This window comes from Pseudoalteromonas sp. BZA4 (genome assembly GCF_040104395.1).
Lineage (GTDB): Bacteria > Pseudomonadota > Gammaproteobacteria > Enterobacterales > Alteromonadaceae > Pseudoalteromonas.
The window spans coordinates 1-45731 of the sequence record NZ_JBECOT010000034.1; the positions used below are offsets into that span (position 1 = coordinate 1).

Consider the following 45731-nt stretch of genomic DNA (forward strand, 5'->3'; position numbering starts at 1 on the left):
TACAATCGCCAACTGGTTGAAGCGATGATCAAAGTGAAGGCGCTAAATAAGATCAACACCCTTGGTCTGCCTAAATATCAGTAAGTTAAGTGAATTTGTTAGAGAGCTGCATTTGATCAACAAGGCCCATCGCACGTTAATAAAGATTATGTTTTTGAAGCATTGCAAACAACCTTAGATGGCCTTGCAACCCCAGATCGAGTTGCAGTTACAATCCAATGTTATACGGTTTTCTGTGATGTTAGTTTTACGAACCCATTTATCACCATTAACGACCACAATCACTACAGTGCAGAAGTAAAACGTGTGTTTGAGCAAAATGTGGCTTCCCTTAGCCGAAAAGATAATGCTCACTAGTTTCAGGCGCTATTACTTAATGCTTAAAACTTAAAGCTCCCCAGCTAAATTGTTACATCTTATTTCAAATACACACTTTATCGCTTAATTACGGCTATTCAGCGTTACTTCTGAAACACATTTCATTTACCTCACTGGCACTTTTTTTACATCGCACTACAATGCACACAAACTGATTTTGGAACACACACAATGAATCTGACACGTAGTTCGCTGAAAAACCCTGCGAGTGTTATTGTCATCTTGGTGTTGATTATGTTGTTTGGCATGTTGAGTATTTTTAAGCTGCCAATTCAGCTCACACCAGATATTGAGCAACCGCAGATCACTATTTTCTCTGGCTGGCGTCAAGCTGCACCTGAAGAGATTGAATCGGTGATCATTGAGCCGCTTGAGAACGCAGTAAAAAACACCCCGGGTGCGCTAGAGGTTAATACTTACATTAACCGTGGCAATGGCTCTATCACGTTGACTTTTGCTGTTGGACAAAACATGCAACAGGCCATGCTTGATGTGTTAACAAGCCTTAACCAAAGTTGACTATATTAAGCATTGCTTTGAAAACGCAAAAAGAGACTTAGCTCAAGGTAATGTAGTTGATGGTAAAGAATTCTTAGATACTTTATAAAACATTATGCAAAAGAGAAGTTACAAACTAAGTGAGTTAGCCCAGTTTCATTTGCTAAAAATCAAAGATTACACCGTTAATAATTTCTCGCCGTTACAATGGCGCAGTTACAAAGAAAAACAGCTTATTTTATTAAAGAAGATGGTTTTATAATGATTGTTGCCGTACTAAACCAATCTCAGCTTCCTGAAAACCACTTATAATTGCAGCCTCCTTTCACAAAGCCAACACCTCTCACTGCAAACAGCCAAACCCTTCTAATGAAATTTCTTGAGTATTCGCGCCGCTTTGGTTTTTATGTTGAATGATCAAACGCGAATCTTGGCTAGTAAACGTAAAAGTTCCGAGCCAAGGTAGCTGGGCAATTGGTTGCATATGGTAAAAACCATTGGCATCAAAGCATATAAATGAGAACTCATGATGTACCGTAGCAAATACGCCATAATCAGCGGTAAATACAGCAATGTTGTCTTGCAGCATAAAATATTTCGCTTGCGTGCCCGCTACTAAATACCAAAAGCATATTGCTGTCATTATCACCACTTGTAAGCCGCCGAGTAAAAAGACTGAAAATTTAAGAATACGGGTCGATTTACTAGCTTCCATATAAAGGCGCTTTGCTTTGAGTAATAACCAAAGCCCAATGGCAACCATAGTGAGCTTTACAATCATTAGTGCTACGCCTATTTGATACATCAGCTTAGGGCTGTGCCATTGAATGCCAAATGTTTGCGGGATAAACAAGCTATCAATTAAGGGCAGTAAAATGAGTAGGAATGGCAGAATAAGCGCTTTGTTTTTCATTATTTACTTTTCTAGTGTTCTCGCAAAGATAAGTGTTCAATGTTAATTCTTGGACTCTAAAAAAGCAAAAAGGCGCAACCTGAGGTTACGCCTTTTATCGTTCTGGGCAGAACTTAAAATTTACAGTGCAGCGAATACATCGTCTGTTTTAGCTGCACAGATAAAATCATTTTTGTGTAACCCTTTGATAGAGTGGCTCCACCAAGTAACAGTTACTTTGCCCCACTCGGTTAACAAACCTGGGTGGTGACCTTCTTCTTCAGCCATATCGCCCACTTTATTAGTGAACTCAAGTGCTTGCTTGAAGTTTTTAAACTTGTAAACACGCTCTAATTGCATAATGCCGTCGCGCACTTCAGGAACCCAATCTGGGATCATTTTGATCAATTCTGCTAATTCAGCATCAGATACTTTAGGCGCATCCGCACGACACGCTTCACACTTTTGTGTGCTTAATGAAGACATTATAAATCCTTAACTTGCTAATTTTTCTTTAGGAGGAAACTTTGGCTCATGTAGCCCTAATTCTTTTGCTTTACTCACCAGCGACATGATATCCATTTGTGAAATATCAAATAAGTCATTGATTGAGTTAATGGTGTAGTACACAGGCTGCATAATATCAATACGATAAGGTGTACGTAATACATCAAGCACATTCATCGCATTGATTTCTGGCTTATCTGAATACACATACTGTGTTTCGCCTGGGCTTGATAAAATACCACCACCATAAATACGCAGACCTTGTTCGGTTTGCATTAAACCAAACTCAACGGTAAACCAGTAAAGGCGTGCTAAATAAACACGATCTTTCTTTTCAGCGGCATAACCTAACTGACCATATTTGTGTGTAAACTCAGCAAATGCTGGGTTGGTAAGCATCGCACAATGACCAAAAATCTCGTGGAAGATATCTGGCTCTTGTAAGTAGTCAAACTCTTCACGGCTGCGAATAAAAGTCGCTACTGGGAACTGCTTATTTGCTAGTAATCGAAAGAACTCATCAAAATCGATCAGTGCCGGAACAGGCGCAACTTGCCAGCCCGTTGTTTCGAGTAGCACTTCGTTAAGTTCACTGAGTTGTGGAATACGATCTGTTGGTAAATTAATTTTCTTAAGACCTGCTAAATATTCATCACAGGCTTTACCTTCTATGCAAGCGAGTTGGCGAGCAACTAGCTCAGACCATATTTTATTTTCTTCTTCGCTCCAATGGATAACCCCATTTTCATCAGGTTGCTTGGAGGTGTAATTACTTGCTTTAGCCATAATAACCTTCTTCGTTAAATCTTGATCAGCATTGATCAGAATCTCATTAACTTGTTAAGCCGATACTATGTAAAAGTAAGCGAAATTTTAATAGTTAAGGCTGTTTCTAAGGTTTGCAGAAACAGCCTTAACGTAAAGATAAAATTACACTAAAAGATCGAAAAGTTTACACACCGCATTTTTAAAGGTATAAAGACAAATGAAACCGTAAAGTTAAAATTACAACCTAACCAATGAATGTAAATGCAGTTTTAAGATCGTTAATAATGTCGTTAACATCCTCAAGACCAACTGATAATCGAATTAAGCCATCACTGATCCCAGCAGCTGCTCTTTCTTCGGGTGTATAAGGCGAATGTGTCATCGATGCAGGATGTTGAATGAGGGTTTCAGCATCTCCTAAACTCACAGCAAGAGTGCAAAGCTGGGTGTTATTTATAAATGTTTCGCCATCTTCAAGGCTGCCTTTTATTTCAAAGGCAATAACACCACCAGCGGCTTTCATCTGCGAGCCAATAAATTGATGACCCGGATGTGATTTAAGCCCAGGGTAATAAACTTTGCTTACTAAAGGATGCTGCTCTAAATATTCAGCAACTACTTGGGCACTCGCACAGTGGCGCTCCATGCGTACAGCAAGGGTTTTTAAACCACGATTAATTAACCATGCATCATGAGGGCTAATCGTTGCACCAATATCTTTTAGCACCGTCATTTTGATTAGGTTGATATGCTCCTCTGTGCCGCATACAAGCCCTGCCACCACATCACCATGGCCATTTAGGTATTTAGTTGCGCTGTGTACCACAATATCAATGCCAAACGAGGTAGGTTGCTGGAGCAGAGGCGTTAAGAAGGTATTGTCGATAACGCTTATCAGTTGATGCTGCTTGGCAACATCGGCTATTAAACTTAGATCAAGCACCGCCATGGTCGGATTAATTGGTGTTTCAGCAAAAATCATTTTTGAATTGGCTTTAACCGCGCCGCGAAGTTCAGCCTCGTTGGTCATATCAACAAAAGTAACTTCGATACCAAAGCGCGGCAACATATGAGCAAAAAATGCAAAAGTACAACCGTATAACGCGCTTGATGCGACTAGGTGGTCACCTTGTTGTAAAAAGCTAAGCACAGACGCAGACACAGCCCCCATACCGGTCGCTGTGGCAGCCGCTGCTTCACAGTTTTCTAACTGGGCCACTTTTTGTTCTAGCTCTTGGGTTGTCGGATTACCTAAACGGGTATAAATAAAGCCCTGCTCTTCACCAGCAAATCGGGCTGCACCTTGGGCGGCATTAGCAAAAGAGAAGGTAGAGGTTTGGTAAAGTGGCGCACTTAGTGCGCCATGTGGGTCATTTGGTTTTTCTGGACCATGAATACATTGTGTATGTAAGTGATGCTTAGTCATTGTGTGTTCTCGTTTTTATTATCAGTACTTCATACTCATAAATAAAACGTAGATACCCACAATGCACAAGCATGCCGGATGCTCAGATGGCTAAATATCACTCAGCCGTTTTTATTAACTGTACACAAAAGTTGTCATTTTGTATTTTCGGTCTCTTTGTCGCTGGTACGTGAGGCAATTTTACGGGCAATACTATTGGCGGTTTCTTTTAGCAAGCTGCGCTTATGCTCTAAGCGAGGTAATGGGCGACTAAGCTCCATCGCTTTATACCCTATACGCGCGGTAAAAATACCTGCACTTAGCCCTTGCGCTGCTCGGCCCGACAATTTCCCCAGTAATTCAGCGCTTAGTGCCGTTGCTGCTAAATCTGAAACTAACTCTGCACTACCAACAAACAATACTTGTTTCACTAATAAGCGGTACAATTTAATACGGCTTGCATAACCAAAACCAATACCGTAAATACGGCCAATTTGCTCAATGAGCTTAGTGCCACGCCATAGCACCGCCATCATATCAACTAAAGCCAGTGGGCTTAGCGCCACCAATAAGCCAGACTCAGTGGCAAAACGGTTAATCAGTTTTTTCGCTTGCTGATCTTGGCTTACCAATAAGCTATCGGCATATAAGGTCATGATTTCTTTATCGGTATGGTGACTTGCTATTTGCTGCTTAAACTCTTCAAACCCAGTAAGCGTTTGATGTTTATTAAGCTTTTCAAGCCACGGTAATGCTTCACCTACTTGCTCGCTATTAAGTAAGCGGTCGGCCTCGGTACGATGCAATTGATTACGCTTTAAACTTCTTAGCATACGGTACTCGCGCCAAATAACACGCGCAATCAGCAGCACACCACTGAGAACAGCCGTTAAATACACCGAACCTAAAATAATTGATTGCTGAAATGTCACAAACAATGACAGCGTAAACTCAAGTAGCACTAAAACTAAAAAGCTAACAACAAACACCCCTTTTAGGGTTTGCCATTTCGACTTTTTATACACGGGCTCAAGCTCAATGCTATCTTGCTGATCTTCTTCAGTGTCGATAAATTCGGCGTTTTCTATCACTTTAGCAACAGTTAACTCCTCTGTAGGAGCTTCGTTGCTTGCAGAGCTTGAAATACGGCGACCTGCCTGAAAGTTCATCTCCTTTGGTTGCTCACTCATGTTAGTTTATCTCCTATCAGGTACTGCATGACATGATCTAAACGAATATGCTTTAACCGTTTATCAGGACATGGCAGTGGCGAAAACGATAAGAACTCAAAGCCCTGTTTTGGCCACTCTTGTTTGTTGAGAAGGCGTGAAGGTGGCTGTGGCGGTAAATATGTTAGCCATTCTTGCTCGCCTAAAGGCTTGCCATAAATACAAGCTAACTGCTGGCCTTTTTCAGCCACTTGGCGTGGCTCTGTTGCGCAGATAGATGACATTGCCATAGTTTCGATTTGCACGCCTTCGAACTTTAAATGATTCGTTTGGTCATGCACGATTGAATCAAGCAATAGCGCTAAATCTTTATGATATTGCGCACTAATATGATCTGACTTATTGGCCGCAAACAGTAGCTTGTCGATATTTGGTTTAAACAAACGTTTAAAGAAGCTTGCTTCACCATAATTAAAGTGCGCCAGCAATTGGTTAATAACACGGCTTTGCTCATGCAAGGTTTCGCTGCCTTCATTCAAGGCACTGAGCACATCCACCAGCACAATTTGTCGGTCAAAATGACGAAAATGCTGCTCGTAAAAAGGTTTTACAACCTCTTTTACATAGGCTTTATAGCGCTTTTTAAGATGCGCGAGATTCGACCCTTCGGTTATGTCGTCAGGCACATTCGCAACCGGAAAAAACTGCAGTAGCGGCGCTCCTTTTAGCTCGCCTGGCATCAGCATGCGACCAGGTTGCAGCATGGCAAGTTTGGTGTCTTTTTTAAGGCCGACTAATAACTGCTGATAAAGCGCAGCAACATCAGCAAGTTTGCTTTCATCAACACTGGCTGATAAATCAAGTTCAGCAAGGGCGGTTAAAAATGGCTTCGCTTTTTCGTTGCGTGCTGTTTGCTGCAAGAGTGAGTATTGTGACTCACTCCAATCAGCAAATGATTGCTCTAGCATTGGTAAATCTAGTAACCATTCACCTGGGTAATCTATAATGTCTAAATAGAGCGTTGATTGCGGTGCAAAGTGACCGCGTAGCCCCGAGTTACTTTGGTACTTAATTGCTAAACGTAGCGTATTTATACGCTCGGTAGAGGCAGGCCAAGCAGGCTCACCTTCAACAGGTAATAACGCTGATAATGCATTTGTGTATTCAAATGTCGGTATTGTCAGTGCTTGCTGCGGCACTATTTTTGTAGCGATATGACGTTTTTCACGCATCACATCAAAAAAAGGTAAGTTTTTATCGTCAGCTTGGCTGGTTAAATGTTTAACCAAGGCGGTAATAAAAGCGGTTTTACCGCTGCCACTTAAGCCTGTGACGGCTAACTTCACGTGTTGGTCTAAACTACGATGAAGGGCTTTTTCCGCTTTATTTTTTAACGAATTAAAGGTGTTCTTTGCGAATGATTGGCTCATAAAGTGTCTAGCACCTTATTTGCGCTGGGTATCACGATGCAAACAAGGTGCGTATATATCCTTTAAAGTTTGTTGATTTCACGGCTAACCGTAAATTCTGTTGATGTGACATAGCGTTCCATCTCTTGTAAACGACCATCAACTCGAGCAAGACGATCTTTTAAGTCTTGCAATGCACGGCGAGGTGGTTCCCCTTTTTGCCATACTTTAAATTTTACTTCAAGCGGGTCTTGGTGAATGCTGTCTGCGCTTTTATCTGCTTTTTCTGCTGGTTTTTTATCTAAAATAAACCAAGCAGCAATGTAAGCAACAACAATAAATGGACCACCTGATAATAGTACTGCTGTCACCACTAAAATACGTACCAGCCAAAGCTCCATGTTAAAGTAATCGCTGATACCTGCGCACACACCTGCTATTTTGCCACGCTCTGCGTCTCTAAATAATTCGCGTTTGGTACTCATACTTTACGTCTCCACTGCGGAGCCTCTTGATCAAGTAAGGCTTCTAATGTTTCAACACGCTCTGCCATTTTATCTGCTTTTTGTGCAAGCTCTAATAATTGGCGGTGCTCGTGTTCACTTAAACCTTGGCTCACTTGTTTTTTACTACGGTAATGTAAAATTAGCCAAAGTGGGGCAACAACCACCATAAAAACAATAATCGGTGCCATCAAAACTTCTGCGTCGAACATGGTACTCTCCTGTCAATCCGTTATGTGTTTAAGCATTGGGGGACTCGCCCCCATTTATTATTTTTTATCTGCTAGTTTTTTCTTAAGCTCAGCTAGCTCATCATCAATCTTTTCGTCTTGCTGAAGACCAGCAATTTCGTCAGCTAATGATTTTTTACCAAGATCATAAGACTCTATTTGTGATTCTAGACCATCGATCTTAGTTTCGTAACGTTCGAAGCGGTTTAAAGCGTCTTCAACTTTAGAGCTGTCGAGTGCTTTTTTAACTTCAAGACGTGACTCAGCAGAGCGTTGACGTAAGATGATTGCTTTTTGACGCGCTTTTGCATCAGCTAGCTTCTCTTGTAAGGTGCTCACTTCTTGCTGTAGTTTCTCGATGTGAGACTCTACATGCTCAAGCTCAGTTTCAACCGCTGCGACTGCATCTGCTGACTTTTGCTTTTCAATCAGTGCTGCACGTGCTAAATCATCACGGTCTTTACTGAGTGCTAATTCAGCTTTTTCTTGCCAGTCTGCAACTTGAACTTTTAAAGTTTCAACGCGACGTACTAGCTCTTTTTTCTCAGCAAGTGTTTTTGCTGATGTAGAGCGAACTTCTACTAATGTATCTTCCATCTCTTGGATGATCAGGCGAACCATTTTTTCTGGGTCTTCTGCTTTATCTAAGATGGCATTGATATTAGAATTAACGATGTCTGCAAAACGTGAAAAAATTCCCATAACATTTACCTCTTTGGTGTTTTAACTTAATCAGTTGGTATATCTAGTATCAATATGCTTGCCAACTTTTATAAACTTAGAATAACTTAATATATTCAAACAGTTAAACTAAATTTATAAATTTCTTTAGTTCTCATAGATAATGAAATACACTAGATCTTAGTAAAAATGACTAAGAGTTAGGGAATATGAGCCAATTTCGCCAACAGGATAATTTACTCGGCCAATCTGACAGTTTTTTAAGTGTGCTTGATCAAGTTTCGCAACTAGCCAGTTTAGAAAAGCCAGTCCTTATTATTGGTGAGCGCGGTACGGGTAAAGAACTTATTGCTGCGCGTTTGCACTTCTTATCTAAGCGTTGGGACCAAAATTATATAAAGCTCAACTGTGCAGCGCTTAACGAAAACCTGCTCGAAAGTGAATTATTTGGTCATGAAAGTGGCGCATTCACCGGTGCTAGTAAACGCCACGAAGGCCGCTTTGAACGTGCTAATGGCGGTACGCTATTCCTTGATGAATTAGCCAATACCTCGGCGATGGTACAAGAAAAACTACTACGCGTTATTGAATACGGCGAATTTGAACGCGTTGGTGGTAAGCAAACCGTTAAAGTCGATACCCGTTTAGTCTGTGCGACCAATGAAGACTTACCAACCCTAGCTGAGCAAGGCGAATTTAGAAGCGACTTACTCGACCGCCTCGCTTTTGATGTTATTACCCTGCCCCCGCTGCGTGAACGTCAAGAAGATATCATGTTATTGGCAGAACAATTTGCAATTAACATGGCTCGCGATCTTGAGTGGGAGCTATTTAGTGGCTTTACGCGTAGCGCCATCGAAACGCTACAATCTTATGAGTGGCCGGGTAATATTCGTGAATTAAAGAATGTGGTTGAACGTAGTTTATATCGTCATGGTAACGAACATATTCCCGTTCACCAGATTATTTTAGACCCATTTGCGAGTAAATTTAGACCTAAACAGCGCGTTAAAGCTGCTGTTAGCAGTGCCCCTGTTGCAAACGTCGAAGCTGCGCCTATCGCCACGACACAAAATCAAGACGTTGTGACACTGAATAAGCCCGACATTCAATTTCCTTGTAATTTAAAGCAGCTATCTAACGACTTTGAAATTGATGTCATTAAAAAAGCGCTTGAACATAGTCAATTTAACCAAAAGAAAACTGCAGAACACTTAGAATTAACGTATCATCAATTACGTGGCTATTTGAAAAAATACAATTTATTAGATCAGCAGCAATAGTTAGAGGCTAATCAGGTGTTTAAACCGTTACTTGCTTTGTCTTTGGTGTGCTTAGTAGGCTGCCTAGATAACGAAGAAAAAACCACAGAACAAAAAAACCAGGGCTTAGTCTATTGCGCTGAAGCAAACCCTGTGTCGTTTAATCCGCAAGTGACAACGACAGGTTCGACTATCGATATTATCGCCAATCAGCTTTATGATCGCCTGTTAAGTATTGATCCGGTGTCTGCCGAGTTTAAAGCAGAGCTGGCAACCGATTGGAAAATTAGCCCAGACGGCAAAGCAATTACCTTTACCCTGCGTAAAGGGGTTAAATTTCATACCACAAAGTACTTTACCCCAAGCCGTGATTTTAACGCTGATGATGTAATTTTTACTTTCAGCCGCTTATTCGACGTTTATAACCCTTATCACTTTGTTGGTGATGCCAGCTACCCTTATTTTCAAAGTGTGGGTATTGATCAGCTTATTCGTCGTATTGTGCGTGTTTCTGATTACCAAGTACGGTTTGAACTTTATAATGCTGAAAGCAGCTTTTTAGCAAACCTTGCAACTGACTTTGCCGTGGTGTTATCCGAAGAATACGCCATGCAGCTTAAAGCGCGAAATCAAGAAAACTTATTTGACCAATACCCTGTGGGTACTGGCCCTTATGTATATAAAGAATATCGTCGCGACCGTTTAATTCGCTATTACCGCAACCCAGACTACTGGAAACACCCTGTAGTACTTGAGCAATTGGTATATGACATTACGCCAAACGGCACCACACGCGTTGCGAAAATGCTCACCAAAGAGTGTGATGTTACTGCGCACCCAAGCAGCGCGCAGCTTAGTATTTTATCGCAACGTGAAGATATTAAAGTTCAAAAAGAGCAAAACTTAAATATTGGTTATTGGGCCTTTAACACTGAACGCCCGCCTTTTGATGATGTACGTGTACGCCAAGCACTCGCCAGCGCCATCGATGTCGATAAAATCATGCAAGCGGTATATTACGGTAACGGCATTAAAGCGCAGTCATTACTGCCTCCGGCTTCTTGGGCATTTGAAGCGCAAAAAGCCATGCCAGAATTTAACCCTGCACTTGCCAAAACATTACTCGCAGAAGCTGGCTACAAAAATGGCTTTGATATGAATATTTGGGCCATGCCAGTAAGCCGTATTTATAACCCCAATGCCCGTAAAATGGCTGAGCTGATGCAAAGTGATTTACGCAAGATTGGTGTGAACGTTTATATCGTCGAGTACGAGTGGAATACCTTTTTACAACGAATTGGTGAACATAGACACGATAGCGTGTTACTTGGTTGGGCTGCAGATACACCAGACCCTGATAACTTTATGAGCCCATTATTAAGTTGTACTGCGACTTTCAGTGGTAAAAACCCAGCAAATTGGTGTCACCCTGAGTTTGATTTATTACTTACACAAGCCTTAGACACAACAGATCTTGAAAAGCGTAAACAATACTACAATCAAGCACAGCGGATCATAGTGCAAGAGCTGCCTATTTTACCGATAGCCCATGGTATGCGCTTTCAAGCAGCAAGTAGTGATGTTAAAGGCATAAGCTTAAGCCCTTTTGGTGGCATTTCACTAGCTAATGCGAGGAAAGAATAATGATCTTAGATTATATTCTGCGCCGCTTAGCACTATTGATGTTTATGATGCTGACACTGAGTATCTTTACCTTTTCATTGAGCTTTTTGTTCCCGGGTGATGCGCTAACTAACTTAAGCGGTATTACCAATAGCACCTTCTCACAAACCAGTGCGCTTGAAGATAAGTTCCATTTTACCGAAAACTACGTAGTGCAATACTTTGCCTTTTTAGAGCGTATTATTCAGGGTGATTGGGGTATTTCATTTGCATCTGGCGAAAGCGTATTTCAGCATATTCAAGACTTATTTCCTGCAACGCTAGAGCTTAGCCTTTACGCATTATTTGTCTCTGTTGCTATAGGCGTACCGGGTGGTATTTTAGCTTCTGCTTACTACAAACGTTGGCCAGATAAATTTATAAACTCAGGCACGCTTATTGGCTACTCGATGCCTGTTTTTTGGTTAGCGCTATTGTTGATCATGGTGTTTTCACTGCAACTCGGTTGGTTTCCGATGTCGGGCCGTATGGGTCTACTTTACGAAATTGAACCTATTACCGGCTTTATTTTAATCGATATCATATTAGGTGACTTTCCGTATGATGGCATGGCATTTTTAGATGCAATACACCATCTCACCTTGCCGACCATTGTACTTGCTATGTATCCGACCACAGTACTGGTTCGCTTTACCCGCGACTCTATGCTGAAAGTACTCGATCAGAGTTACATTAAAACAGCACGCGCTAAAGGCTTAAACCGTGCACAGCTGATCCTTCACCACGCTCTGCGTAATGCGCTGCTACCGGTTATTAAACAAATAGGTTTACAGTTTAGTACCTTGATCACCCTTGCGATGATCACCGAAGTTATTTTCTCATGGCCGGGCATTGGTCGTTGGCTTATCGATAGTATTTATCAGCGCGACTACCCTGCAATTCAAGGTGGCTTACTCGCTGTTTCTATGTTCGTTATTTTAGCTACCATTGTTGCTGAGCTCACTTATACCTTATTCGACCCATTATCGCGGAACCAAGCTCATGGCAAAGTTTAATTTATTCTCTGAAGAGTCGAATAAATCGCCGTTAGCGCGATTTTGGAAAAAATTTAAAACTAATCACCCTGCTCTTGTGGGGTTATGGTTATTTATTGCTTTAGTGTTACTGGCTGTGTCTGCACCACTCCTTGCACCTTATGGCGTGAACCAACAACACAGCGATGCACTTCTGTTGCCGCCATCGTGGCATGATGCAGGTGACGTACGCTTTTTATTAGGCACCGACGATTTAGGCCGAGATGTCTTATCGCGCTTAATGAATGGTGCAACCTACACTTTTGGTTTGTCGGTTGTCGCCGCTTTGATCACCACAGTAATTGGGGTGTTAGTAGGTACTTTTGCTGGGATCAGTCGGGGTATTCGCTCAAGCTTTTTGAATCACTTGCTTGATATTACGTTATCTATTCCATCGCTGTTACTAGCCATCATTATTATTGCGATTCTTGGCCCGGGCTTAATGAATACAGTATGGGCGATTATTTTAGCTTTATTGCCTCAATTTATTCACTCGGTACGTAACTTAATTGTTGAAGAGCTAAGCAAAGATTACATTACAGCGTTTAAACTGGATGGTGCGTCAAACTGGCATATTCTCGCCCGTGGTATCTTCCCGAATATTTACGAGCATATTGTGGTTATTTTTACCATGGCGCTTTCTACGGCTATTTTGGATATCTCGGCACTTGGCTTTTTAAAATTGGGCGCACAGCCCCCAACCACAGAATGGGGTGCCATTTTGGCTGAAAACCTGGGTTTAATTTACCTTGCCCCTTGGACTGTTGGCTTACCGGGCGTATTATTATTTTTAGCAGTACTGTCTACCAATTTAGTAGGTGACGGTTTACGCCAAGTGCTTAAAGAACGTAAGGCCGACTAATTATGCAATTACTCGATATTCGCAATCTCACGATAGAGTTACGCACCTCAGATACCGTTATTCGTGCGGTTGATAGAGTCAGCATGACCTTAAAAGAAGGTGAAGTGCATGCTTTAGTTGGCGAGTCTGGCTCAGGTAAAAGCTTAATTGCAAAAGCCATCGTTGGGGTTTTAAACAAACGCTGGCATATCACCGCAGACCGCATGCATTGGCGTGGTGTTGATTTAATGCGCTTATCTAACGAGCAACGCCGTAAACTAGTAGGTCAAGACATTGCTATGATCTACCAAGATCCAAGTCGCTGCCTAGATCCAACTGCCAAGATATTTGACCAAATTGCCGAAACCCTGCCTGCGCAAGCAACCAGTGGCTTTTTCTTAAAGCGAAATAAACAGCGTAAAGACAGAGTAAAAGCGTTAATCCACAAGGTCGGTATTAAAGATCATAAAAAGGTACTCGACAGCTACCCTCATGAGCTCTCTGAAGGGATTTGTCAAAAAGTAATGATTGCCATGGCCATTGCGCGTACTCCGAAACTATTGATTGCCGATGAGCCAACTACCGCCCTTGAAAGCACCACGCGTGCACAAGTATTTAGACTGTTAAAAAGCTTGAACCAGCTAAAGAACATGTCGATTTTGATGATTTCTCACGAACTTGAAGAAATTGTTGAGTGGTCTCATGGCATGCATGTTCTTTACTGCGGACAAATGGTTGAAGCTGGCCCAACTAATCGTATTTTTAGTCAGCCATATCATCCGTATACTCAAGCACTGTTAAAAAGCTTGCCTGACTACGAGCAAGGGCTTGCCCACAAAGAGCCGTTTTATGCTTTAAAAGGCACCATTCCGACCTTGCAGCATTTGCCAATAGGCTGCCGCTTGGGTCCACGTTGCCCACAAGCACAAAAAGAATGTGTGGTTACCCCGAAATTGACCAAGCATCATAGTCATAGTTATGCCTGCCATTTCCCATTAATTAAGGCGATGAAATAATGCAACCACTGCTCAAAGTTCAAGCGTTATCAAAGAGTTTTAACCTGCGTGCAGGCTTGTTCTCACGCAAACGATTCTCTGTTTTAAGAGATATTTCGTTTTGCTTAGGACAAGGTGAAACCATTGCAATTATCGGGGAAACCGGCTCAGGCAAAAGTACCTTAGCTAAATTACTCTCAGGAGCCGATAACGCTGATAAAGGGCAAATTTTGCTCGATGGTAATATCATCGAAAATGATGGCTTGCGTGATAACGACTGTCGTCATATTCGTATGATCTTCCAAGACTCTGAGGCGTCGTTGAACCCGGGTTTAACCATTGGCGACATGCTTAACGACTGTTTACAGTACAACACTGACTTAAACAAAGAAGAGCGTGAAGATAAAATTAAACAAACCCTCGCAAAGGTAGGTTTGCTTTTAGATCACCAGCACTATTACCCGCATATGTTTAGTAGTGGACAATTGCAACGTATAGCGCTTGCACGGGCTTTAATTTTAGACCCTAAGGTTGTAGTGCTCGATGAGGCGTTATCGTCTCTAGACCCGTCTGTGCGTGCACAAACGGTAAACTTATTACTGCGTCTACAAAAAGATACTGGCCTTAGCTATGTACTTATTACTCATCACCTAAGTTTGGTGCGTCATATTAGCGACCAACTTGTGGTACTTGATCACGGTGAGATTGTTGAATACGGCCAAACCGAAGCTATTTTCCAAAACCCACAATCAAGTGTAACGCAGAAGTTGTTGAATTGCTGATGGTGAGCTGTCAGCTATCAGCCGTAAGTTTGAGATAAATCGGCGAAAAGACACACCTTACCTATCATCAATGTTACTTTGCTTGGCCAATTTAACTGCTTTACAAATAACCTCTGCACACTCTTTTGGCTTTAGCTGAGCGATAAAGTGTCCGCCTGAAACACTCACTTCATTGTAATTAATGCAGTTTTTAGCAAGATCATTAACCGCTTGTTTGGAAACGAGCCGATCTTTCGATGGGCGAATATAAGTCACAGGTATTGAGATAATGTTATGCGCTTTTTGAAGGGTCGCAATATTATGTAAACGATTTCTCAGCTTTATTTTATTCGCCATATTAATTGAGTTAAAAACAGCACTAATTAGCTGGCTTTCATAGTGGGAGTTAAAACCAAAGTAAGTTAAGCTTTTGCGAGTAAAGCGATTCTCTTTAAAAAGGACATTCGGTATTAAATGAGCCATGCATGCAATTGTTGATGGCCTTGATATAAAGCTCGCAAGAAATACAATTCCCGAAATCTGATTGGGCTTTAACAGCTGAGTTAAGGCATATGCGATAGGCCCTGAATATGACTCTGCAATAATAAATATGCAGTCATTTTTTAATTGCTCTGCAACCTCAGCCGCTTGCTGCTGATAACTCTGCCCTGAAACGTCTTCAAATGAGATAATGGTTACTTCAAATTTTCTGGAAAGCTCTTGAGCCAAATTTTCGAACAGTAATCCAGTACCATCAAGGCCGGGTAACATTACAAGCTTCATAAGGGCTACACTTCTTCTCTGTCACCATGGCTTGGTGGTGTAGATGTAACAATAAAATGCAGTGGTTCAGTACCTTGATTGCTTAGCTGATGTACTCGCCCAGCACTTACATGCAAACCTTGTTGCGCAGTGAGTTTGTGTATTTGGCCATCAAGTTCAATGGTGGCACAGCCACTAAGTACAAAGAAAAATTGTTCGGCATGTTTATGATAGTGTTTTACTTCAGCCTCACCTACTGGGACATGCTCTTGAATAACACTCAGCGCATTAGACTTTACCAAATGCCAACCGTCGCAATTGTTACCCCATGTGTAATGATCTGCGTTGTGTTTGTCTATGATACTCAAAACTTTTTGTACATCCCTTGGCTTTGTGGTGCGACAAACTTATAGCCAAGCTTTTCGTAAAAGCCAGGTTTGTCGGCGACCATAGTGACATAACTACCTTCAAAAGCGGCAGATTCAATGTAGCGGTCAACATGTTCCATAATGACACGCCCTAACCCTTGCCCTTGATATTCAGGTGATACAGCAATATCAACCACTTCAAAATTACAACCGCTATCACCAATAACGCGGCCCATGCCAATCAACTCATCGTTTTTACGAATACAAATAGCATAAAGAGAGTTTGGTAACCCCGCTTTCGCAGCCGCTAATGAACGTGCTGATAAGCCAGCTTTAAGGCGCATATCACAGTATTCTTCTGCGCTTGGTAGCTGCTCAATTAGACTGTACTCCATAAATGCTCCTTATAACTTGCATTACCTTTAACGGTAACAAAAAAAGCGCCAGTAGGCGCCTTTTATTTAACTCATTTTGCTAATTATTCAGCAGCTTGAGTCGCTTGCGGTACTTGCACTTCAGCTTGTGCTTTTAGTGCTGCAATAAATACCATGTAGTTTTTATTCACTTGAGCCATAGTGATGTTTTGCTTTTGTTGCTCATTAATCTCAACGTCAGTCGCTGGATTAACTGCTTTTAGCGCAACAATTGCAGCATCGCCATTGTTTAGGTCAACAACTTCAACCTCTGGTGCACCTTGTGGGTGAGCCATTTTGAAAGCTTGTTGAACAATAGCTGGTGACACTGTGTAAGCTTGACGAGCAAGTGCAGCTTCTTGGCGTACTGTTAGGCCTTCAGCTTGTGCAACTTCGTTTAGGCTCTTACCAGCTTCGATCTCAGCGTATAGAGTGCGTGCTTTTTCTTTAGCAAGCTCCGATGCTTTTTGTGAAACTAACGTCGCCTTAATTTGCTCAGAAACATCTGCTAGTGCTTTCGTTGTAGCAGCTTTGTGATCGTTTACACGAACAACAACAGCATGCTCATCGCCTACTTCAATTACTTCTGAGTTCATGCGGTCTTCTAACACTTCAGGTGAGAAAATAGCAGTAACAACTTGTGGGTTGTTTAACGGCTCAGGTAATGCATTGCGAGTAACAAGTTCTGTTTTCTGTACTTCAACGCCTGCTGCTTCTGCTGCATCAATTAAAGTATCTGAAATTTCGAACGCAAGCTCACCCATTTGAGTTTGCTTTTCATAGAACGCATTAATTTTCTTAGTACGCTCAAGTTCAGCGCGAAGCTCATCTTTTACGTCAGCATATGGTTTAACTTGCTGTGTTTGAATATCAGTAAGTTTGATGATGTGATAACCAAACTCTGATTCTACAACGTCAGAAATGTCGCCTTTGCTTTCAAGTGCATACGTTGCATCTTCAAACGCAGGGTCCATCATGTCACGTTCAATCCAGTCTAGGTCGCCGCCCATTTCTGCACTCACTACGTCATCAGAAGATGACTCAGCAAGCTCAGCAAAATCAGCACCGCTTTGTAACTGCGCTAGTAGCTCTTCAGCTTTCGCTTTTGCTGCATCATCGTCTTCGCTGTTATCAATTAAGATGTGCGATACACGACGTTTTTCAGGCTCAACATATTGTGCACTGTTTTGATCATAGTAAGCTTTGATATCTTCTTCTGAAACACTTGAATCAAGTGTTAAGTTAGCTGCATTTAAGTCAATGTAGCTTACAGACACTTGCTCTGGTGCTAAGAATTGCGGTTGATTCAACTCATAGTAATCAGCAATTTCTTGCTCTGTTACTTCGATACCTGCTTGTAATGATTCTTTAGCAACAACTAAGTAATCAATACTGCGCGTTTGCTGTTGTAGAGCAACGCTGTTGTTTAATTCATTTTCTAAGATGAAATCTGTACCAGCAACAGCACCTACTAATTGGCTGCGTGTCATGTCTTCACGTAAATATTCACGGAAAGCATCTGGTTGGAAATTCATTTGACGAATAACTTGTAAGTAGCGGTCGTTGCTAAACTGGCCGCCTACTTGGAAGTAAGGCATTTCTAAAATTGCTTTACGAACACTTTCGTCGCTTACACGAAGACCTAATTCTGCCGCTAGTTGAGTTTGCAATTCTTGTTGTACTAAACGGTCGATTACGCCTTGGCGAATTTGTGCCATGTAATTTGGATCAGCAGCGATTTGTGCGAAGTATTCACCAAATTGTTGTTCTAAACGGTTACGTTCGTTTTGGTATGCACGGCTGAATTCGGTTTGGCTAATTTTAACTCCATTTACTTCTGCAACGGGTTGCTCTGTGGTTTGTCCTAAATAACCACCGATCCCAGCTAAAGCAAAAGATAAAATCACCGCGCCTAAAATAATTTTGGCTGCAGGTCCCTGCGAACCTTCTCTGATTTTCTCAAGCATTTATCTATCTCTATTCTGATCAGGTACAAATTAACCCTGCTCATGTAAAAAAAGCGTATCTTACCAGATACGCTTTTTCACTTGAAGTAACTGGTGATAAGTTACCTAAATTCAATTTAAGTGTGATTAGGTATCTCTCACCAACTAATCTTTAATGATTAGTTTACTGCGTCTTTCAGCGCTTTACCTGCTTTGAAAGAAGGAATGTTTGCTGCAGCAATCTGGATAGTCTCACCAGTTTGCGGGTTACGACCTGAACGCGCTGCACGCTCACGTACAGAGAAAGTACCAAAGCCAACTAGCGCTACTGAATCGCCATCTTTAAGAGCGCCTGAAACAGCCTCGATGAATGAATCTAGTGCACGACCTGCAGCCGCTTTAGAAATGTCAGCGTCAGCTGCGATTTGATCGATTAATTGAGATTTATTCACAATATCATCCTCTTTCATTGTTATTATCAAGAGCGATTGTTTTTATAAAAAATAACATCACTGTTTTGAAAATTTATGAGCAAATTAAGTTTATGCTCAGTTTATTATATTTTTCTCAACCCTAGGCCACATAAGGCCTAGGCTTGAAAACTAGTGCTTAACTTATCATACCCTTTGTATTTGAAAAGCCCCTAAATGCACTTTTTTGCGGTTTTTTACTGGTTTTTTTCAGTTTCGACAGAAAAACTCTCAACTGGATGCTTCAAAGCCAGTTTTAAAACGTCATCAATCCATGTAACTGGGTGAATTTCAAGGCCCTCTAATACGTTGTCTGGGATCTCTTTTAAGTCACGTTCGTTAATTTTTGGAATAATAACGGTTTTAATTCCGCCACGATGCGCTGCCAGTAGCTTCTCTTTTAAGCCACCAATTGGTAATACTTCACCACGCAATGTGATTTCACCTGTCATTGCTACATCTGAGCGCACTGGGTTACCCGTTAAGCTCGATACCAAACCAGTTACCATGGCAATACCAGCACTTGGACCATCTTTTGGCGTTGCACCTTCTGGCACGTGAACATGAATGTCACGTTTCTCATAGAAATCGCTATTAATGCGAAGTTTTTCAGCACGATTACGAACAACCGTCATCGCTGCCTGAATTGACTCTTGCATTACATCACCAAGCGAACCTGTGTAAGTTAGCTTGCCTTTACCTGGTACAGCTGCAGATTCAATAGTTAGTAAATCACCACCTACTTCAGTCCACGCAAGACCCGTTACTTGGCCAATACGGTCACCGTCTTCTGCTTTACCATAATCAAAGCGTTGTACACCTAAGAACTCTTCAAGGTTGTTATCGTCGATAAGGACCTTTTTAGTGTCTTTATCAAGCAGGATGTTTTTAACTGCTTTACGGCATAGTTTTGACACTTCACGTTCTAAGTTACGAACGCCCGCTTCACGTGTGTAGTAGCGGATAATGCCAATAATTGCGCTGTCAGCAATTTCAACTTCATGCTCTTTTAAGCCATTGCGCTTAACTTGTTTTGGAATCAAGTGTTGTTTAGCAATGTTTAGCTTCTCGTCTTCGGTGTAACCCGATAAACGAATCACTTCCATACGGTCTAATAACGGACCTGGGATATTAAAGCTATTTGATGTTGCCACGAACATCACGTCAGATAGGTCGTAATCAACTTCTAAGTAGTGATCAGCAAAATGGCTGTTTTGCTCAGGATCAAGTACTTCAAGTAATGCTGATGCAGGGTCGCCACGCATATCTGATGACATCTTATCGATTTCATCTAATAAGAATAATGGGTTCTTTACGCCAACTTTAGTCATATTCTGGATTAACTTACCAGGCATAGAACCAATGTAAGTACGGCGATGACCGCGGATTTCCGCTTCATCACGAACGCCACCTAATGCCATACGCACATATTTACGACCTGTAGAGCGTGCGATTGACTGACCAAGTGAAGTCTTACCTACACCAGGAGGACCAACTAAGCATAAAATTGGGCCTTTAAGCTTATTAGTGCGCTGCTGCACCGCTAGATACTCAATAATACGCTCTTTAACTTTATTTAAGCCGTAATGGTCACTATCTAAAATCTTTTGTGCGCCAGCTAAGTCTTTTTTCACCTTAGAGCGTTTTTTCCAAGGTACATTGATTAAGGTATCAATGTACGAGCGCACGACGGTTGCTTCCGCCGACATCGGCGACATCATTTTTAATTTAGATAACTCAGCGTTTGCTTTCTCTTGCGCTTCTTTAGGCATACCTGATTCTTCGATGCGCTTTTTAATTGCTTCGAATTCATCGGGTACATCATCAAGTTCGCCAAGCTCTTTTTGAATCGCTTTCATTTGCTCGTTGAGGTAATACTCACGCTGCGACTTTTCCATCTGCTTTTTCACGCGGGTACGGATTTTTTTCTCAACTTGCAGTAAGTCAATCTCGCCTTCCATCAGTGCCATTAAGTATTCAAGACGCTCAGTCACATCGGCAATCTCAAGTACTTTTTGCTTTTCAGGTACCTTAAGCGGCATGTGTGCTGCCATGGTATCAGCAAGGCGTGCAGCTTCATCGATGCCAGACACAGAAGTAAGTACTTCAGGTGGGATCTTCTTATTAAGCTTTACATAGCCTTCAAATTGGCTAATTGCGCTGCGAATAAAGATATCTTGTTCTTGCTCGTCGATATGGCCTGATTCGATGAACTGTGCTTCAGCCACGAAGAAATCATCGTTATCTAAAAACGTTTCAACGCTCGCACGTTGTGTGCCTTCAACAAGCACTTTAACGGTGCCATCAGGTAACTTTAATAACTGAAGTACTGTGGCAATGGTGCCAACACGGTAGATATCATCTTGCTGCGGATCATCAACAGAGGCGTCTTTTTGCGCCACTAGGAAAATTTGTTTGTCCTTGTCCATCGCCGCTTCTAGGCATTTTATTGATTTTTCACGACCAACAAATAGCGGGATCACCATGTGTGGGTAAACCACTACATCGCGCAGTGCCAACACGGGGATTTCGACTCGATCTGTTCTCTCAAGCGTCATTATATTCTCTTCGCACTTCATTTATTTTAAAGATTACTCAAGTATATGGGGATATGTAAGGGAAAGTTCAACATATTTATAAAAAAAGGAGCCTTTGGCTCCTTTTTCGTGTTCAACTGCTTAACTTTTAAACTATTACAGCTTTATTCTGATGCAGCTTTGTCTTGGTTACCGCTTTGGTAAATCAAAATTGGGTCTGACTCACCTTTAATAACGGTTTCATCAATAACCACTTTGCTAACATCATCCATCGAAGGTAATTCATACATAGTATCAAGTAATACGCCTTCAACGATTGAACGTAAGCCACGAGCACCTGTTTTACGCTCCATTGCTTTATGAGCAATTGCGCTAAGCGCATCTTCACGGAACTCAAGCTCAACATCTTCCATCGCAAACAATGCAGAGAACTGTTTAGTTAATGCATTTTTTGGTTCGCTAAGAATTTGAATAAGCGCTGCTTCATCTAGCTCTGTAAGTGTCGCAACAACCGGAAGACGACCGATGAACTCAGGAATTAAACCGTATTTCACTAAATCTTCTGGTTCAACATCTTTAAATGTTTCACTTAAGCTGCGGCTACCTGATGATTGCTTAACTTCAGCACCAAAACCAATACCGGTATTTTTATGGCTACGTTGTTCAATCACTTTATCTAGGCCAGCAAACGCACCGCCACAGATAAATAGGATCTTAGATGTATCAACTTGCAAGAACTCTTGCTGTGGATGTTTACGGCCACCTTGTGGTGGCACAGATGCAACCGTACCTTCAATTAGCTTAAGTAAGGCTTGTTGTACACCTTCGCCCGATACGTCACGGGTGATCGATGGATTGTCAGACTTACGAGAAATCTTGTCGATTTCATCAATGTAAACAATACCACGTTGTGCTTTTTCTACGTCGTAATCACATTTTTGCAGTAGCTTTTGAATAATGTTTTCAACGTCTTCACCTACATAACCTGCTTCAGTTAGTGTCGTTGCATCGGCCATCGTGAATGGTACATCAAGTAAACGAGCCATTGTTTCAGCAAGTAATGTTTTACCACTACCTGTAGGACCGATTAATAGAATATTACTCTTACCAAGCTCAATATCTGCATTGATTGTTTGATTGCGTAAACGTTTGTAGTGATTGTATACCGCAACCGACAGCACTTTTTTCGCGTGGTCTTGGCCAATCACGTAATCATCTAAATGATCACGAATTTCTTTCGGCACAGGCAGTTTATCAGACGCATTATGCTTCGGCGCAATGTCTTTGATTTCTTCCCTGATAATATCGTTACACAGCTCTACACATTCATCACAAATATATACTGAAGGCCCAGCAATTAGTTTGCGAACTTCGTGCTGGCTTTTGCCGCAGAAAGAGCAGTATAACAATTTATTACTTTTGTCGCCGTCTGTAGGAGTGTCAGACATTCAGCTACCTCATTTATTACGTTGGCAGTAGCACTGGGCTACTGCTAATTCACTATGTTTAACTATATCAAAGAATATCAGTTTTCGCATAGTAAAGGGTGATAGCTAACAATACGTTATTATTAGCTATTCAGATTACTTCGAATCGCGGCTTGAAAATACTGAGTCAACTAGGCCGTATTCAACTGCTTCGCTAGCAGTCATAAAGTTATCACGGTCTGTATCACGAGAAACCACATCGAGTGGCTGGCCAGTATGTTCAGCCATTAAACGGTTTAACTTATCTTTAATTGATAAAATTTCACGGGCATGGATCTCAAAGTCAGATGCCTGACCTTGGAAGCCACCTAATGGTTGGTGGATCATTACACGTGAGTTAGGTAAACAAAAACGCTTACCTTTAGCGCCACCTGATAGTAAGAATGCACCCATACTTGCCGCTTGGCCAACACAAATAGTGCTTACATCAGGCTTGATAAAATTCATTGTATCGTAAATTGCCATACCCGCAGTCACAGAACCGCCTGGCGAATTAATATAAAGATAAATATCTTTTTCTGGGTTTTCTGATTCTAAAAACAGCATTTGCGCAAGAATCAAATTAGCCATGTTATCTTCTACTTGGCCAGTTAAGAAAATAATGCGCTCTTTTAAAAGACGTGAGTAAATATCATATGAGCGCTCACCTTTAGCTGTTTGTTCAACAACCATAGGGACTAGTGCGTTTAGAGGGTCTATCATACCGCTATTCATTCTTATTTAATTCCTTATCCGCTGCGACTCATCCTTACTATAAGGAAAGCACATTTATACTAATGTAAGTTAAGCTGTCTATTCAATCTTTATAACTATATAGGAACTTATCAGAACAAATTCAATCCTCGCCGAAAAAAGTTCTGAAATAACATCAGTATTGTTGGTTTTTTTGAAACTGATACCACAAACTAAAATGGCCCGAGTACGCTGTATAAATACAGGGTAACACGAGCCATTTAATCGCTAGCGAGAGCTTAAGTCAATGACTTATTAAGCACCTTGCTGTGGATTCATGATGTCGTCGAATGCTTTTTCAACGTCAGTCACGTTTGCTTTAGCTAGGATAGCTTCAACTGCTTGCTCTTCCATCGCTACGTTGCGCATTTGCTGCATAAGCTGATCGTTTGCTTTGTAGTACTCTACTACTTCAGTTGGATCTTCGTATGCAGAAGCTACAGTTGCGATTAACTCTTCAACTTTAGCGTCGTCAACTTTAAGCTCGTTCGCTTTAATTACTTCACCTAGTAATAGGCCAGTCTTAACGCGAGTTACAGCTTGCTCGTGGAATAATTCAGCTGGAAGCTCAGGCATGTTTTTAGCGTCGCCACCGAAACGTTGTGCAGCTTGCTGACGTAGTGCATCAATTTCTTGATCTACTAGCGCTTTTGGCACTTCGATTTCGTTGTTAGCTAAAAGACCTTTGATAGCTTGATCTTTAACGTTAGCTTTAACTGCTTGGTCAAGCTCACGTGTCATGTTCTTTTTAACTTCTTCTTTAAGAGCGTCAACACCGCCTTCAGCTACACCGAATTTAGTTGCGAACTCATCGTTAAGCTCAGGAAGCTCTTGAGTTTCAACTTTCTTAACAGTGATTGCGAAAGTAGCTGCTTTACCTTTAAGGTTTTCAGCGTGGTACTCTTCAGGGAAAGTTACTTCAGCAACAACTTCTTCGCCCGCTTTTTTGCCAACGATGTTGTCTTCGAAACCTGGGATCATACGACCTTGACCAAGTTCTAGTGGGAAGTCTTCAGCTTTACCGCCTTCGAACTCTTCGCCTTCGATAGAACCAACGAAGTCGATAGTTACACGGTCGTTCTCGCCTGCAGCTGCGTCAACTTCAGCCCAAGAAGCGTGTTGCTTACGTAGAGTTTCTAGCATGTTAGCTAGGTCTTCGTCAGTTACAGATACAGCTGGTTTTTCAACAGCGATTTTATCTAAACCTTGAATTTCAACTTCTGGGTAAACTTCGAAAGTTGCATCGAATTCTAAATCTTTACCAGCTTCTAACGCTTTAGGAGCGAAAGTAGGTGAACCAGCTGGGTTAATTTTTTCAGAAACGATTGCTTCGATGTAGTTGCGTTGCATTAATTCGCCAGCAACTTCTTGACGTACTGCAGCACCGTAACGCTTGTTGATGATAGACGCTGGTACTTTACCAGGACGGAAACCATCGATACGCTGGGTTTTAGACAGTTGTTGTAAGCGTTTTTTTACTTCAGTCTCAACGTTCTCTGCAGGAACGGTGATGGTCAGACGGCGCTCAAGGCCTTGAGTCGTCTCAACAGAAACTTGCATGATTTACCTCAATCTTCAATTTTGGCGACTGTTCGCCTTCCTTACAAACAAGGTGATCTCCATGAGTGATAGCAAGTTTTAACGCTGAATATTTCAACTTAAAACGGCGCATTGTAACCATGAGATACCATTGCTGCTTTGCCCCTATGGGCACTATGTTAAACAATAGACGCGGCATTATAACCTAATATTTATGATAGTCGAGTCTGGGGGGCAATTATTTGGCGTATATAGCAGCAATCAGCGTTTAAATGCGTAAAAAACGAACGCAACAAAACAACATCGAAGAATTAAGCTGATTTAAAGGATGAATTCTGAATTTAAGAAGCTTTGAATGAGGAATTAAAGCTTAAAAGTGGTCGGCGATGCAGGATTTGAACCTGCGACCCCTTGGACCCAAACCAAGTGCGCTACCAAACTGCGCTAATCGCCGATACTGAGAGAAGTTTTGAAAATAAAGACCATTCAAGAAATGGTCGGCGATGCAGGATTTGAACCTGCGACCCCTTGGACCCAAACCAAGTGCGCTACCAAACTGCGCTAATCGCCGATATCTTAGAGTAAATTGGGGTGACTGATGGGGCTCGAACCCACGACAACCGGAATCACAATCCGGGGCTCTACCAACTGAGCTACAATCACCACGGCATTTACATATTTTCAAATGGCGCACCCGGAAGGATTCGAACCTTCGACCAACGCCTTAGAAGGGCGTTGCTCTATCCAGCTGAGCTACGGGCGCATCGAAAACTTCATAAGTTTGCCTGTAAGCACCGCTTCTTAAAGAAGAAGTGGTCGGCGATGCAGGATTTGAACCTGCGACCCCTTGGACCCAAACCAAGTGCGCTACCAAACTGCGCTAATCGCCGATGCTTACCGTTGTTTGCGAGTGACCTCGTTAACAACGGGGTGCATAATAGTGATTTGACCGAGTCAGGTCAAACATTTTTTTAAGAAAATAATTCAATCGGTCACTTTTAGTTCATAATGGTTAAATATTGCAAATATAAGCTAAAATTTGAACTCTTTTTTATAAAGTAGCGCTTTATATAAGATTGCATCTTGGCGCTATGATGCTTTTCTGCGAAAATACGCAACATAAATAAATATGATCAAACAAACATGATTTGTGTATCCACGCCCCCTTTATTGGATAATCATATTTAGATGTATCAGTATCAAGTTAACTAACCCCAATTAAAGGTCACCCATGACGGCAAACATCATCGATGGTAAGGCAATAGCTAAACAAGTACGCAGCAATGTAGCAGAGCGAGTTGCAGAGCGTGTAGCGAATGGATTACGCGCTCCAGGACTAGCAGTTGTGTTAGTTGGTCAAGATCCAGCTAGCCAAGTGTATGTTGGTTCTAAACGTAAAGCATGTGAAGAAGTCGGCTTTGTATCTAAGTCTTACGATTTACCTGGCGACACAACTGAGCAAGATTTACTTGCATTAATAGATCAACTAAACGAAGACAAAGAAGTAGACGGTATTCTAGTACAGTTACCTTTACCTCAGGGTCTTGATGCTGAAAAAATTCTTGAACGCATCACACCACATAAAGATGTTGATGGTTTCCACCCTTATAACATTGGTCGTTTAGCTCAGCGTATGCCGGCACTTCGTCCTTGTACACCGAAGGGTATTATCACCCTACTCGACTCTACCGGTGTTCGCTATAAAGGTATGCACGCAGTTGTTGTTGGTGCATCAAACATTGTTGGTCGTCCTATGTCACTTGAGCTTTTACTTGCAGGCTGTACAACAACGGTTTGTCATAAGTTTACTCAAGATTTAGAAACGCATGTTCGCCGCGCTGATTTATTAGTTGTTGCGGTTGGTAAACCTGAGTTCATTCCGGGTGATTGGGTTAAAGAAGGTGCTATCGTAATTGATGTAGGCATTAACCGCCTTGAATCTGGCAAGCTTGTTGGTGATGTTGAATACGATATCGCTGAACAAAAAGCACATTTCATTACACCAGTACCAGGTGGTGTTGGCCCAATGACTGTGGCAAGCTTAATCGAAAACACTCTTGAAGCTTGTGAAAAGTACCACAGCTAAGAAGAGCTAAATTATTGCAAAAGGCTGCCAATGGGCAGCCTTTTTTTGGTATTAAGAGCGCTGTAGTTTGAACTGCCTAAGCTTTAGCATCTGGGGGAGCACTGAAAACACAATCATCATAAACATTAATAGGTATTGCCAGTCTTGATATTGTTCGTTTATGAGTAAAACAGCGCATACGATTCCCGCGATTGGGTTAGCAATAGTGCCGAATGAAAACTCAGCCACAGTCATGCGCCCTAATAACCAAACATACAAAATATAAGCAATAGCGGTATTGGGCACGATTAACCAAAATAGCGCAGAATATTGCAGTGCTGAGATAGGCTTAAATATCACTTGGTATTGCTCTGGGTGAAGTAAACTGCCATCAATAAACGCAGCCAATAATAAAATAGTGCCGCCAATGATTAACTGCCAGGTAAGCACAACCCACCAATGAATATGCACCGACAAACTCTGTACTAAGGTGCTACCAATCACAATAGTCAGTAAGGCCCCAAATAAAGCAGCCACTCCCAATACATTTAATGACACGTGTGCTGGGTCAAACAACAACCACGCCAATACCACCAGCGCCATAGCACTGAATGCTTGAATTTTTGCAGGCCGCTGCCCTTTAGTAAGCCAAGCATATAACAAAGCCACAACCGGCACAGACACCATCCCTACCCCTGCTATAGCTGCAGGAAGGTTTACCGCCATGATAAAAATAAAGGCAAAAAACAGCGCGATATTCACAGCACCTAGCGTTAACAAACTTGGCCACTGCGAACGGGTTGGCAAACTAGGTTTAAGCAATAAAAGTAATAACCCTGCAGGTAATGCACGCAATGCGCCTAATAAAAGTGGCGGCCAATCAGGTGTGGCATATTTGGTCACTGCATAGGTGGTGCCCCATAAAAAGGCGGGGATCATGGCAAGTAAAATATTCAATGTCTGTCCTTGTTAATACGAAGAGATGGCAAGGTAAAAGCTCAAGTACAGTTGAGGTCAATAGCTATATTGATTAATAACAAAAAAGGTTGCCTCGTTGGCAACCTTTTTTAATGAATCATGATTCGATGAGTAGTTAGGCTTTACGCCATGTTGTTTTACCAGCTGAATCTTCAAGTACCACACCAAGCGCATTCAATGCATCGCGCGCTTCATCAGCTGCCGCCCAATCTTTACTTGCGCGGGCTTCGTTACGTTTTGCTATTAACGCTTCGATATGTGCTACTTCGTCGTCAGCTTGGCCACCTTGCAAAAAGGCTTCTGGGTCTTGTTGTGCAACGCCTAGTACCTCTGCAACACTGCGTAGTACATAAGCTAGCTTACCTGCTTGCTCTGTATCGCTATCTTTAACACGGTTTAGCTCTTTTGCTAATTCAAATAATACTGGTAGTGCTTCAGGGGTGTTAAAGTCATCATCCATCGCTTTTCTGAATTTAGCCACATATTCATTGCTAGCTAAATCGCACTCGATTGGCGTTACGCCACGCAATGCAGTGTAAATACGTTCAAGTGACGAACGTGCTTGCTCAAGGTTTTCTTGCGAATAGTTAAGCTGGCTACGGTAGTGACCTGAAATTAAGAAATAACGAACTGATTCAGCATCATACTCTTTTAGTACGTCACGTACGGTAAAGAAGTTGTTTAAAGACTTAGACATCTTCTCTTTATTAACCTGAACCATACCTGTGTGGATCCACATATTAACGTACTTGCCGTTATTTGCACAGCATGACTGAGCAATTTCGTTTTCATGGTGCGGGAACTGCAAATCTGAACCACCACCGTGAATATCAAAGTGCTCACCTAAGTGCTTAGAACTCATTGCTGAACATTCAATATGCCAACCAGGGCGACCCTCACCCCATGGTGAAGACCATGACGGCTCTTCTGGCTTGGCTTTTTTCCATAGTACGAAATCAAGTGGATCTTGCTTATCTTGTGCAACTTCAACACGTGAACCTGCTTGTAGCATGGTTAGGTCTTGTTGCGATAAAGCACCGTATTGCTCAAAGGTTGATACGTCAAACAATACATCACCGTCTGCAGCAACATACGCATGGCCTTTGGCAATTAAACGCTCAACCATAGCGATTATTTCATCCATGTGGTTTGTTACTGTTGGCTCAACATCCGGACGCAGCATATTTAAGCTGTCGAAATCTTCATGCATAGCTTTGGTCATACGAGTCGTTAGATCATTAATTGACTCACCATTTTCGTTAGCACGTTTAATGATTTTGTCGTCTACATCTGTGATGTTACGAACGTATTTTAAATCGTAACCGATGTGGCGTAGGTAACGAACAATCACGTCAAAACCAACAAAAGTACGAGCATGACCGATGTGACAGTAATCATAAATGGTGATACCACACACGTACATGTCGATTTTGCCATCAACAAGGGGTTTAAACTGCTCTTTTTGTCGCGTAAGTGTGTTGTAAATTTGTACCATTTATAAAATGTCCTTAACGGTGTTTCGAGATTCTCTATGGTAACACTTGCAAAGCCGCTGCTCTAGCGCTTTATCAATTGAATAAGCACTTTGTTAATCGTTTTAAACAAGCTCTTTGTTAATCAAAGGCAACTACTATAAAATAGCCCCATTATTAAACCTGAATATAGGAAACCTCATGGTTGTACTACACACAAACTTTGGTGACATCACTATCAAGATGCACGAAAGCGATGCACCAAACACAGTTAAAAACTTCTTAGAGTATGCGAATGCTGGCTTTTACAACGGTACTATTTTTCACCGTGTAATTGATGGTTTTATGGTACAAGGCGGTGGTTTTGAGCCGGGTATGGTTCAAAAAGAAGTAAACAACCCTATCGAAAACGAAGCAAACAATGGCCTTGCAAATAAAGTGGGCACATTAGCAATGGCACGTACGCCGGATCCACATTCAGCGACTGCGCAGTTCTTCATTAACGTTAACGACAATGACTTCTTAAACTTCAGCAGTGAAACATCACAAGGCTGGGGCTACTGCGTGTTCGCAGAAGTTGTTGAAGGTATGGACGTGGTAAACAAAATCAAAGGTGTTGCTACTGGCAGCGCTGGCTTCCACCAAGACGTACCTCTTGAAGATGTAATCATCGAAAAAGTAACGGTTAGCTAATTTAATCGTTTAGTCTTTTTAAGCGGGCCTTTGCCCGCTTTTTTGCGAGTAACCATGAAACAAAGTTATTTTATTGCCGACCTCCATTTAACAGAAAACCGCCCAGACATCACTGCGGCATTTTTTGATTTTCTTGATAGCAAGATTATTAATGATGACGTTGATGCACTTTATATTTTGGGTGACTTTTTTGAAGTATGGGTAGGTGATGACTATCAAACTGACCTTTCAAAGAGTGTTGCCGCACGTTTAACCCAAGTCAGTGAAAGTGGTACTGAGGTGTTTTTTATTCATGGTAATCGCGATTTCATTATGCGAGAAGACTATGCAAAAAGCGCAAGTATGACTTTACTACCTGAACAAGTTGTTATTGATTTATACGGTACTCCAACAGTTATCTTGCACGGTGATGAAATGTGCACTCAAGATATTGAATATCAAAAGTTTCGTAAAAAAAGTCGTGGTTGGTGGTGGCCAAAATTAATGCTTGCTATGCCGCTTTGGTATCGTAAAAAAATTGCCCGCAACGCCCGCGAAAAATCAAAACAAAGCCAAGCTGGCAAAGCATTAGAGATTTTAGATGTGACCGAAGATGCGGTGTTAGCCATGTTTGAAAAGCATCAGGTTACTAATATGATCCACGGTCATACTCACCGTCCTAATGTGCATCACTATAAGCAAAATGGAAAAACACTAACCCGCACTGTACTGGGTGACTGGTATGAGCAAGGTTCATACTTAAGAGCTACTCCAGAGCAACAAAAACTAGTCCACACGCCCTTTAAATAACCAATTTTTTAACTATGCTTTAACCAGTATTGTCAAAAAATGCATTATCTATGATGAGTCGGTTAAGCCTTTTATGTTGTTGTTTACTAATTAGCTTTTCAATCAATTGCCAAACTTGGCAATTGGTCACAGAGCCGTTTCCTCCTTATTTTATTGATGAGCCAAATAAGCCAGGCTGGCTGCACGAAGTCATCATCGCAGCACTGAAAACACAAAAACATCAAGCCACTATTGAATACACACATTGGGCTCGCGCGCTAAAGCTTGCCAAGCGCCATAAACGTGTCGCAGTGCTAGGTGCTTTTTATACAAAGCAAAGAGCGAGATATTTTACATATTCACCTTCATTAGCAACCGCACATACCGTGTTATTCAAACGTGTTGATAGCAAAATAACTTACACTGGCTCTTTGTATTCATTAAAGCCATATACAATCAGTAAAGGTGAAGACTATGTGGTAAGTGAGCAATTTGAGCACCACCCAAACCTTAGCATGACGACCACAGGTAGCTTGATTGAGAGCTTGTTGCTATTAAAGCATGGTCGTGTTGATTTAGTTGCAGGCACAAAAGAGGTTGCCTTGTATTGGCTCGATAATAGCGAGCGCTTACAGCAAGCAAAGCAAACAGAATTAGAAATAGTTACCCCCTATCTTGCTACTCAACACTTACATGTGATTACTGATAAAAATCACCCTCAGGCTGAGCTTTTTCAGCAAAGTTTATCTTTAGGTCTTAAAGCGATTACGGCGTCAGGCAAGCTTATAGAGATACTGAAGCATTATAAACTGAATGAAAAAGAAATTAGTCACATTACGCAACTATATGAAAAAACCTATGCTAACTAATTTTGTTCTTTTTCAAACGTGGCAAGGTAATCTTAAACTGGGTTGCTATGCCATCAGGTAAGTCTTCGCTTGCAACTAGCTGGATTTTTCCGTTAAGCAGTAGAGCGCCAAACAGGCGCTCTGATTTAATATATTATGCAGGCACACCGCTGTGAAATTTAAAGTCTTCATCTGGGGTTGAAATAAGCTCAGCTTCAAGTTGACCAAAAAACTCAACACGCTCAGTGATATCAAACTCACTGATTTCTTGCGCAAGAGTTAAATAATCTTGGTAATGACGCGCTTCAGAGCGCAGTAGTGAGATATAAAAATCACCTAAGCGTTTATCAACATGTGGGGCTAATTTAGCAAAGCGCTCACATGAACGTGCTTCGATGTAAGCACCTATAATTAACTTATCTACCAAGGCATCTGGCTCGTAAGTTTTTACATGGCGCAGCATCCCTTTGGCATAACGACATGGGGTAATACTTTTATATTCAATACCGTATTCATCCATGATCTCAAGAACTTGATAAAAGTGATGTAACTCTTCTTTGATGAGCATCACCATTTTATCGATAAGGTCTTGCCCATAAGGTGAATTCGATTTTGGGATCATTGATTTAGTCAGCTTGTTTTTATCTGCAAGCTCACGCCAATCCCCTTCACGCTTATAAATAAGTGTTTCAAATGGTTTTAACCACTCAAGCAACGCATCGCTACTTTCTTTATCAACTGCATACTTACGAATTAAAAACATGGCAGACTGAGCTGCTTTTAATTCACTATTGACCCACCTGTGCACATTGATTAATATCCGCTAAAAATAACGTAAAAAATACAAAATTATGAAACGCAAAGTGTATGCCTACCAGCGGTTTAGCTCAGATTCACAAAAAGGAAACAGCTCCTTACATAGGCAGTCTGAACAACTTAAAGGTTGGCTGAATAGGCACCCTGACTGCGAGCTTGCAGAAACTATTATTGATGAAGGTATCTCCGCATATACGGGTAAAAATGTGTCTACAGGGGCACTTGGTGAGTTTATAGCTCGTCTTGAAGCGGGGCTTATTGAACCAAATTCTATAGTATTAATTGAACACTTTAGCCGCTTAACACGACAGGACATTGAAGAAGCCGAAGGTCTATTAAAGAAGATCTGGAATAATGGGGTATCTATTGCGATTACAAAGAAAGACAAAATATACACCCCTGATGCCGTTAATGACCTCGTTGGTAGAATCGAGTTAATAGTCGAAATTAAAGCTGCATTCGAAGACTCTGAATATCGCTCAAGAAAGGTCAAAGGAAGTTATGTTAGACGTGAAGAAAACGCTAAAAAAGGTATTACGCCAAAAATGCGACGACCGTTTTGGCTTGATCGTGAAGGAAACTGTAATCAGTACAAACCTATCATCACCGATATCTTCGCTTTATACCTTGCAGGGCAAGGTCAGCGAAACATATTAAACTTTATCAAAGACAAGTACCCAGACGCTTCATTTCTTGAAAAGACCAATGCCAGTACGGTTATGGACTGGATTTCCAAAGAGTCGGCCATTGGCATGTGGCGGGGCAACAAAGTTTATGAAGCCGCTATTGATGAAGATACATACTACCTAGCACAAGACATTCGAGAAAATCGTAAAAACAAAAATGTCAAACCAGATAGCGTTTGGCCACTAAGTGGCTTGATCCGATGCAAAGGGTGTGGCTGTGGCATGAGTATTCAACGAAGCTACAACAAGCAGAAGCAAAGCTACTCTCTCCCATTGCTAAGGTGCAGTAACACCCAAAGGATAGGCAAGAGAAGCCCTGAGTGTACAACCACAGGTACCTTTCCTCTAGTGGTAGCCCATTATTTCTACTTCGAGTACTCTCGCCGAACGATACTTGAACGGCTTACTAAGTCTGAGCTCAACAAAGAGAGACTGCAACAAGAGAGCTTCCTTAATAGACAGCTCACCAAGCTAAAGTCTAAACTGGAAAACTACCAAGCCGTCATTGAAGAAGAGCAAGAAGCTGGGAACAAAAATGCTGCACGCCACGCCATTAAATACACGCTAGCTATAGAGGATGAAATTGAAGACACTCAAAATCAACTACAAACTCTGAGTCAAGAGAGTCGAGTTGAAAGTGCGGGGTTAATACTGCCAGACTTGATCGATCTATTAAAAGAACCTAAGCGCTTTAATATAGCCATGCACAGACTACAGTTGTTCGCATTTCTGGACGGCAGCCGACTTTACTTTAATGAGGAGCAGAACTTCGAGTACCAAGGTTTTGACAAGAAAATTAAAAAGTACGTCGTTAAGTGTGATAACTATCCATTGCCACAATTAAAAATTTCGAGTGAATACTATAGCGAAGAGAACCTGCTCTTCCCACTTACCAAGATGACAGATGAAGACATAGCTTACTGGAAGCAAGCAGTTGAGCTCCAAAACCTTCGTAAAAAATTGCCACCCGAGAGCTTCAAAGGGATTGACCAGCAAGTAGATGAGAGCCAAGACGACTTCCTAACTAACTTCGACAAAAAGATACAGGAAATAGATGACGAACATGAAAAAACAAAATCACGTCATGGCCTCAATTGACTATACCTAAACGAGAATTACAAAGATCGTGAAGCTTTGAAAAATAAACTCTCAGTAGCCATTAATTATGATGTCTATTGAGAGTTTCTCAATAGGGTTAATAAAGCCATAGGCTAATGAGAAGTGAGGGAATATGAACGCCAGAATCTACATGAGAGCAAGCACTAAAGAACAAGATGCCTATCGCGCAGAACAAGAGCTTACAGCTTTTTGCAAAAGCAAAAACATAACGATAGTAGGGAAATACGTTGAAAACTACACTGGTACTAGCTTAAAGCGGCCAAAACTAGGTATGCTGCTCACTGAATCGAATGCCGATGAGGTACTTCTTGTCGAGAGCGTCGACCGCCTTTCCCGCCTACCTCTAGATGAGTGGTACCAGCTAAAAGCAATCATTAACAAGAAGGGTCTACGGCTTATAGTAGCTGATCTACCAACAACTCACACATTGATAAGTGATGATGACCTCACAAGTAATATCTTAAAGATAGTCAACAATATGCTACTTGATCTTATGGCAACCATGGCTCGCCAAGACAACGATAAGCGCCGTGAAAGAATTAAGCAAGGCTTGGCCAATGCTAAAGCTCAGGGTAAGCAGATCGGCGGACGGAGTAAGAACTACGCTATTAGAGAAAAGGTCACGCGGTACATTGAGAAGAACCTTGGAGCGGAAGAAATAGCTAAACTTGCAGACTGTAGCGTTGCTACTGTCTACCGGGTAAAGAAGGAAATTCAATCAGCTAAACAAGTATGTGCGTGATCGAATATTAACAACCTAATCGTTGTACAACAGATTTAATAAGCTACGTGCTCGAACACAAAAAAGTGCTGGCTTCACTAAGATTAGCTCAGTGCGTGATCGAATATTGACAGCCCAATCATTGCACAACAGCTTTGATAAGCTACGGACTCGAACACTAAGAAGTGATAACCTCACTTCACTAACGGGTTCCTCAAGTGCGTGATCGAATATTAACAACCCAACCGTTGTACAACAGATTTAATAAGCAACGTGCTCGTGCACAAAAAGTGGTGACCCCACTTAACTAAAGCGTTCCTCAAGTGCGTGATCGAATATTAAGAGCACAACCGTTGTACAGCAGATTTAATAAGCAACGTGCTCGTGCACAAGAAAAGTGGTGACATCACTTAACTAAAGTGTTCCTCAAGTGCGTGATCGAATATTAACAGCCCAACCATTGGGCAACAGCTTTAATAAGCTACCTGCTCGAACAAAAAAGGTGGTGACCTCACTAAGATTAGCTCAAGTGCGTGATCGAATATTAATCCCCAATCGTTGTACAACAGATTTAATAAGCTACTTGCTCGAACTCGAAAAAGCGACGACCGCCTAGAAGTGCTAAATTCTTATTAACTTCATTTTCTCGGAGCTTTGTATGAATATAGTTGCATCATCTTCAAACAGTTGCTCCAAAGGCCTATATTCTATGCCCATTTCGATTAACTTACTTTTTTGCCCTACTAAGTAAGCCGTGTCACGATTAAATCTGTCTTCAAAAGTTCTCTGAATATGGTCGGAAGTTGAAGGTGCAAAGACTGTTCGAAATATAGACAAATCAAAAATAATATCTTCCACTTCGACCCAAGCATGACCATTCCATTGCCCAATCACACCTGACTTTTGGGTTAACTGTGGTTTGATTGGGCTATGAGTAAAAACCTTATACCCACCAACTGATAGACTTCCAGTCACAAGAAAGGCCTCTACAGGGAGGTGTTCATTAATCATTGAAAATAGCAATGAGCTCATATACAAACAGCTTCCCTCTACTGACTTGAAGTTCTCAGTAATACTTTCAGCCATATATAGGACTTCATTTATTAAATCGCTGCGTACCATTCCAATCACAACCTATATAGACGTTAATACCACACATTGGTAAATTTTGATGAAAGTAAGTTCTTTACCCACATCACGAAATGCTGCGTCTGCAACTATTCGAACAATAACTTGCTAACCCGCCAAATTGACTCACCAAAATTAGATATTAACTGTTCACCTTGCCTTAGAAAAGTTTTGCTTTCATCAACCCCTGCTAGTCTTAATGCGTCGCCAATCTTTGAGCTAGTTGGGTGCGCATCACCTATTCGCATATCATAAGCACCTACAATTGGACCAAAAACTTCACGAGCTCTCTCTTGACCTACTTTTTGAGCTAGCAAATCCTCAAGGAGCTTATTTGAAGCTAGATCCTTCTTTTTCGGGTGTGTTGAAAGCTTGCGAAGCTCGCGCACATCCAATCTATCGGAAAAGACACGAATGAGCTCTTTAGCCAATCGCAGAAGAGAAGGCTGATCTTTACTTGCAAATCGAGATATGCTTTTCATTGCCTCAGAGCGGCTTACATCATGAGTAAAAATAGTAATGCCAAACGCCTCACTAAAATCTCTTTCTAGCATCGTCATGACATCTAAAAGAAGCTCTTCCACTGCATGGGTTACCGCAGGCTGAGCTTTCACTTGAGAGTCTAACAACTCACTAGATACTTTCCCATCTGGCACGACATTGTGCGCCGCCCAAATACGTTGTTCCCATGCTGGTAGGCGAGCAATGTCGCAAGCATATATAGTTATCAAATCAGAAGAGTTAATACCAAAATGAATCGAATATTCGGAAGTAGTTCTAATGCAGCCAGTTTCAGCAGTATACCATTGGAAAGAGAAGCCTCGTAGCCCAAGGAGCTCATTAATAATAGAAGAGCGAAACCAAAGCCACCGACCTATGTCTTCGCTACTTAGTGAAGTAGATGGTAAGCGGGTTCCATCTGTTTCAACTATAAAGTGTGGCAGGTTATCATCTACATCCCCCCTTACTCGGGTGCTAGTGCCTTTATGGTCAATCCACTCATCCCGCCAAAACTCTCCCTCAACTCTTGTACCTTCATAACCACTATTGTACCCTTCGGAGCTTTCGAAATCCGTATTGTCTTCTGTTTGCGGTCCTATCACAGGAGCATCTTCGTCTTCGTCAACATCAGTCCGCCAAGTACGCAACATCGCCCAACTTCCACCAAAAACGGTGTTTATATCCCGAATTAAAAGTGAAAATCGCCCGCTATCCCTTTCCTCTTCGTGGTCTTGTAAACCTTTATAAGAGCTAGTTTCGAGAGAGGTGACATTCTCAACTCTTTGACGATAGTAAGATAGTCGCAAAGCCAAGTTTCTCGCTGCCAAATAATCTATAAGGTATTCTTTTTTGATTTCGATGAGACACTGCTCACCATCCTCATTTAGTACTTCACGTGCAACCTCTTCAAAATTTTCCTCAGGCCGAACCCAAGACAAGCCTTCTTTTATGAGTCGCAAGGCAGCAATAAGGTCTGGATTTAATATCCATAGCCTTACTCCAACGACAGGTTGAGGCATCTCTAAGACTAAGTGAACACCTATCGGCTCTTTATCACTATACTGATAATCGAATATCGTCGCATAATAACCATCTTCATACGCGTAGGGAGCTATTGGTCGGCTAAGCCCAATATCTGTCCAGCTCAATTTTTCAGCAACCCCTCGGTTTTCTGGTGGGAATGCGACAGACCCACATCCAAAAAACTCACTGCTATAACCTGAGTTTTTAACGTTTCCGTTTTCTTCATTAATAGATGCCCTCAGAGGTACCCACGTCGATTTAGAGTAAGAACGACGGCTCTCCTTCTTTAGAAGTATCCAATCTTGATCCACCTTAAAGTAGCCCCTTATATGTAAAAGTTGCAATTAATAATCACTAGTAAGTATGAACTGCTCATCTGCCAATTTTAGTACTTTTAGCAAATAAATTTCACGCACTAACTTACAACTTAATTATTAGGTAAAGTCTATACTCAATGTAATCACTTAGTCTGATATCGCCATTTAGTAACTACATCATTAATTTGCTCGAGATTTATCGCTTCCTTTTGCCAACCCTTATCGAAGTTCACATCGTTAGAACGAGGAAGTTGCTCATCAGAGAGGCTGCGAATCATAACTCTGGTGGGTAGGCTTGCTGCTTGACCGACAAAAATCGCTTCCTGACGCCTTAAACCTGATAACATTTTAGTTAAACCAGACATAGAGTCAGGTAACACACTTCGAACGTGTTCTCGGTCAGCATCATTGGTAATTCTTAGCACTATCCATGAGTTGCATTGTGAAAGCACTGTTGCTTCAACTTCACTTGGTCTCTGCGAGACCAACAATAAGCCAACACCGTATTTCCGTCCTTCCTTTGCAATGCGCCGAATTGCGGACTGAGCTGCCTGATACTGGGCTTCTCCACGATTAGGTACGTATCGATGGGCTTCTTCACAAACTAATAGCACAGGACTACTTTTACGTTCATCTTCCGTCTGCCAGACTTTAAGTTGAAAAATAATTCGCGCTATCGCTGCGCTGGCTACACCTGCAACTTCATTAGGTACTCCAGAAAGATCAACTATCTGAGTCGTTGATTTTTGTGTCAGAAATTGACTAACTATTGAAGGAAGAGGGTCCCCTTCTCCATCCCAGCTTTCCATCATAAATTTCAGACGACCATCTTTTAGTAATGAGTCAATCTTGCGAATAACTTTACTGTAATCTTCATGAGCTTTTTTATCTTTGCCTTGTGGCCTTTGTTCATTAATAGCCCCTATAAGCCCTTGAGTATAAGGCTCCCCGTCTTTCATACCTAAATGATCTAACCCACTACTATCGCCGATAACATAAGGGATCGGTGAGTCTACTGTTAATTGTTCCTTGGCAAGTCCTAACTTTTCTGCTGCCTGCTCACGTACAGTAATTAAAGCATTTTTAACAATATTTGACTGTGATGTGGCAGCAAACTCAGTCCTGCCAATAAACAAACTGAGTGACTCTTCAAGATCAAGTAACCAATAAGGCAGCCTCAGTGAACCTTCATCAGTAGATAAGCGCTGATGCTTAGGGAAAGCCTTACCATACTCATTATGAGGATCAAGCAGAATAATTTGCGGGTGCCAATGTTTATGATTAGCTATCTGTCCGCGCTCTAAGATACTGTGAATTACCGCTGCAACGGTGCCAGACTTACCAGAGCCTGTGGAACCAAGAATAGCGGTATGTTTACCTAATAGCTCATTTAGCTCAGCGTAGCAAGGTGCCCCCCCTGAACCTACATGCTCACCAAGCTGAATAACAGCCCCTTTGGCGTCACCATAAATGAACCTGAGCTCTGATTTAGGTGTCAAATAAATAGTTTGCTGAGGTAGTGGGTATGTAGCCACACCACGCTCGAATTCAAGAGAAAACTCACCACCTTCCTTTCTACACCATTCTCCCTCTCCAAATAAGTCAGCTTCAATGATACGCTCATCGGAAGAGGCCACAGGTAAGCCTTTTTCTAACTGGTAGTCAGCTTTCATACGTAACCGACTCACCAAACCATAAATAGAGCGGCGGGCAAAGTGGATTTTTATAACAGAGCCAAACTGCCCTATAGGGTAGTTTTCACCAGCAAATACTCTAGAGAGGTCAGAAATTGATGGGTCCAGTTCAGCAATAATTCGCGAACCATCTACTTCGATAATTTTACCAATCGCTAAATTCTCGATGGGCTTTGTATATTTGTTGTCCATATTAAATATCCCCCTCAAGAATCTGAGTCAGGTTCTCGAATTTCCACCATTCGATACTATCATCTGTGGTTATATTCTGTTCAGCGTGATAAAAACCTTTATCTGCAAAAATCACCACCTGCTCATTTATCGAGCTATCTTCATACCAAGATTTCAGTATTCCAGAAGGCTCTGCTTCATTGGTAAATGCTATTATGGTCAAGTTGCCATTAGAAGCCTTCAAACCTCGTTCAATCTCTAAGTTAATATGCGCATCACCAAAGCTGTACCCATTAATAAGTAGCACACGTTGACTACCACCCTTAGGGTTTAAAACCGTTCTCGCTCTATGCATTAAATTTGCGTATGGGTCTAGTTGAGTTTCACGATATTTAGTAGAAGCAGGCCAAATCATAATCTTTGATGTTAGATCTTGGCTACGTTTGAGATGAGAAGCGATACGTAACGGTGTAGATGAAGTCGTATGTTCAGCCCAATTAATCGAACCATGTAACTTAAAAACTCTTGCATCTAAATTATCTTGTCCGAATGTATCAGGGTTCCACCACCCTGATACACCACCTTCTATTCCATCAGCATATCTTAACTGTGAGAGTGCTAGAGAATCTTCAATTAACGTATCGTAGTTCATCACTAGATAATCAATAGTAGAAGGCATGCTGCTTTTACCCGGCCTCATAGGTCGGTGTAAAGCTTTAACAAAGCGCTCATGAAATGCTGAGTTCACAGTGATATTAATGAGTTCAAAAATCGCAAGTTTGATCTCAGTTATAGCTTTTAGCAATTGTTCATGATCATACTCAATACCACCAATTTTCACCTTACTAGCTATAACATTGCGATTAACCCGACGAGCTGTAATAGCGAGCCAATCAACCAGCTCACTTAGGAAGTCTTCTATGTGTGGTGTTGGTTCTGCCCCTTCAAAATTTTTTTGTATGGCAGCTAAAATTTGCTTAGAGTCATCTGATAGCTGTGCACTTTTTAGGGCTTTTTCTGTAAGCTGGTTGGTTAATGGGAGGCCAGCACAGAAACTTGCCCCAGCCCCCAGCAAAACAGCTTTTGAGTGTGATAGTAAGTCTTCCAACTTGTCTATGGCTTCTCTAAAATCTTTTTGTTTAAAAATTTTGGTATCGAATGCCATACTCCCTCCATAGAGTTTGCTGTTTAAGCATGAATTGATGTCACTAAAATTTCATAGCTCTCTATACTCTGTCTAAGAGAGGCACCTCTCAAGTATAAGAACTAAACATACTACTATTTTATACACACAAATCATTAGCTTGTCTTCAATTGTTTAAGTAATGCCCAAAGCTCTCAACTTAGTTAACATAATAAGCGCTTCGTAATGTTAACAACCAACAACGACAATTGCACACGACCGAAAAAACATAACGATTTGAAATTTAAGACAAAAATAAAATGAGTAAGATGTACCAACTTATTCCTAGCAGTCTAAAATTACTGGCAGGATGTGAAAGTGCTTTCAAAACCCTTGCGCCGCAGGATGCTAATTTTTCGTACCGACAACTCAAGCCTTATCCCAGACCGTAGTAAAAAAACCTTTTGTTTCAAGGGAAACATAGGAATCACTGCCAAAAACCAAAGGCTACCATACTACCCAGTGGCTTTCACTGTGGAAGCTAAGCTCGAAAAGAATTACAGCGCAGGGAATTCCAAGGTGCAACAACGTCAACAGCCTTATTGTCAGGTGATATGTACTAGGGGTAGCACTAAATACATATCGACTACCCCCCTTTAATTTGATCTATTAAGACAATCAATGCGCACACAACAATGAACACATAACAGCATTGTGTATAACAAACTCTATAAGAAACAGGCTATATAAGACTACTTACAAACACGGTAAGACCAGAACAACATTGAAAGCCATAGACCATATGGCAGCCGCTAGGACGTGTTAGGCTTACGCCTAACACGTACTCCCCCGACTCTGTCGTGGGAGTGTTACCCTTTGTTATCAGTAATTAACACAACAACATCTCTAATGATAAAGACAAATTATTAGAATAACAGTACGACCATCCCAACCATATACAACTGCTCAATTAAATAACTACCTGCGCCGCAGCTTATTACAACTACGAAACTGACACATCAATCTCATAACCACCCATGATGTCCTTATAAGATTTTTTCATGACTTCCATTACTGTTGAGACGTCATTTTCTTTGACTATGACTGAGTCATGTATAGGCAGTGCAACTATACCTCTTTCGCACAATTCAACCAGAATTACATCCATGATTCTACTGTCTGTGTTTTGAAGTCTTAACCCAATGTTCTCTTGGGCTATATACTCGCTAATATCAGCATAAGCCGATGCTAGATAGCCGTGTGCTTCCTCCCCTGTTATGCCATCAGGAAGACCCTCTATGAAGCTTTTTCTGGAATCTGGATGTATCTTAGCTCTTTCAATTGGACAGCCCATTCTTTGTTTAAAATCTGGACTTGAGCTTTTAGTAACGGCAGACTTAAAACCACCCAAGTTCTCAGAGTTTACAAAGCGTAATACAAGCGCCTTAACAACATCTCGCTCTAGTCCCTCTATTACATAAGGATCTTGATCTAGCTTGATTCCTGCCCAAGCATATAGCATGTTTAGGTGCATCGCTTTGAAGTCAACTTCCTTGGTAGGATAACCATCAATCGTTATTAATTTTCGATGCTCTTTTTTAATGGTTTGGTAAGGAAACCCACCTCGAGTGTAAAACCTACCGCCAAGTTCAAGTGAGTACTTAAATACCCGTCTCAGCACAACTTTTAGCTTTTTATTATCTTGAAGGATCCTTGTGTTTTGCAAAAAAGAGTTAACCTTGCTAACTCTGCTATACAAGTGCTTTGCGGGTTCAGGCAGGGGTAACTCGTCTTGAACTTTTTCACCTCTCAAGCAGATGAAGTCATCCACAAATGCAATGCTTTGCCACTCTAACTTATCAGTAGAATAACTAGTGAACTTTTCTGTTGGCCAAAAAGTAGACTGCTCAGGATTTCCTTCAACTGGAGCAGCTATATGCTGCTTAACTAGAGAAAGTGTACCGAGGAACTCCAACACCTTTATTACAATTACTGAATTTATATCGCCGGAGCAATGACTGGTTGAACGAGAGTACCTTACCCTACACTCGTACTCCCTAGCAAAAAGCAAGTGTGCCAGAATGATACACAGGTACTCACGGTATACACTCTTATGAAACTTTTTATTTTGATTATGAAAGTCACTTTTTAGTAATTCGAGTAACTCCTCTACTGCTGCTATATTTTTATAGCTTACTCGGTTCGTAAACCTATTAGTTCCCTTCTCACCTCGAAGTGACCAAGAGCTAGTAAGTTTTATAGCTCTATCGAGTTCTAGGGTATCGTTAAGCGTCATTTCAGCTGCTACCTAGCACTTACTAGCAACAGAAACTGGCAAGCCACTGTGAAACTTAAAGTCATCATCAGGTGTAGCAATTAGCTCTGCTTCAACGATACCAAAAAGTTCGACTCGCTCAGAAATATCAAACTCGCTAATTTCTTGTGCCAGCTTTAAGTAGTCTTGGTAGTGACGAGCCTCTGAGCGAAGTAATGAGATATAAAAATCACCTAAACGCTTATCAACATGTGGTGCTAGTTTGGCAAACCGCTCACATGAGCGCGCTTCAATGTACGCACCAACAATGAGCTTATCTACTAAGGCATCTGGCTCGTAAGTTTTCACATTCCGCAACATACCCTTTGCATAGCGACATGGCGTGATACTTTCGTACTCGATGCCATACTCGTCCATAATCTCAAGCACTTGATAAAAGTGGTGTAGCTCTTCTTTAATGAGTATAACCATTTTATCGATAAGGTCTTGTCCATATGGGGTATTTGACTTTGGAATCATCGACTTGGTTAGTTTATTCTTGTCAGCCAGCTCACGCCAACTTCCCTCACGCTTGTAAATGAGTGTTTCGAATGGCTTTAACCATTCAAGTAGAGCATCACCACTAGCTTTATCAACAGCGTACTTTCTGATTAAGAACATTGCGGACTGAGCTGCTTTCAACTCACACACTAAGTGGTCCGTTAGCAATACAGTTAAGCTTTCTCGTTTTGTTGCCTCGGTTATCCACTCATCAGGTGTTTCACATTTTAAAAACGTATATATAGGTTTCAACAATTCGTCCACGTTACACCCCCAAACCTGTAAATTTTGAGCTAAGGAATGATGCACCATTGTCACAACTCATAGATAAAATCGTTGTACAATGATTTAGCAATGTGCACAACCAAGTCATTAGCTCACAGATAAGATGGTCGATTAAAACCACATCTAAGTTTTCTTTTTTGGTTGCCGCAGCAATCCACTCATCAGGCGTTTCGCAGTTTAAAAAAGAATGAATGGGTGCTAACAAATCAGAATAAGGCACTGAATAACTTCTCATCAAAAATCTTAATTCGATTTTATCACATAAATTAGCCCGCATTCCATGACCCACATCAGTGCAAAGTAATTTTCTATATGCACTAAAGAGTTACATTTAATCGACTATTTCGATTATTTCAGCTTCTTGACAAGATTTAATTACTGAACCATAACTTAATCAAAGCTGTACAAAAATAAACAGCTCATATTCCTTTTTTACAGGGGCAATGATTATGATTCTAAACCACTTATGGGGCTTATACGCTCACCCACTCGAAGAATGGCAGACAATTGATAACCGTCACGAAAGCTTGCGCTATAGCTTATCGCATATTTTATTAATCGCCTGTATTCCTTCAATAATGGGCTACTATTCATCTGTTTATTTGGGCTGGAGTATTGGCGCAGGTGAGGCCGTATACTTAACCCATGATAGTGCATTACTTATCGCGGTTGCGATGTACTTTGCACTAATTGCGGGCGTTTTTGCACTGGCATACTTAGCTCATTGGATGGCAGTGACCTTTGGTGCAAAACCCACCTTTACACAAACCCTAGAGCTTGCAGCTTATACAGCAACGCCAGTATTTATGTCTTCATTTGCGGCATTTTTACCTGAACTGTGGTTTGTGGTGTGCGTAGGCCTTGTAGCACTAGCCTACTCAGTTTACTTACTCTACACAGGGGTGCCAATTTTAATGCACATACCTGAAGAGCGAGGTTTTATCTATGCCAGTTCGGTGGTCACGTGTGGGCTGATCTTACTGGTAATTATTTTAGCTGCGACAGCTATCTTGTGGACTAACGGAATTGTCCACCCTATGTTTACCTAGTTTCATTATTATTCATTCTTTCGTAAAGCAAAAAAGCGGCCTAGCCGCTTTTTTTATTTTTGGTTATTACGCCTTGTTAAAGCCACGGCTAGCGCATTTTAATCCCAGACTCTAACAGGGTTGAGCGGTAATCATCGTCTAGCCCTGCCATTTTCTTTTTCCTCGCCATACTAGCTGACTTAGATGTATCTTGTTTAAAAAGCGCCATGG

40 protein-coding genes, 5 tRNA genes and 4 pseudogenes are annotated in these 45731 nt (G+C 41.5%); 15 read left to right on the plus strand and 34 right to left on the minus strand.

Annotated features, from left to right (window positions below; all coding sequences use genetic code 11):
- Positions 1–162 precede the first annotated feature (162 nt).
- Both ABMY41_RS13985 and ABMY41_RS13990 read left to right on the plus strand, forming a co-directional pair.
- A complete protein-coding gene (locus ABMY41_RS13985) occupies positions 163–357 on the plus strand; it encodes a hypothetical protein (protein ID WP_349275103.1) in 195 nt (64 codons plus the stop codon).
- A gap of 192 nt (positions 358–549) precedes the next feature.
- Positions 550–894: pseudogene (locus tag ABMY41_RS13990) on the plus strand (efflux RND transporter permease subunit); the annotation flags it as partial.
- 325 nt (positions 895–1219) lie between these two features.
- On the opposite strand, the gene ABMY41_RS13995 reads toward ABMY41_RS13990, so the two are convergent.
- The 9 genes from ABMY41_RS13995 to pspA all read right to left on the minus strand — a co-directional run bounded on the left by ABMY41_RS13995 (position 1220) and on the right by pspA (position 8461).
- Positions 1220–1789 (minus strand): hypothetical protein, encoded by a 570-nt coding sequence (locus tag ABMY41_RS13995; RefSeq protein ID WP_349275105.1) that lies wholly within the window; start codon positions 1787–1789, stop codon positions 1220–1222.
- A 120-nt stretch (positions 1790–1909) separates the two neighbouring features.
- Positions 1910–2254, minus strand: coding sequence for a 4a-hydroxytetrahydrobiopterin dehydratase (locus ABMY41_RS14000; RefSeq protein ID WP_036969771.1), 345 nt, complete (start codon positions 2252–2254; stop codon positions 1910–1912).
- Between the two features lie 9 nt (positions 2255–2263).
- Complete coding sequence (gene phhA, locus ABMY41_RS14005) at positions 2264–3061, minus strand: phenylalanine 4-monooxygenase (protein ID WP_054553132.1); 798 nt, start codon at positions 3059–3061, stop codon at positions 2264–2266.
- A 226-nt stretch (positions 3062–3287) separates the two neighbouring features.
- The gene (gene megL / locus ABMY41_RS14010; RefSeq protein ID WP_138599307.1) at positions 3288–4469 is read right to left on the minus strand and encodes a methionine gamma-lyase; all 1182 of its coding nucleotides are present in this window, start codon (positions 4467–4469) and stop codon (positions 3288–3290) included.
- A gap of 134 nt (positions 4470–4603) precedes the next feature.
- Positions 4604–5638 carry a TIGR01620 family protein gene (locus tag ABMY41_RS14015; protein ID WP_349275108.1) on the minus strand — a complete coding sequence of 345 codons (1035 nt, stop codon included), beginning with the start codon at positions 5636–5638 and terminating at the stop codon, positions 4604–4606.
- Positions 5635–7047 carry a YcjX family protein gene (locus ABMY41_RS14020; RefSeq protein ID WP_287243366.1) on the minus strand — a complete coding sequence of 471 codons (1413 nt, stop codon included), beginning with the start codon at positions 7045–7047 and terminating at the stop codon, positions 5635–5637. The genes ABMY41_RS14015 and ABMY41_RS14020 overlap by 4 nt, the downstream gene beginning before the upstream one ends.
- A gap of 62 nt (positions 7048–7109) precedes the next feature.
- Positions 7110–7511, minus strand: a complete 402-nt coding sequence (gene pspC / locus ABMY41_RS14025) for an envelope stress response membrane protein PspC (RefSeq protein ID WP_252948686.1) — start codon at positions 7509–7511, stop codon at positions 7110–7112.
- The gene (gene pspB / locus ABMY41_RS14030; RefSeq protein WP_036969793.1) at positions 7508–7741 is read right to left on the minus strand and encodes an envelope stress response membrane protein PspB; all 234 of its coding nucleotides are present in this window, start codon (positions 7739–7741) and stop codon (positions 7508–7510) included. The genes pspC and pspB overlap by 4 nt, the downstream gene beginning before the upstream one ends.
- A gap of 57 nt (positions 7742–7798) precedes the next feature.
- Positions 7799–8461, minus strand: a complete 663-nt coding sequence (pspA, locus tag ABMY41_RS14035; RefSeq protein WP_054553137.1) for a phage shock protein PspA — start codon at positions 8459–8461, stop codon at positions 7799–7801.
- A 188-nt stretch (positions 8462–8649) separates the two neighbouring features.
- Between pspA and pspF the strand changes: the two genes are divergently transcribed.
- Genes pspF through ABMY41_RS14065 form a run of 6 tightly spaced genes read left to right on the plus strand, consistent with a single transcriptional unit; the run spans position 8650 to position 15016 of the window.
- Positions 8650–9723 (plus strand): phage shock protein operon transcriptional activator, encoded by a 1074-nt coding sequence (gene pspF / locus ABMY41_RS14040; RefSeq protein ID WP_054562065.1) that lies wholly within the window; start codon positions 8650–8652, stop codon positions 9721–9723.
- A 15-nt stretch (positions 9724–9738) separates the two neighbouring features.
- Positions 9739–11346 carry an ABC transporter substrate-binding protein gene (locus tag ABMY41_RS14045; RefSeq protein ID WP_349275111.1) on the plus strand — a complete coding sequence of 536 codons (1608 nt, stop codon included), beginning with the start codon at positions 9739–9741 and terminating at the stop codon, positions 11344–11346.
- Positions 11346–12380, plus strand: coding sequence for an ABC transporter permease subunit (locus tag ABMY41_RS14050; RefSeq protein ID WP_287243371.1), 1035 nt, complete (start codon positions 11346–11348; stop codon positions 12378–12380). The genes ABMY41_RS14045 and ABMY41_RS14050 overlap by 1 nt, the downstream gene beginning before the upstream one ends.
- Complete coding sequence (locus tag ABMY41_RS14055) at positions 12367–13260, plus strand: ABC transporter permease subunit (protein WP_175082839.1); 894 nt, start codon at positions 12367–12369, stop codon at positions 13258–13260. The genes ABMY41_RS14050 and ABMY41_RS14055 overlap by 14 nt, the downstream gene beginning before the upstream one ends.
- 2 nt (positions 13261–13262) lie before the next feature.
- Positions 13263–14255, plus strand: a complete 993-nt coding sequence (locus tag ABMY41_RS14060; RefSeq protein ID WP_054562069.1) for an oligopeptide/dipeptide ABC transporter ATP-binding protein — start codon at positions 13263–13265, stop codon at positions 14253–14255.
- A complete protein-coding gene (locus tag ABMY41_RS14065; RefSeq protein WP_055022259.1) occupies positions 14255–15016 on the plus strand; it encodes an ATP-binding cassette domain-containing protein in 762 nt (253 codons plus the stop codon). The genes ABMY41_RS14060 and ABMY41_RS14065 overlap by 1 nt, the downstream gene beginning before the upstream one ends.
- 57 nt (positions 15017–15073) lie before the next feature.
- Here the strand turns inward: ABMY41_RS14065 and ABMY41_RS14070 are convergent, their stop codons facing one another.
- The 14 genes from ABMY41_RS14070 to ABMY41_RS14135 all read right to left on the minus strand — a co-directional run bounded on the left by ABMY41_RS14070 (position 15074) and on the right by ABMY41_RS14135 (position 26139).
- Positions 15074–15778, minus strand: coding sequence for a hypothetical protein (locus tag ABMY41_RS14070; protein WP_349275114.1), 705 nt, complete (start codon positions 15776–15778; stop codon positions 15074–15076).
- Positions 15779–15783: 5 nt separating this feature from the next.
- Complete coding sequence (locus tag ABMY41_RS14075; protein WP_251602579.1) at positions 15784–16125, minus strand: cupin domain-containing protein; 342 nt, start codon at positions 16123–16125, stop codon at positions 15784–15786.
- Entirely contained in the window at positions 16122–16520 is a 399-nt protein-coding gene (locus tag ABMY41_RS14080) for a GNAT family N-acetyltransferase (protein WP_349275116.1), read from the minus strand. The genes ABMY41_RS14075 and ABMY41_RS14080 overlap by 4 nt, the downstream gene beginning before the upstream one ends.
- An 83-nt stretch (positions 16521–16603) precedes the next feature.
- Positions 16604–18505, minus strand: coding sequence for a peptidylprolyl isomerase (gene ppiD, locus ABMY41_RS14085; protein ID WP_175082397.1), 1902 nt, complete (start codon positions 18503–18505; stop codon positions 16604–16606).
- Between the two features lie 158 nt (positions 18506–18663).
- Positions 18664–18954, minus strand: coding sequence for an HU family DNA-binding protein (locus ABMY41_RS14090; RefSeq protein WP_175580427.1), 291 nt, complete (start codon positions 18952–18954; stop codon positions 18664–18666).
- A 197-nt stretch (positions 18955–19151) separates the two neighbouring features.
- Positions 19152–21512 (minus strand): endopeptidase La, encoded by a 2361-nt coding sequence (gene lon / locus ABMY41_RS14095; RefSeq protein WP_349275119.1) that lies wholly within the window; start codon positions 21510–21512, stop codon positions 19152–19154.
- Between the two features lie 143 nt (positions 21513–21655).
- Positions 21656–22939, minus strand: coding sequence for an ATP-dependent protease ATP-binding subunit ClpX (clpX, locus tag ABMY41_RS14100; protein ID WP_054562074.1), 1284 nt, complete (start codon positions 22937–22939; stop codon positions 21656–21658).
- A gap of 135 nt (positions 22940–23074) precedes the next feature.
- Entirely contained in the window at positions 23075–23692 is a 618-nt protein-coding gene (gene clpP / locus ABMY41_RS14105; RefSeq protein WP_054562075.1) for an ATP-dependent Clp endopeptidase proteolytic subunit ClpP, read from the minus strand.
- A gap of 273 nt (positions 23693–23965) precedes the next feature.
- Entirely contained in the window at positions 23966–25270 is a 1305-nt protein-coding gene (tig, locus tag ABMY41_RS14110) for a trigger factor (protein ID WP_054553149.1), read from the minus strand.
- A 356-nt stretch (positions 25271–25626) separates the two neighbouring features.
- Positions 25627–25703 (minus strand) — tRNA-Pro (locus ABMY41_RS14115).
- A 40-nt stretch (positions 25704–25743) separates the two neighbouring features.
- A tRNA-Pro gene (locus ABMY41_RS14120) sits at positions 25744–25820 on the minus strand.
- A gap of 16 nt (positions 25821–25836) precedes the next feature.
- Positions 25837–25912: transfer RNA gene (locus ABMY41_RS14125), tRNA-His, on the minus strand.
- 23 nt (positions 25913–25935) lie between these two features.
- Positions 25936–26012 (minus strand) — tRNA-Arg (locus ABMY41_RS14130).
- 50 nt (positions 26013–26062) lie between these two features.
- A tRNA-Pro gene (locus ABMY41_RS14135) sits at positions 26063–26139 on the minus strand.
- A 341-nt stretch (positions 26140–26480) separates the two neighbouring features.
- Here ABMY41_RS14135 and folD point away from each other — a divergent pair.
- Positions 26481–27335 (plus strand): bifunctional methylenetetrahydrofolate dehydrogenase/methenyltetrahydrofolate cyclohydrolase FolD, encoded by an 855-nt coding sequence (gene folD, locus ABMY41_RS14140; RefSeq protein ID WP_054553151.1) that lies wholly within the window; start codon positions 26481–26483, stop codon positions 27333–27335.
- A gap of 51 nt (positions 27336–27386) precedes the next feature.
- On the opposite strand, the gene ABMY41_RS14145 is transcribed toward folD, so the two are convergent.
- Both ABMY41_RS14145 and cysS read right to left on the minus strand, forming a co-directional pair.
- Positions 27387–28271, minus strand: a complete 885-nt coding sequence (locus ABMY41_RS14145) for an EamA family transporter (RefSeq protein WP_349275123.1) — start codon at positions 28269–28271, stop codon at positions 27387–27389.
- A 136-nt stretch (positions 28272–28407) separates the two neighbouring features.
- Entirely contained in the window at positions 28408–29787 is a 1380-nt protein-coding gene (cysS, locus tag ABMY41_RS14150) for a cysteine--tRNA ligase (RefSeq protein WP_349275125.1), read from the minus strand.
- A 178-nt stretch (positions 29788–29965) separates the two neighbouring features.
- On the opposite strand from cysS, the gene ABMY41_RS14155 reads away from it, so the two are divergent.
- Genes ABMY41_RS14155 through ABMY41_RS14165 form a run of 3 tightly spaced genes read left to right on the plus strand, consistent with a single transcriptional unit; the run spans position 29966 to position 32094 of the window.
- Positions 29966–30457, plus strand: a complete 492-nt coding sequence (locus ABMY41_RS14155; protein ID WP_054562080.1) for a peptidylprolyl isomerase — start codon at positions 29966–29968, stop codon at positions 30455–30457.
- A gap of 54 nt (positions 30458–30511) precedes the next feature.
- A complete protein-coding gene (locus ABMY41_RS14160) occupies positions 30512–31246 on the plus strand; it encodes a UDP-2,3-diacylglucosamine diphosphatase (protein WP_349275127.1) in 735 nt (244 codons plus the stop codon).
- A gap of 50 nt (positions 31247–31296) precedes the next feature.
- Positions 31297–32094 carry a transporter substrate-binding domain-containing protein gene (locus ABMY41_RS14165; RefSeq protein ID WP_349275128.1) on the plus strand — a complete coding sequence of 266 codons (798 nt, stop codon included), beginning with the start codon at positions 31297–31299 and terminating at the stop codon, positions 32092–32094.
- Positions 32095–32227: 133 nt separating this feature from the next.
- Here ABMY41_RS14165 and miaE (ABMY41_RS14170) read toward each other — a convergent pair.
- Positions 32228–32860, minus strand: a pseudogene (gene miaE, locus ABMY41_RS14170) (tRNA isopentenyl-2-thiomethyl-A-37 hydroxylase MiaE); the annotation flags it as partial.
- A 64-nt stretch (positions 32861–32924) separates the two neighbouring features.
- Here miaE (ABMY41_RS14170) and ABMY41_RS14175 point away from each other — a divergent pair.
- Complete coding sequence (locus tag ABMY41_RS14175; RefSeq protein ID WP_349275130.1) at positions 32925–34673, plus strand: recombinase zinc beta ribbon domain-containing protein; 1749 nt, start codon at positions 32925–32927, stop codon at positions 34671–34673.
- Positions 34674–34806: 133 nt separating this feature from the next.
- Complete coding sequence (locus tag ABMY41_RS14180; RefSeq protein WP_349275132.1) at positions 34807–35436, plus strand: recombinase family protein; 630 nt, start codon at positions 34807–34809, stop codon at positions 35434–35436.
- 600 nt (positions 35437–36036) lie between these two features.
- Here the strand turns inward: ABMY41_RS14180 and ABMY41_RS14185 are convergent.
- From ABMY41_RS14185 to miaE (ABMY41_RS14215), 7 genes and pseudogenes are all read right to left on the minus strand, one after another.
- On the minus strand, positions 36037–36501 hold the full coding sequence (locus ABMY41_RS14185; protein ID WP_349275134.1) for a hypothetical protein: 465 nt from the start codon (positions 36499–36501) through the stop codon (positions 36037–36039).
- Positions 36502–36632: 131 nt separating this feature from the next.
- The gene (locus tag ABMY41_RS14190) at positions 36633–38378 is read right to left on the minus strand and encodes a hypothetical protein (protein WP_349275136.1); all 1746 of its coding nucleotides are present in this window, start codon (positions 38376–38378) and stop codon (positions 36633–36635) included.
- 149 nt (positions 38379–38527) lie between these two features.
- Positions 38528–40270, minus strand: coding sequence for an ATP-binding protein (locus ABMY41_RS14195; protein WP_349275138.1), 1743 nt, complete (start codon positions 40268–40270; stop codon positions 38528–38530).
- A gap of 1 nt (position 40271) precedes the next feature.
- Complete coding sequence (locus tag ABMY41_RS14200; RefSeq protein WP_349275140.1) at positions 40272–41414, minus strand: SIR2 family protein; 1143 nt, start codon at positions 41412–41414, stop codon at positions 40272–40274.
- A gap of 961 nt (positions 41415–42375) precedes the next feature.
- Entirely contained in the window at positions 42376–43668 is a 1293-nt protein-coding gene (locus ABMY41_RS14205; RefSeq protein WP_349275142.1) for a hypothetical protein, read from the minus strand.
- A 12-nt stretch (positions 43669–43680) separates the two neighbouring features.
- The gene (gene miaE, locus ABMY41_RS14210; RefSeq protein WP_349275143.1) at positions 43681–44451 is read right to left on the minus strand and encodes a tRNA isopentenyl-2-thiomethyl-A-37 hydroxylase MiaE; all 771 of its coding nucleotides are present in this window, start codon (positions 44449–44451) and stop codon (positions 43681–43683) included.
- 109 nt (positions 44452–44560) lie between these two features.
- Positions 44561–44692: pseudogene (gene miaE / locus ABMY41_RS14215) on the minus strand (tRNA isopentenyl-2-thiomethyl-A-37 hydroxylase MiaE); the annotation flags it as partial.
- Positions 44693–44921: 229 nt separating this feature from the next.
- Between miaE (ABMY41_RS14215) and ABMY41_RS14220 the strand changes: the two are divergent.
- On the plus strand, positions 44922–45521 hold the full coding sequence (locus ABMY41_RS14220; RefSeq protein WP_058586311.1) for a Yip1 family protein: 600 nt from the start codon (positions 44922–44924) through the stop codon (positions 45519–45521).
- 88 nt (positions 45522–45609) lie between these two features.
- On the opposite strand, the pseudogene ABMY41_RS14225 reads toward ABMY41_RS14220, so the two are convergent.
- A pseudogene (locus tag ABMY41_RS14225) lies at positions 45610–45731 on the minus strand (ISAs1 family transposase); the annotation flags it as partial.

What these genes read in the sequence shown, in the direction of transcription:
- ABMY41_RS14065 (WP_055022259.1), top strand. Translation starts at nt 14,255, where the DNA reads ATGCAACCACTGCTCAAAGTTCAAGCGTTATCAAAGAGTTTTAACCTG.
- tig (WP_054553149.1), bottom strand. Translation starts at nt 25,270, where the DNA reads ATGCAAGTTTCTGTTGAGACGACTCAAGGCCTTGAGCGCCGTCTGACC.
- folD (WP_054553151.1), top strand. Translation starts at nt 26,481, where the DNA reads ATGACGGCAAACATCATCGATGGTAAGGCAATAGCTAAACAAGTACGC.
- ABMY41_RS14070 (WP_349275114.1), bottom strand. Translation starts at nt 15,778, where the DNA reads ATGAAGCTTGTAATGTTACCCGGCCTTGATGGTACTGGATTACTGTTC.
- ABMY41_RS14080 (WP_349275116.1), bottom strand. Translation starts at nt 16,520, where the DNA reads ATGGAGTACAGTCTAATTGAGCAGCTACCAAGCGCAGAAGAATACTGT.
- ABMY41_RS14185 (WP_349275134.1), bottom strand. Translation starts at nt 36,501, where the DNA reads ATGGCTGAAAGTATTACTGAGAACTTCAAGTCAGTAGAGGGAAGCTGT.
- ABMY41_RS14000 (WP_036969771.1), bottom strand. Translation starts at nt 2,254, where the DNA reads ATGTCTTCATTAAGCACACAAAAGTGTGAAGCGTGTCGTGCGGATGCG.
- ABMY41_RS14165 (WP_349275128.1), top strand. Translation starts at nt 31,297, where the DNA reads ATGATGAGTCGGTTAAGCCTTTTATGTTGTTGTTTACTAATTAGCTTT.
- ABMY41_RS14175 (WP_349275130.1), top strand. Translation starts at nt 32,925, where the DNA reads ATGAAACGCAAAGTGTATGCCTACCAGCGGTTTAGCTCAGATTCACAA.
- clpX (WP_054562074.1), bottom strand. Translation starts at nt 22,939, where the DNA reads ATGTCTGACACTCCTACAGACGGCGACAAAAGTAATAAATTGTTATAC.
- pspB (WP_036969793.1), bottom strand. Translation starts at nt 7,741, where the DNA reads ATGTTCGACGCAGAAGTTTTGATGGCACCGATTATTGTTTTTATGGTG.
- ABMY41_RS14180 (WP_349275132.1), top strand. Translation starts at nt 34,807, where the DNA reads ATGAACGCCAGAATCTACATGAGAGCAAGCACTAAAGAACAAGATGCC.
- ABMY41_RS14220 (WP_058586311.1), top strand. Translation starts at nt 44,922, where the DNA reads ATGATTCTAAACCACTTATGGGGCTTATACGCTCACCCACTCGAAGAA.
- ABMY41_RS14205 (WP_349275142.1), bottom strand. Translation starts at nt 43,668, where the DNA reads ATGACGCTTAACGATACCCTAGAACTCGATAGAGCTATAAAACTTACT.
- lon (WP_349275119.1), bottom strand. Translation starts at nt 21,512, where the DNA reads ATGACGCTTGAGAGAACAGATCGAGTCGAAATCCCCGTGTTGGCACTG.
- ABMY41_RS14015 (WP_349275108.1), bottom strand. Translation starts at nt 5,638, where the DNA reads ATGAGTGAGCAACCAAAGGAGATGAACTTTCAGGCAGGTCGCCGTATT.
- ABMY41_RS14090 (WP_175580427.1), bottom strand. Translation starts at nt 18,954, where the DNA reads ATGAAAGAGGATGATATTGTGAATAAATCTCAATTAATCGATCAAATC.
- ABMY41_RS14155 (WP_054562080.1), top strand. Translation starts at nt 29,966, where the DNA reads ATGGTTGTACTACACACAAACTTTGGTGACATCACTATCAAGATGCAC.
- cysS (WP_349275125.1), bottom strand. Translation starts at nt 29,787, where the DNA reads ATGGTACAAATTTACAACACACTTACGCGACAAAAAGAGCAGTTTAAA.
- pspA (WP_054553137.1), bottom strand. Translation starts at nt 8,461, where the DNA reads ATGGGAATTTTTTCACGTTTTGCAGACATCGTTAATTCTAATATCAAT.
- ppiD (WP_175082397.1), bottom strand. Translation starts at nt 18,505, where the DNA reads ATGCTTGAGAAAATCAGAGAAGGTTCGCAGGGACCTGCAGCCAAAATT.
- ABMY41_RS14200 (WP_349275140.1), bottom strand. Translation starts at nt 41,414, where the DNA reads ATGGCATTCGATACCAAAATTTTTAAACAAAAAGATTTTAGAGAAGCC.
- ABMY41_RS14060 (WP_054562069.1), top strand. Translation starts at nt 13,263, where the DNA reads ATGCAATTACTCGATATTCGCAATCTCACGATAGAGTTACGCACCTCA.
- ABMY41_RS14020 (WP_287243366.1), bottom strand. Translation starts at nt 7,047, where the DNA reads ATGAGCCAATCATTCGCAAAGAACACCTTTAATTCGTTAAAAAATAAA.
- ABMY41_RS14050 (WP_287243371.1), top strand. Translation starts at nt 11,346, where the DNA reads ATGATCTTAGATTATATTCTGCGCCGCTTAGCACTATTGATGTTTATG.
- phhA (WP_054553132.1), bottom strand. Translation starts at nt 3,061, where the DNA reads ATGGCTAAAGCAAGTAATTACACCTCCAAGCAACCTGATGAAAATGGG.
- megL (WP_138599307.1), bottom strand. Translation starts at nt 4,469, where the DNA reads ATGACTAAGCATCACTTACATACACAATGTATTCATGGTCCAGAAAAA.
- ABMY41_RS14055 (WP_175082839.1), top strand. Translation starts at nt 12,367, where the DNA reads ATGGCAAAGTTTAATTTATTCTCTGAAGAGTCGAATAAATCGCCGTTA.
- ABMY41_RS14160 (WP_349275127.1), top strand. Translation starts at nt 30,512, where the DNA reads ATGAAACAAAGTTATTTTATTGCCGACCTCCATTTAACAGAAAACCGC.
- clpP (WP_054562075.1), bottom strand. Translation starts at nt 23,692, where the DNA reads ATGAATAGCGGTATGATAGACCCTCTAAACGCACTAGTCCCTATGGTT.
- ABMY41_RS14195 (WP_349275138.1), bottom strand. Translation starts at nt 40,270, where the DNA reads ATGGACAACAAATATACAAAGCCCATCGAGAATTTAGCGATTGGTAAA.
- ABMY41_RS13995 (WP_349275105.1), bottom strand. Translation starts at nt 1,789, where the DNA reads ATGAAAAACAAAGCGCTTATTCTGCCATTCCTACTCATTTTACTGCCC.
- pspC (WP_252948686.1), bottom strand. Translation starts at nt 7,511, where the DNA reads ATGAGTACCAAACGCGAATTATTTAGAGACGCAGAGCGTGGCAAAATA.
- pspF (WP_054562065.1), top strand. Translation starts at nt 8,650, where the DNA reads ATGAGCCAATTTCGCCAACAGGATAATTTACTCGGCCAATCTGACAGT.